Genomic DNA, 43,883 nt, shown 5'->3' on the forward strand with positions numbered 1-43,883 from the left:
AATATGATATTGTTAAAATAAAATCCATATTATTTTTAAATCTTCAAATGATTTTAATACCTGAAATTTTTAATTGGGCATTTAGTCAAAAATTAAGTAACCTTTATAATATCTCTGAGCATTTTGGAGAGAATGAAACAGATTTATTGAACTTATTGGAAATAATATACTTAGCTGAACAACTAAAATATGCTAATTGCTCAAATATTCAAGAAAAATTTGCAGATACAACAAATTTGAACAAATTATATTCTTTAAGTTCTGAACTATTCTTTGCTAACGAATTTAGAAAACTGGGATTTTCTGTCTCGTTAATTCCTGATAATACTCCTGAGTGGCCTACAAAAAGTCCAGATATGTGTGTAGTCAAAGAAGGACGGGAATTCCTGATTGAAGTTGCCAGAATTAGTGGTGATGAGACAACATCTGAGATAGCAGACTCTATTAGAAGCTTGATTAAAAAAAGTCCTTTTTGGATCGAAATTCAAATCTCACGTGAATGTTATATACCAGTTGTAAACAGTAAAGAGAGAGAAGAACAATAAGAAATAGTAGGAAAATTTATTGATGAATTTAAGAAAACAATTCTCACTATTGATGAAAAATCACTCCCGCAAAATCATAATATTTGCGGTTGTAAAGTGAACTTCAGTAAATCTATGCACGGAAAAAGTGGTTACTATGCAGGTGGTGTTACAGATGCATTTATAATTCCAGAGGAAAAGTTTGAAAATGAACTTAAGTTTAGATTGGAAGAAAAAGCAAAAAAAAGAAAACATTGGAACAAAACTCAAAAATATCAACCTTACTTAGTTGCGCTGGATATACATCAAGGTTGGATATCTCCAAGTAATTTAGTTTCTCTAGTTTTTGGTAATCAATGTTATTTTCAGTGTCCATTAAAATCAACAGATATTGAACCACTAAAAGTAAAGCACGCAAAAACTCGTGGTTGGCAAACACTTTTAGAATGAGTTGGTTTTAATGAACAAAGGTCTCGTGTCAAAGATCCTGGTATTTTTATAGAAAATTCAGATATTTGTGAAAATATATCAGGCGTTATTGCAAGAATTAGAGGAAAATTATACTGCTTACCAAATCCTTTTGCTGAAGAATCAATTAATTGCTTAGACTTGCAACAAAAAATACCTTGGCCTTTGAATTAAAATGTAAAAGTATTTTTAGGTAAGTGTTAACTTATTCTTCATTGCTAATTTGTTCTTGTTTCTTTCTTGCCGATTGAATAGTATACGCACTAACAACTCCACCCATTAATCCGGGGAGATTTAACAACATTAATAAATCAAAAAACTGTTTAGCTGCCGCACCTTTGTCTACCTCATAATATTTGTTAATCAACCACTCTTCATAATCATCTTTATTGATAAACCTTCTACCTGGTTTATATTGTTCAGGGTATTTATCGCTCAAGAATTTAATACAAAGAAGTTGACCAACTCTATACTTTTCTCTATGACAAGGCGAAACAGTAGAAGAAATACTCCAAAGTGTTAACCATGTCAATCCCCAAAGTAAAATAGGGGTAAAAGAGGAGAGCCTAATTCCTGAAAATATTGTACCAAATGGTAGATAGTTATAAATCCAATGATTTAATATTATACTTTTGGCGCGGCGTGTTGTAATTTCTTCTTTAATAGACATATTTTTACTGTGTGTAGTGAGGGATTGTACTACTTATTATACACACAGATAGTTAAAAGTAACTAATAATTCCTGAACTCGTAGCAAGTAGGTTGGGTTGACGCTTTTCATCTATAATAATGTAAAGTAATCCATAAGGAAACTTGCGAATTAACTTTTTTCTAACTTGTTCGTGAACAATTGGACAAGCAAAAGGATTACGTTGAATAGTTGAAAAACTAGCATCAACAACACGAATAAATTCAGAACCTAATCCAACAGTATGCTGTTCATACCAATTATAAGCATCCTCTAAATCAAGTTCTGCTTCTGGTGTAATGAAAATTCTGTAAGTCATATATTAACTAACGATTAAATTTTTGTTTCACTTCCTCCCAGCTAGAAACTTGATGAGGATTTTGATAATAAAGTTCTAAACGTCTCTCCAATTCCTTTTTTTGAGCATCACTAATAGTTACATTATCAGCATCTACAGTGATACTATCCCAAATATCTTGGACTAATTGGATTCTTTCCGCAATACTTAATTGTAAAATGTTTTGAGGTAGTAAGTTCTCCATAAATCTTCCCACTTGAGTAGACAATATTTTTTATTTTAACTCATCATTAGCAACTAGGTTAGGTTGAGACGCAAAACCCAACAATAAACAGCATACAGCATAATCTACCATTAATAACGCACTTATTACAACCCAAAAACCCTCTATCTATTCACATCATCTCACCCAACCATCACCAACTATCATGTAAATAAGAGAAGACAATAGAACCATGACAGATAAACCACCGAAACATTCACTTCACCTGAGAATTATCACCCGAACAAAATCAAACGCCCTATTGTGGCATAATTACCGGAATAACTTGATTTTTATTGCGCCGATAGATCAGAAAATCACTATCAAAAGTTAACAAAAAACTATCATTATAAAGTTCAGACATCCGCACCAAACAAGCATCTGCTAAAGACATCGGAACAGATTGATAAATCTTGAGAAGTTCCCCAATAATTACAGCTTCATCATCCAAATTAAAAGGTACTTTAATAACTCCATTCTTCACCAAACCTATCACAGCATCTTGACCACCATAAACATTTCGCAACAAAAAACAAGCCTCAGAAATTACAGCTTCACAAGTTAATAAAGGAGGCTCAATATTATCCCATTGTGATGTTACCCAACCATGAAACTGGTCACGACGATTAATTATAGCTACCAATGGACCCGTATCTAGTAAAACACATCTCCTCATCATCCACCGTAACCATCCATATAATCTTTATTAGTAGATAAATCATCGGCTGCTTCCACACAACCAACGTATTCTTGAGCCATAGCTAAAGCTGAAATACCTGATTTTTTGGTTTGATTAGATAACCCTTGCTTTTGCATTTTAGCTAACAAAAACTCTACAAAATCTAACGCCTCTTGTTGTTTATCAGGAGGTAATATTTTTACCTTGTCTATAATTATTTCTTCAACAGTCATTTGATTTGTCCTTGAGGATAAATTAATATTTACTGCTCTGCTTTTATATTTTAGCACATCATCCTACATATTCAAATCTCCACAAATTCTCAAGATCCAATTTATGGCAGAATTTATGATGATAGTATTGGAGAATTGATTGCTACCACTGGTCATAATGAAGGTGTTATTATTGAGATAAATGACGGAGAACTTGTTTTTGACAACATTCACCATCAAGGCATTACCCGATTAAACTGGATACAGAATCTCTATTCACCTATTTTAGATGCAGGATTAGAGTTTCAAATCACAGAAACTTACTTTTAACCTAAAAATTTAGTGAGTTAAATATGGATAATCTCTACAACTTACTGCAAAAGATCAAAAAAAGACCTGCAATGTATATAGGTAAAAATTCTATTTTTAGCCTCCAAGCCTTTTTAGATGGATACTATTTTGCCCGTCGAGAAATTGGTATTCCCTTAACAGCAGAAGAAACAGAATTTCAAACTTTTTTACAATGGATAAGACAGAAATTCAATGTAGAAACAGGTCAATTATGGTCAAGTATTCTGCTTTTCCATTCAGCCGATGAAAAAAGTGCAGTAGATAGATTTTTTACCTTGCTTGAAGAATTTTATCAACATCAAAAAAATCATGAAACAGCAAAAATTGATGAATTAGTTTCATGACCATAAAAATTACGGCGTAGGTTGGGTTGACGCGAGAAAACCCAACGATACCCATCATTAATAACGCACTTATTAAAACCCAAAAACCCTGTATCTGTTCACATCATCTCACCTAACCATCACCAACTATCATGTAAATAAGAGAAGACAATAGAACCATCACAGATACACCTGAAAACATTCACCTCACCTGAGAATTAGTCTAAGTATATTTAGCTACTAAAATTAATGGATTATAAATACTTATTTTCATTATCATGGCAGAAAATGACAAAACCTGCCATATTATAGAAAAGTAGATTTAGGAAATCACATTATGAAAAGTATGAATATTTCCTTACCTGACACCATGCGTGATTATATAGAAGAACAGGTAGCGCAAGGTGGTTACAGCAGCGTCAGTGAATATTTTCGGGAACTAGTGCGACAAGACCAAAAACAGAGAGCAAACGAACGACTACAAACCATGCTCTTAGAAGGATTAAACTCAGGAAATGCAACAGAAATGACTGCTCAAGATTGGGAAGATATTCGTCAAGCAGTTCGTGAAAAAACCAACAAACGTCAAAGTGCAATTTAGCCATGATGTTTGCAATTAAAAAAAGACCTCAAGTTATCCGCGACTTGATAGATTTAGCTACCTACATAGCAGAAGATAGTTTAGACGTTTCTGACAGCTTTTTACTAGCAGCAGAAACAACATTTAAACAATTAGCTAAAACTCCAGCTATGGGAAAACTCTGTCAATTTCCCCATCCCAACTTAGCAGATATTCGACAACAATCAATTAAAGTCCTTAAAATATTATAATTGAAAATATCTCATTTTTTATCGTATCACTGAATCAGAAGTTGATATTTTGCGAGTTATTCATGGTGCAAGAGACATTGAAACAATATTAGATGAGGATTTAGAAATATGAGTTAAGTAGGTTGGGTTGACGCAGAGAAACCCAACAATACCCACTATTAATAACACTAAATTACAATCCAAAAACCCTGTATCTGTTCACATCATCTCACCCAACCATCACCAACTATCATGTAAATAAGAGAAGACAATAGAACCATCACAGATACACCTGAAAACATTCACCTCACCTGATTTAGATCCCCGACTTCTAAGATTGATTATGGATATGATAGAAAAATCCTGAAAAGAAGTCGGGGATCTTTGACAATGAGCTATAATCAAGATTAAAGTCATAACCATAAAATTACTATGACTATCCAAACCTTAGATAAAACTACCACAATTTCCGAACAGCAATTTCTTCTACCTGGCCATTACACCTGGGAGGAATTTGAAACAATAGAAACCTTAACCGCAGACGCAGCAGGTTTGCGGATAACTTATCTTGATGGGTGCATCGAATTTATGACGCTGAGTGAACAACATGAAATGATTAAAACCATTCTTGGTTTTTTACTAGAATTATATTCCTGTGAAATAGGTATAAATCTGATTCCAGTAGGTAGTGCTACTCGTCGCGCAAAAGAAAAAAATGCTTCCTTTGAACCTGACGAATCTTATTACATCGGAGAAAAAAAAGAAAATCCAGATTTAGCAATTGAAATTAATATTACCAGTGGCAGTATTGATAAATTAGAAAAATATAAGCGGTTTAATATTACAGAAGTTTGGTTTTGGGAAAATAACCAATTGTCTCTTTATCATCTTGAAGATGATAATTATAAGCAAATTAATCAAAGTGAATTATTGCCAGATTTAAATATAGATTTATTAGCGAGTTGTGTTTTAATGCCTTCTATTATTGATGCAAGAACAGAATTTATGAAAGGTATTAAAAAGTAGTAGTTTGTAGGTTGGGTTGACACAAGGAAACCCAAAAATACCCACCATTAATAACGCACTTATTACAACCCAAAAACCCTGTATGTGTTCACATCATCTCACCCAAACATCACCAACTAAGCTGTTGTGCAGCTAGATTGTATAATAGAGAATTAGATAACTAAGCTATCGCTTCTGAATTATGCCAGCAAAAAACCATCTATCTCAAGAACAGAGAGAAAAGCTATTAAAACACTTAAAAGAGCAAGATAATCCTTATGTAAGAGAAAAAATACTAATATTACTGTTGATGAATGATGGAAAAACTTACCAGGAGATAAGTGATTTTTTAAACATAGCATATACAACAGTAGCATATTGGGCAGTGCATGGAGATGCGGATAACATAGACAGTTTTTTAGATGGAAGAAGAGAAGGGAACTTCCGTAAAGTAACAAAAGAATATGAGAACTTGTTGTTGGAAGTAATTGAGAAGAACCCTGATGAATATGGATATGAATTTGGCAGATGGACATCATCAAGACTAGCGACATACCTAGAAAAAGAGACAGGAATAAAGTTAAGTAGTTCGCAAGTAAGGAGAATTTTAGAGAGAAAAAAGTACGTTTACCTTTGGGCAAAGTACAGCCTAGAGGACAAACAAAATCCAGAGAAACGTAAGTTGTTTAAAGAGAAATTAGCCAAATATTTAGAAATAACAAAATCAAGCCCAGAGCGTTTACAGGTATGGTTTTGGGACGAGAGTGGATTTAGTTTAAGAGTGATAAGAAGAAAAACATGGAGAAAGAAAGGTAATTCCAAAAAGGTGACAGGACAAAGAAGAAGAGGAAGAGTGAATATTATGGGAGGGCTGCGTTATCATGACAAGAAAAGAATAAATTTTGTGATTAAACAAGGAAATGCAGACGTGTTTTATGAACAATTAAAATCTTTGAATCATTTTTTAAAACACGAATGGATAGAAGCTGGAAATAAGTTGGAAGACTTTAATAAGCTGTTGTGCAGCTAAACCGAATAAACAGCATTACCTTTATTTTTAACTTTGCGCTCCCATTTAATAATAAGACCGCCTTCATTTAACAATTTAGTTAATAATTCCTCTAACTGTTCTACCGATTCAAATAATCTGTGGGCTATATATTCTTTAGCTGAATGCCACACCAGTTCAATTAAATTATAATCTGGACTATAAGGTGGTAAAAATTCTAGAATAATATTTGGCATTTCTGCCTCAATACGAGCCAAAATATCTTTTTTTTTATGATAACTAGCATTATCAAGAATAATAACTATTTTAGCCGAATTATTAAGCGAAGCAGCACGTAAATTAATAGAAAATTTATTGCAAAATATTCAAATTGCCAGCCCATGAAAAAAGTGCAGTAGATAGATTTTTTACCTTGTTTGAAGAATTTTATCAAAATCAGAAAAATCACGAAACAGGAAAAATTGATGAATTAGTTTCATGACCATAAAAATTACTGCGTAGGTTGGGTTGACGCGAGAAAACCCAACAATACCCACCATTAATAACTACAACCCAAAAACCCTGTATCTGTTCACATTATCTCACCCAACCATCACCAACTATCATCTAAATAAGAGAAGACAATAGAACCATCACAGATACACCACCGAAACATTCACCTCACCTGAGAATTATCACCTGACCATGAGTTATAATTAAGGTTAAAGTCATAACCATAAAATTACTATGACTATCCAAACCTTAGACAAAACCACCGCAATTTCAGAACAGCGATTTCTTCTACCTGGTTATTACACCTGGAAGGAATTTGAAATAATAGAAACCTTAACCGCAGACGCAGGAAATTTGCGGATAACTTATCTTGATGGGTGCATCGAATTTATGACACTTGGTGAACAACACGAAAATATCAAAAAAATTATCGCTATTTTGATAGAAGCATATCTCTTTGAAAAAGGTATAAATTTCATCCCAGTAGGTAGTGCTACTCGTCGCGCAAAAGAAAAAAGTGCTTCCTTTGAACCTGATGAATCTTATTACATCGGAGAAAAAAAAGCAAATCCAGATTTAGCAATTGAAATTAATATTACCAGTGGGAGTATTGATAAACTAGAAAAATACAAAAGATTTAATATTACTGAAGTCTGGTTTTGGGAAAATAATCAATTGTCTCTATATCATCTCAAAAATGATAATTATGAGCAAATTAATCAAAGTGAATTATTGCCGGATTTAGATGTAAATTTATTGGTGAGTTGTGTTTTAATGCCTTCCATTATTGATGCGAGAACAGCATTTATTAAAGGTATTAAAAAGTAGTGGTTTGTAGGTTGGGTTGACACAAGGAAACCCAACAATACCCACCATTAATAACTACAACCCAAAAACCCTGTATCTGTTCTTGAAATTGCTGGTGTGATCGCCCCCATGACAAAAACCCACCCCCAATTACCCAACAAGCGGTAAAATTAACATCCAACCCCAAATTGCATCTATAGCCCATGTATTGCGACTACCTGGTACAAATCCTTACCGCCCGCGTTTACGATGTAGCCCAGGAAACACCACTGGAATATGCCCCCAACCTCTCCAACCGCATCAACAACAAACTGCTGCTGAAGCGGGAAGATATGCAGTCTGTCTTCTCCTTCAAACTGCGGGGCGCATATAACAAAATGGTCAACCTACCCGCAGATTTACTGAAACAAGGTGTGATTGCTGCTTCTGCGGGCAACCATGCCCAAGGTGTAGCCTTAGCCGCCCGTCGCTTGGGAACAAAAGCAATTATCGTCATGCCCGTAATTACGCCCCAGGTCAAAATAAATGCAGTCAAAGCACGGGGAGGAGAAGTTGTCCTACATGGCAATAACTATGATGATGCTTACGCCCACGCCCGTCAATTGGAAGCAGAAAAAGGGTTAACCTTTATACATCCCTTTGATGATCCTGATGTCATCGCCGGCCAGGGGACTATCGGGATGGAAATTCTGCGCCAATATCAACAACCTATCCATGCAATTTTTGTGGCTATTGGCGGTGGGGGTTTAATTTCCGGTATTGCGGCTTATGTGAAGCGGTTGCGTCCCGAAATCAAAATTATCGGTGTCGAACCTGTAGACGCTGATGCTATGTGTCAATCTCTCAAAGCCGGTCATCGGGTGCGCTTGTCCCAGGTGGGTTTGTTTGCGGATGGGGTAGCAGTGCGGGAAGTGGGGGAAGAAACCTTCCGGTTGTGTCAGCAATATGTAGATGAAATCATTTTGGTGGATACGGATGCTACTTGTGCAGCAATAAAAGATGTGTTTGAGGATACCCGTTCTATTTTAGAACCTGCGGGGGCATTGGCTGTTGCAGCTGCTAAAGCCTACGCAGAACGAGAACAAATTCAAGGAGAAACCCTTGTTGCTGTGGCTTGCGGTGCTAACATGAACTTTGACCGCTTGCGTTTCGTAGCAGAAAGGGCAGAATTTGGAGAACGTCGAGAAGCTATTTTTGCGGTGAATATTCCCGAAAAACCAGGAAGTCTGCGTCAGTTTTGTGAATGTATTGATAACAGGAATTTGACAGAATTTAATTATCGCATTGCAGATAATAAAGAAGCCCATATATTTGTCGGTGTGCAAATTGAAAATCGCGCCGATGCAGCCAAAATAGTTGCCAAATTTGAAGCTAATGGGTTAAAAACAATTGATTTAACCGATGATGAATTAACAAAATTACATTTACGGCACATGGTAGGCGGACATTCTCACCTTGCTGACAATGAATTATTATATCGGTTTGAATTTCCTGAACGTCCTGGTGCATTAATGAAATTTGTTGGTTCTATGTCTCCTGACTGGAATATTAGTTTATTTCATTATCGCAACAACGGCGCAGATTATGGGCGAATTGTCGTCGGAATGCAAGTACCACCCCATGAAATGGCACAATGGCAAGAATTTCTTGATTCCTTGGGTTATCGCTATTGGGATGAAAGCCAAAATCCTGCCTATAAGTTGTTTTTAGGTTAATTATTCAGCAATATCTCAAAATTAAACTCAACCTTCAGTGAGAGAGTTGAGTTAATATTATTTTGTCTATAGATAGAGGTAAAAATATGGCTGATTTTCTAGAATTATAGGATTCTTCCAAGTCCTGCGAATTACTGATCATAAACATGAAAATACCTCCAGAAATCACTTATCGCAATCTAGAAAAATCCGAAGCAATTGATACTTTAATTCATGAAAAAATAGCCAAGTTAGAGCATATTTGTAATTACATCAATAGCTGCCATATTGCCATTGAAAAAATACATGACCGACCCCGGAGTGGTTCTCCTTATCGAGTCAGAATTGATCTGACTGTTCCCCCTGGTCATGAACTAGCAGCAGAAAAAAATCCCGGTGAGGGTATCCAATATCAACCGCTAGATGCAGTGATTCGAGAAACTTTTGATGCCATGCGTCAGCAGTTAACTAAAATTACTCAACGGCAACGTGCCAGTGAGCAAGCTAACAGATATCCAGAAGCACAAGAAACTACAGGTTTTGTGACTAAATTATTTCGAGAAAATGGCTATGGTTTCCTGAAAACTTTAGATGGCAGGGAAATATACTTCCATCACAATAGCGTTTTACATAATGACTTTGACCGTTTAGAAATAGGTACTGGTGTGAATTTTTCTCTAGAACAAGGTGATGAAGGACCCCAAGCCAGCACTGTAAAAATAGTTGATAAACCTGGTGTGCGTGCTGGTAAATCTTCAGAAACTTTGATTGAACCGCCCTTAGATTGGCAGGGATAGGTGCATGAATATACAAACTGATGAATTGAAAAAAACAGCGTCGCAATTGCTGGCAGCTATGCTATCTAACCCTCACATTTACCCCCAAATTAGTGATGCTGGAGGCCATGGAAATATGGAACAGAAATTAATAATCATTGCGGTAGAAATGGCAGAAAGCTTAATTCAGCATATCGAACAAACTCATGCCCAAAATGAACGGTAATTAATGCCAAACCAAAAATAATAAACTAATAAAAGTTTGTAGTCAATGCCTTCATGCTAACTACAAACTATAAAATTATTCCTTCTGCCTGCCTCATTTTCTACCGCGTCCTGTGAGGCTATCTTGAATAGAACGAGCTTGTGTTAAATGATCTTGCAAAAGTGGCAAATTTTTTGTTGCCCAATTTTTCAAATCTTGATCATCACCTTGTTGAGATTGACGACGATATAGAGAAATGTCCTTATTATGGTCTGCTACCATCTGCTGGATATATGCTTGATCAAACTCAGCACCAGGCAACTTTTCTAAATTGGATTTTATTTGTTTATTTTCTTTACCAATATCTGAAGGTAAAGTAACACCTTTTTGATTAGCCCAGTCTTGGAGTTCTTGATTTAATTGTGTATGATCTTTCACCATACGTTGTGCAAATGTTTTTACTTCATTACTATCAGCCTTTTGTTCTGCTAACTGTCCTAATTCAATTTCAGCTAAGTTGCCCTGATTAGCTTTAGTTACAAACTGCTGGTCACGTTGACTCACATTATTTTGAGTTAATTTAATGGGAGGTAAATTTGACTGAGATAAAGCAATATTTTGTCCCGATGTAACTGTAAATACACTTGCTGTTAACAGAACAGCCATGACTATTTGCTGTTTTTTCATGACTCAATTTCCCTTATCTGACAATTCGGTAATTTTTTTATAAAGGATAAATTTCCAAGAATTGCTTTAACGGTGTACAAGTTCTAACAAATTAATTGTTTGTGATCTAGAACAAGATGGATTATCCCAATAGTCTGCTTTATTGATATTCACCTTCAGCAAAGCCAGATTCGGTTCATCTAATCCTTGAGGAAACCAAGTGTGTAATTTTGGTTGCCATTTTTCTTGTAATTTATTTCTGTCTCTTACCAGTTCCGCTGTACCTACAATAGAAACATATCGCTCTTTATCAGGTGAAGACAAGCTGACATTCACCTGTTGCCGATGTTCAATTTCCAATACTTTATGAGAATCAGCAGAGGTAAAAAACCAAAGTATAGCATCAGCATCAATTTCACTGAAGATAGACATGGGGCGACTATGCAAACTACCATCATCATCGACTGTGGTTAACATTGCATAATCAATATCTTTAATCAGTGTACGTAACTGCTCAATTTGTTGATTACGGCCTTTTGGATTTGTCATTGATCTATTTTTAGTAAGTAAATTTGAAGAGCTTTTTTAGTATTAATATTTTTAGATTAATGTTGCATGAATCTAAAGGTATAATTCCTCAATAAATAAACTGAAGGGGATATAACCAAAGAAATAATTTTATAAACAAAATATTTATTTTGGTTATGGGTAACTCAATAACTCTGTAACTTAAGGCTGAGGGAAAGAAGGTCTTTTAAAATTACACTGGTATATGGTTTACATCTTGTGGTAATGATGGAGATTAAAAATGGCATCTACATTAGACACAATTTTTGAAGGTTTGACAGCAATAATTTTTTCACCATTAATTCTACCTATTGCCTCAGCGGTGAAACAACCTGTGGTTCAAAATAGTATTAAAGAAAGTATAATTTTGTCTGAAAGGTTGAAGGATTCAGTCGCAGAAATAGGACAAGCTTTTGAAAAAGCAAGAGCAGATGCTAAAAGAGAAACAGGAGATAGTTTTAGTTCAAGAACTTACCCAGATCATTTAACAAATGGAAATGGTAAGTCAGAAGTAGCGCAAGATTTCATCAATATAATATCTGATATCAATGCTGATGTGGGAAGAATGACAGGAGGTGCTGCTGATTTACGGGTTATATTGCCTCTAGGAATTGCTTTAATTTCTGTTAGGCAATTGTTCAGAAAAGGACTAGAACTAGATGAAATGCCTTGGTATGTATTAGCCTGGTATGCTTTCGATATTTTTACACGACTGAATTATGAGGATGAAGAACAATTAACAAGTTTATCAATTAATAGTGTTTCAATGGAATTTCAGGAGCAACGGAGTAGTGATTCAACCAATACACACGAGTATCAAAGGGAGAACTAGATTTAAAATCAATGAACTTTATCGTTCACAGTCTCTAAAAATTTATTTGGAGCGGTCGCTTGTCAATTTTCCAGAAATCAAAAATGTTTCTGCTAATATATTAACTGGCAATATTTTGGTTATTTTTAATCAGGATATTAGCTATAGAGAAATAGGCTTTTTAATTCAGAAGGTCTTATTTGATTATCAAAATAAGTCCGGTTTTACTGATGGCAATAAATTGGTAGAAACTACAAAATATCAAACAAAATATCAACAAAATAAACAACTTGTTGCCCAGCACGAGCAAAAAAGCCAAAACTGGCATTTGATGCCCGTAGAAAAAATTTTAAAATTATTCAATACTTCAAATACTGATGGATTATCCAGTGAAACTGCTACTAAGCACCTCAATAAATATGGCAAGAATCTGTTATCAACAACAGTGAAACGTTCTGAATTGGCTATGTTGCTTGAGCAGTTTAAATCCTTACCAGTTGCTTTATTAGTTATCGCCTCTGGTATTTCTATTGCTACTGGGGGAATGATTGATGCTGTAGTAATTTTGGGTGTGGTGGGATTAAATGCTGCTATTGGTTATACTACAGAAAGTCAGTCAGAACGGATTATTAATTCCCTGAAAAATCGGGCTGAAACATCAACCTTAGTAATTAGAGATAATCATCAAACAGAAATACCCACGGAAAATGTAGTTTTAGGAGATATTTTAGTTCTTAAACCTGGTAGTTATATTGCCGCAGATGCCCGTATCATTGCAGCAGATAATTTAAATGTTGATGAGTCTGCTTTAACTGGAGAAAGTTTGCCCATAACTAAAATTACTACATCTTTAAATGGTGAAGATGTGCCTTTAGCAGATCGTTTAAATATGATTTATAAAGGCACATTAGTGATTAATGGACAGGGTTTAGCGGTGGTAGTTGCTACAGGTAACTTTACCGAAATGGGCAAAATTCAGCAACTAGTTGGTGAAGCAACAACAACCCAAACTCCCCTTGCTAAACAATTAGATCAAGTAGGTAGTCAAATTGTTTTTATTGGCATGGGATTATGTGGTTTAGTCTTTGGTATGGGACTCTTCCGAGGATATGGTTTATTGCCAATGTTGCAATCTTCTATATCTTTAGCAGTCGCAGCAGTTCCCGAAGGTTTACCAACTATTGCTACAACTACCCTAGCTTTAGGCATTCGTGATATGCGAGAAAATCACGTTCTTGTCCGCAGTTTAAATGCAGTAGAAGCGTTAGGTTCGGTGCAGACAATTTGTTTAGATAAAACCGGGACACTCACAGAAAATAAAATGTCGGTAGTGGAAATTGTCACCGACAGTAAACATATTCAAGTAACTAATGGAGATTTTATTGCTGGGGAAGAAACTATTGATCCCTATACCAACAATGAATTATTAAAATTAATTCATATTTCGGTTCTTTGTAATGAGAGTGAAGTTAATCAAAAAAATGATGGTGAATATGTAGTTACTGGTTCAGCAACAGAAAATGCTTTAATTTACACCGCCATTAGTGCAGGAGTAAATATCATAGCGTTGAGAGAAAAATATCCCTTATTGCAAACTAATTTGCGTTCAGAAAAACGTAACTTGATGAGTACAATTCACGTTACACATAATCATAATCAAATGGTAGCTGTTAAAGGGAATCCTGCCGAAGTTTTACAACTCTGCCACAGATGGATGAAAAGCGGGCAAATAGTAACTTTAACAGCAGAAGATCGGCAGAAAATGGAGATGGAAAATGATCGTATGGCAGGAAAAGCTTTGCGAGTTTTAGCAATAGCTTATGGTTATATTGAGGAAGGTGACAACAGCAATAATCATGAATCAGATTTAATTTGGTTGGGTTTGGTAGGGATGGCAGATCCTCTAAGAACAGGGACAAAAAAATTAATTGCAGACTTCCATCAAGCAGGAATAGATACGGTGATGATTACCGGAGATCAAAGTCCTACAGCTTATGCGATCGCCAAAGAATTAGAATTAAATCGACATCCCCAATTAGAAATTCTCGACTCCAACAACCTCAATAATCTCACCCCTGAAGCATTAGCAGCACTCAGCGACAAAGTAGACGTTTTTGCCCGTATTAGTCCCAGTAATAAATTACAAATAGTTCAAGCATTGCAGACATCTGGTAAAGTCGTCTCTATGACTGGTGATGGTATTAACGACGCACCTGCATTAAAAGCTGCCCAAGTCGGTGTGGCAATGGGTAAAGAAGGAACAGATGTTGCCCGTGAAGTTGCGGATATTGTCTTAGAAGATGACAGATTAGAAACAATGATGATTGCTGTCAGTCGTGGCAGAACAATTTACAACAATATCAGAAAATCTGTGCATTTTCTCTTAGCAACAAATCTCAGCGAAATCATGGTGATGACCACCGCTACCGCAGTCGGTATTGGTGAACCTTTAAATGCAATTCAACTTCTCTGGTTGAACTTAGTAACTGACATCTTCCCTGGACTTTCTTTAGCTATGGAAGCACCAGAACCAGACGTATTAAATCAACCACCTCGTAATCCTCATGAACCAATTATTAAAAATACCGACTTTGGCAGAATTGTGTTTGAGTCTGCTGCTATATCAATTAGTACCTTAGCTGCTTATGGTTACGGTATTTTTAAATATGGGATTAGTCCTAAAGCCAGCACCTTAGCTTTTATGACTTTAACATCAGGACAACTATTACATACTATTAGTAGTCGTTCTGAAAAACACAGTATTTTTAGTAAAGAAAAATTACCACCGAATCCTTATTTAAAAACAGCTATTTTGGGTTCTTTTGGGATTCAATTGTTAGCTTTAACTGTGCCGCAGTTACGGAGTTTGTTGAAAATTGCCCCATTGAATATTGTAGATGCTGCTGTAATTACTGGTGGTGCAGTTTTGCCGTTATTGGTGAATGAAGAAACTAAAAAAATAAATTAAATAATGATAGTAACGAACCGCAGAGGAAATAGAAGGATTTTTTTATGAAAGAAGATTTTATGTTTACATCGGAATCTGTGACGGAAGGACATCCTGATAAACTGTGTGATCAGATTAGTGATGCCATTATAGACCGATTTTTACAACAAGATCCTTATGGTAGAATCATTACCGAATGTGCAGTTTCTACAGGTATTGTTTTTATTGCTGCCAGATTTGAACCCAATGCTAATGTTGATTTTACTAACATAGCTAGGCAGGTAATTGAACAAGTCGGTTATCAACAAACGGAATTTAATGGTAAAAATTGTAGTATTTTAACTAGTTTGACAGAATTACCTCCAGAAGACCATCATTTATTTGATGAAAAGATTTTATCTGATGCGGAAATAGAGAAAATTACTGTTACTAATCAGGCTACGGTTTTTGGTTTTGCTTGTAATCAAACTTATACTTTTATGCCTTTACCGATTTGGTTGGCACATAAATTAGCTAGACAAATTAGTGAAGTGAGAAAGCAGAAAATCCTCCCATATCTGACTCCAGACGGTAAAACTCAAGTGGGTGTGGAATATAAAAATCGTCAACCTTATAGAATTCACAGTATTGCAGTTATCGCTAGTCAAAATCAACGTACAGAACCTGATTTACAGCAATTACAAAATGATATTCGAGAAACTGTCATTCATCCTGTATTTGCAAATGAGAAAATTAAACCTGATGCCAAAACTAGAATATTTATCAATCCTGATGGACAATTTATTACTGGTGGACCGACTACCCATGCAGGTTTAACAGGTAGAAAAAACGCTATTGATACCTATGGTGAATATTCTAAACATAGCGGTTCAGCTTTAAGTGGCAAAGACCCCATTAGAATAGATAGAATTGGTGCTTATGCTGCCAGATATGCAGCTAAAAATGTTGTTGCTGCTAAATTAGCTGATGAGTGTGAAGTGCAATTAAGTTATTCTATTGGGCTTTCTCGACCTGTGAGTGTGCAGGTAGAAACTTTTGGAACTGGGAAGATTTCTGATGAGGAAATTACAGCAATTTTAGAGAAACATTTTGATTTTCGGTTAGCAGGAATTATTAAAAAATTTGATTTAAGGTTTTTACCTTCATTAACTAAAGGTGGTTTTTATCGTAAGCTTGCTGCTTATGGTCATGTGGGCAGGAGTGATATAGAATTGCCTTGGGAAAAGGTGGATAAGGTAGGGGTATTTTGAATTAGGTTTTAATAATTCTTTCAACAAAAAAATTAATAAACTAGATACCCAAATCATCAAAGAAATTGGTTATCAATTCCCTGTTCATTAAATAATATTAAGTAATTGAAATAATTTATTAGCATAAATGCTATGTTTTTTGTATAAAATTTACCCAAATCATATAACTCAATTAGCATTTACGCAATGGATGAACAGGAGGGTATTAAACTCACACCTGGTGGAATGAAGAAACTTGGCAATCTTGTTAATATTAAAGATGACATCATTGCTGATGCTATTCGTGAACGTGGTGGAGGACAAGGACAGGTTAATCAGTTACGCAGCGATTATCAAAATACCAGGGTGGGAGAGTTGGCTAATTTAGCTGCTACGGGAGATCCAGACGCGGAAACTGCTATCAAAATTCTCAAGCAAGCAAGGAAAAAGCATGATAAATATGGCAATCAATGAATTTCCTATTGGACAAACGTTACTAGGGGTATCAACCATTGAAGATCAAGAATTTGGTGGTGATGAACTTTGTCTTGATGAAGTAAAACTTTATTTTGAAGATCCAGAACATAAAATTACACTAGTAACTCTATCACCTATTGTTGATACCGATGAAATTGAAGTCACAATAGAACATACTACCCATCTTCATGCTGCTGATAGTGTTGGTAATAATCAATTCTCATATTCACTTCCTCTAGGTACAAAATTGATGAATGTCTGGGTATGCGAGAATCAACAAGGTTATCAAGATCAGGTGATTTTGGCTTTTGCATCTCTACATCCTAACATTGCTTTTTTAGCAGAAGGGTCAGTGATTAAAGTATTTTTGAATGAGCAAATATTAAAGGATAAAAGACTAAATGAACAAGCAAGAAAAGAAAGAGAAGAACCATTAAGATCATACGCTGAAATATTACTGGACATGATTAAGCAGAATCCTGAATTAATTTATCAGATCAAAGAATTAGAAGATATGGTTTTGGGTCAAGCTGCTGAGGTTGCACTTACTCAGTCTAAAATGGTTAATACAGAAGCTTTTACATCTGCACTGGAGGGTTTAGCTCATGGTAAAATGTGATGTAGAAAAAATAGAACTACAACTCGACCAAAAAACCCTTGAAAAAGCCCTTACTTTGGCAAAATCCCATAATTTAGACTTGTCACAGTTGATTGCTTACGCAATTGATAAACTAGCAGCAACAGAACCAGCAAAAGACCGTTTACTGGGATTATTCGCTGATGATCCTGAATCAGTAGATGCGATGCTAGAAGAAGTTATGAAAGATCGAGCAGCACACCCACTAAATCAACATTTTGGATAGCAAATCTAAACCAGATATTAGTTTTTCACCTAATTATCATAAAGTTTCAACCAAGGTATCCCTCGTTTAGAAACGCTGCTTAAAAAACGATGTCTTAAATCATCTAATAAATAAAATGCCAAGCAACTAACAACAGCAATAATAGTTGATATTACTGCCAATTGTACAGGCACATTTATTAAAATTAACAGCAATGCCAAAACGGCAAACACTCCGATACTGGTGGTACAAATTCCTTGGGCTTTTTCTATGAACAGTAAAGAATTTCGACAACTAGGACAATGCTTTGTATGTCTGTTCCATCTATCGAATAATTGCTGATCATCTAGTTCTTGAAAACTGGTTTTTATATCTCCTTCCCAAGCCGGACTCCCTCCAGCAAATTCATCTAACCATTTCCTAAAAGTGACGATACCTACATCTGATTTAGCTGGCATAAAATAAGCTTTCTGCCAAGGTTTTTGTAATGATGATTCAATGGTTTCTTGAGAGTGCATCATCGCTAAATCTTGATCACCAAGCTTGTAACCAGATATATGTTTTAATCCTGTTTGTAAATATTGGGGAAGTAGATTGAAAAACCAATTTTTAGAACCAGAATTCATTCCCGTTAAAAACTTGACTATGTACCGACAATAACCTGGTTTGGTTGGTACAAAGTATAATTGAAATAAGTTACTTTTGCCGTTGGCATATTTATATATAGTCGTATTTGCAGAAGGTGGCGTAAACTTCCGTATAGCTTCCATATCTTTATTTAACACATTATATCCGCTATGTTTGAGAGTAAAACCACCTTGACTTGTGATTTCTCCTACATTTTCAAACTGCTGGATAGGTACGGTTTTTTCTGGTGAAAAAGATCCAATTCCTTCATGTAAAAATTGAGCATGGGAAGGATCTAAGCTACTTTCAACTGATACGGTATAACCCACAGGTGCTTCAAACATATACCAGTCTATGGCATCAATATCAAGTTCTGTTTCTGGTGTGGTGGCTGGTTTTTTAGCTGTACAGTCTGTAAATGCTGTTACACTATGATCAGGCCATACCCAGAGTAAATTTTGTGCTACTTTTGTCGGATAGGTTGTAACTTGCGAGCGATCACTTTTACAAGCAGTCACTTCCGCTTCACTCCCTGCTAACATGGGAATTTTTGTACATTTCCCTTCGCTGTTAAAACACCAACCATGATGTCTACACATCAGTGTTCCATCTTCCTTGATTTTTCCCAGAGATAGCCGCGCTAATTTATGAGGACAAGCATCATCCATCACCACCCAGTTTTGATGGTTATCTCTCCAAATTACTAACTTTTTACCCAGCAGGTTGACAGAAGTCGGTTGCTGTGAATCTAAATAACTGATAGGAATAAGAGGATACCATTGCTGAGTCCAAGAAAATTGACTTTCCATAATCCTTAAAATTTAACTTGTTAATAATCTTCTGTTAAATTATAACTGGCTTCAAAAATCTTAACAATTACACTATCTAACAACTTTTATGTCTTTAACCGAAGAGATTCTTTCCCAACTTCCAGGCGATGTTTTAGGCGGTTTACGTCGCACAGATAGCATTTTAACATCTCTGCGAACCGATAACCCAATCATCCCCAATGTGGTGACAGAAAACCCTGAACCTTTAGACGCTGTGGACTGGGATGTAATTATCTGTGGTGGAACATTGGGAATTTTGATCGGTTGTGCTTTAGCTGTGCGGGGTGTGCGTGTAGCGTTGCTGGAAAGGGGAATTTTGCGCGGAAGAGAACAGGAATGGAATATTTCTCGTCAAGAATTAGCAGTATTTAGAGAATTAGATTTGTTGACAGAAACAGAATTAGCCAGAACTATAGTTACTGAATATAATCCCGCACGAGTTAGCTTTCAAGGTGGTACAGAAGTTTGGGTAGAGAATGTTCTCAACATCGGTGTAGATCCTATTTATCTATTAGAAACCCTCAAAACTCGTTTTCTTGCTGCTGGAGGCCAGTTATTTGAAAACACGCCTTTTAGTAATGTAGTGGTTCATTGTAATGGAGTCAAAGTCAATAATCAATTTACAGGTAAATTGTTACTGGATGCAATGGGAAATCTTTCTCCCATCAGTCAACAAGCACGTCAAGGAAAAAAACCAGATGCACTTTGTTTAGTTGTGGGAAGTTGTGCTGAAGGTTTTCCGGAAAATAACTCAGGGGATTTGTTGTTATCTTTCACGGCTTTGCAAAATCAATGTCAATACTTTTGGGAAGCTTTTCCAGCTAAGGATGGGAGAACAACTTATTTATTTACCTATATGGATGCACATCCACAACGTTTGAGTTTAGAAAATTTATTTGAGGAATATTTACGCCTTTTACCACAATATCAAGGCGTAGAAATTAATCAACTTAACTTTAAACGGGCGTTGTTTGGTTTCTTTCCCAGTTATCGCCAAAGTCCTCTCCAAACTCCTTGGAATCGGATTTTACCAGTGGGAGATAGTAGCGGTAATCAATCACCTTTAAGTTTTGGTGGTTTTGGGGCTATGGTTCGTCATTTACAAAGGTTAACTTTTGGCATTGAAGAAGCATTGATAACTGAACAATTATCTGATCAATCTTTATCAATGCTGCAACCTTATCAACCGAGTTTGAGTGTGACTTGGTTATTTCAAAAGGCAATGAGTGTGGGTGTAAATCAACAAATTCCACCTGCACAAATTAACCAACTCCTCTCTGCTGTATTTGAAGAAATGCAGAAGTTAGGAACACCTGTTTTAAAACCCTTTTTACAAGATGTTGTTCAGTTTGGGGCGTTAACAAAAACTTTGTTAAAAACTGGTTTATCCCATCCCCTATTAGTTGCTAAAATTATCCCCCAAGTCGGTTTAATCAGTTTACTAGATTGGATGTTACATTACGTTAATTTAGGTGTATATACTAGCTTGTTTTCTCTCCATCCCATGTTAGAAATAGTAGTTAAAAATTTACCAATTCAACAACAATATTATTGGCATCGTTGGGTTGATAGTTGGAAGTTTGGTTCTGGTGGTGATTACTCTGAATAATATCTGAGGATAAAATGATTGAGCGCAAATCCGGTGGTGTAAAATACTTTGCAGTGCTAATTGAATTACTGCGAGAACGTCAAGTTTTCCTAGAAGAAATTCGCCAAGGTGTGAGATTACAAAGTAAAATAATTTCTCTTCTAGTTTGTAGTTCTCTATTTATTGCTATGTATGGCGGAATTATAGGCGCATATCATAGCTGGATGCAAGCTTTATCTTCTGCTGTTAAATTACCAGCACTCTATTTAATTACTCTGTTAATTTGTCTACCGACTTTGTTCTTTGCTAATATTATTTTTGGTTCAAAGCGCACTTTTGGTCAGTATTTTGCTTTGGTGCTGACAGCGGTTTCAGTTACTAGCGTGCTTTTATTTAGCTTTGCACCAATTACTTTGTTTTTTTTGATGACAACCAATAATTACCAATTTTTAATTTTACTCAATGTTATTATTTTTGCATTGACTGGATTTATTGGTATTTCTTCTTTATATAATGCGACTTATATCGTTTTAGAACAGGAAGATGACGGTAGTAAAACTCGCAAAAAAATTATCCAAGCTTGGTTATTTCTTTATGCTTTTGTGGGTAGTCAGTTAGGATGGACTCTTAGACCTTTTTTCGGTGCGCCAGATTCGGTTTTTCAACTGTTCCGAGAAAGAGAAGGTAATTTTTATTTAAGTTTATTACAATCTCTCGGTTATTTATTAGGAATTCGTTAATTACTCAGGGGAAATTAAAATGCTAGAACAAGAAGCTTATGTGAAAAAACACTTTGGTGTTTTACTTAGTTTACTACGCGATCGCCAGGGTTTTTTAGAAGAAATTAGTCAAGAGGTAAGATTACAAAGTAAAATCAGTTCTCTGTTTGTTACAAGTTCCATATTCTTTGCAATTTATGGCGTAATTATTGGCGCTTCTAATAGTTTTGGACAATCATTATCTAGCGCCATTAAATTACCAGCTTTTTATTTATTAACCTTGATTATCTGCTTTCCTACCTTATTCTTTTTTAACGTCTTATTTGGTTCACGTAGTACCTTTCAGCAACATTTCGCTGTTTTAATGACAGCAGTATCGGTAATTAGTGTTTTGTTATTTAGTTTAGCACCAGTAACGCTGTTTTTCATGATTACAGCCCCTGATTCATACCAATTTTTTAAACTTTTGAATGTGTTAATATTTGGCATTACAGGTATTTTTGGTGTGAAGTTTCTTTATGAAGGAATGCAGTTACTGTCTAAACAAGATGAAGTGGGAAAAAAAACCAGGACTACAATTTTAAAATCCTGGTTATTTCTTTACGCTTTTGTGGGTATGCAGTTAGGATGGTTTCTCCGTCCCTTTTTTGGTGCGCCCGGTTATAAATTTGAGTTATTTCGAGCAGTAAAAGGTAATTTTTATTTGGATATTGTTCAAGCGATATCAGAAATATTGGGTATGAGATAAGGGAGCATCCCAAATGTGTAAGTTTATTTTTTGCTTGAGGTCAAGACTTGAAATAAACGAACCACGAAGGTACGAAGGACACGAAGGAAAGAGAGTTTTAGAGAGATTTTGCAGTGGCTAAGTTTATTTTTTCAAAATTGGGATGCTCCCTGAGATAATTGGTAATGGGTACTGGGTAATTGGTAATAGCTAAAAACTTTTTTACTGTCACCTGTCACCTGTCACCTGTCACCTTCCTATCCAAAAATTTCAACTGTTGATATAAACAACGAATTTGAGGTAAATTTACACTTGCTGCTTCTGCTTTTCTTAAGGAGTTACCAAAAATTGCTTCTACTTCCAAAGGACGACCTTCATCAAAGTCAATTTTCATGCTAGTCCGATAAGGTTTCATTTTCACTGTATAGTCCAGCATGGTTTGAATGAAGCTTTCAGGAATTAAACGCCCTGTACTTTTTGCCCCTAATGCTACTTCAAACATCAATTGTTCAACTAACTGACGGGTGTGGATATCTGCCATTAATTCATCTGTTCTCGCATTGAGAATAACAGACAGTCCATTGTAGGGAATATTCCAAACTAGCTTTTTCCAACGTCCGAATAATAAATCTTCTACCAGTTCTATGGAAATACCAGCATTTTCAAAATCTGTGGCTATTTCTCGCATTTTGTCTGTAATTCCAGTGGGATGATAGTTAGAGGCATATTCACCCAAGGTAATTTGTCCATAGTCTAAATGGCGGATATGTCCTGGCCCGACTTTGTTGGAACACAGAAAACATAACCCCCCTATTACCTTGACATTACCGACAATTTCCGCCACTTCTGCTTCTATCCCTAACCCATTTTGTAATACCAACACTACACCGTCATCTTTAACGACTGCTGGTAACATCTGCTTTAGTAAGTGGTTTTGAGTTGTTTTGAGTGCTATTACTACCACGTCACAACGGGGCATTTTTTCTACATCATTGTATACCTGGACATGGGGGAGAATAAAATCACCATCTTTAGATTCAATGATTAAACCATTTTGCAGGACATCTAGGTAATCACTTTTAAGTAAAAAGTGGACGTTATGACCAGCTTTTTGCAGTTTTGCGCCATAAAAACCGCCTAATGCACCAGTCCCTAGAATTCCGTAAGTGCGATCGCCCATTTCATCTATAACTTAATCTTAGAAAAATCATAAAGGGATATTGTACCAAGTTTTTAATTTATAAAACTTAAACATGATTTACTATTCTTTATGACCAATGACTAAGGTGAGGTAACATCAATGGCTGATATAGTTGATATTGCGGTTAGTAATGATGCGTTTAAAACTTTGGTGGCTGCTGTCCAAGCTGCTGGTTTAGTAGAAACCTTAAAAAGTCCTGGGCCATTCACTGTCTTTGCACCAACCGATGATGCTTTTGCCAAATTACCACCAGGAACTATCACCACTCTATTACAAAATATTCCCCAGTTATCACGCATTTTAACTTATCATGTTGTGCCAGGAAAACTTACCAAAGCTGATTTAGCAAAACTAGGAACAGTGACTTCTGTGGAAGGTTCACCCATTAAAATTGATTGTGAAGATGGTTTTGAAGTCAAAAATGCCACGGTTTTAGCCGCAGATATTGATGCTGATAATGGCATAATTCACGTTATTGATACCGTGATTTTAATGGGATAATTTAGGTAAGAAGGGTGTGGGGTGTTATTAATTTTGGATTTTGGATTTTGGATTTTGGATTGTTCTGAGCAACTTCAATCTAAAATCTAAAATTTTCTTCACTGTTCCCTGTTATATCTTAATTCTTTAAATTATGTAAAATATTTAATGTGATTACTCACTTTCATGCTAAGATTGTCTTAACTAAATAAATGTTAACTTTATATTAATAAGCTAATCTTATTATCCTAAATTAATGATTGATTTCAACACTTTAGCTGAATTTTCCCGTGCCAACTGTACAGGTATTTGTGCTTTTCTTGTACCAGCAAACATTTTAGCCACATTGTTAACAATTATTCTGGCAGCATTCAACCGTCCTACTATTCAAATATGGCAAGCGGCTGGATTTGCTAGTATCTTTGCTTTGGTGATGGTGCTGCACGTTTATACTTGGTTCATGATTGGTGTAGTGATGCTACCAACGTTTATTTTATTGGGTTTAGCAATAACTTGTTTGTTAACTAATTTAGCTGCTATTATCTGGCGGATTAACTACAGCAGTTATCAGCAGTCAGCAATTAGTAATCAGCAATAAAATTCCTTTGCTATCTCAATTTGTGAGTGCAATCATAACCGAGATTTTGCTAAAATTGCACCTTATTTGCGACCAAAATGTACAATTCAATAACTGATTACTGATAGCTGAATGCTGACGACCCTATTCAGTTTTGATCCGCTTTTCGGCAAAAATAGCTTGTACATAAAAAATTAACATTGGTAACAATGTTTTTGTTATTTTTGGAACTCATTTAGCGAATGCAGTAGTCATTGGTGATAATTTCAATCTTTTGTCTTGGGTTACTCCCCGACAATGATTATGCTATCACGTTCAAAGACTATCGAATTCGACAATTTATGATGTCTCTTAAATCACAACCAAATCTACTACGCGATCGCACAAAGCGCACTGGCCACACAAAAAAACCCTTGTTATCCATACTTCTGGGACTGACCTTACCAACAGTTATACTATCTACACCAGCCAATGCGAATCAAATAGATCAGATTGTTGAGTTTGATCCAGTGGAAGCTAAAACTATGCTAGAACCTGGAAAATCAACCCTCAAGGGACGTACATTTGTTACTCATAACTCACGAGACCGGGGTAAAGAGCGAATTTATGGCAATCAACAAGTTGTTTATCTGTTCCCAATGACAACTTTTGCTCGTGATGTGTTAGCCAAAGCGGGTAACAGAACCTTGGTGATTATGATGTTATCTAAAGCTCAGGAACATACCGCCCGTGTTATTACCGACAAGTCAGGTAATTTTATCTTCCGGGGTCTTAAAAGTGGTCAATACCTACTCCTAACATCAATTCCTTACGAAGCAGATGTGAAAGTCAGAGAAAACACCGGACGTACACGCACCAGGACTCAATACAATACAGATTGGTTTGGTAATGTTATATCCTCTACAGGCGTTACAGAACCTATTTACAAATACAGAGAAGAGACCTCTAACCTAGAGCATCGTATTTTTAAGCTAGTTGAAGTTAAAGATAGTAATGTCGTCACTGATCTGGGTGAAATTCAATGAAGAAAAGGTCTATTTTGCAGAATGCTTTGGCTATGCTAGTGACTGCTAGTTGTAGCGTGGGGGTTGTATTACCTGCGATCGCCCAACCATCAGGAGAACCGTTTTTTGGCGATCGCTTTCAGGATTGCAAATCTTCTATGGCAAGGTGTTGGTTCATGGTTTTCGGTACAGGTGAAGCATCTAACCGCAAACTCTACCTAGCAGATTTCCGAGTCCGTCCCACCAAAAATGACACAGTAGAAATTGATGCTGTAGAAGTCCATGAAACCCACCCCAAACAATTAGATCACCTAGTTTGGACATTGGAATTTCGCTGTAAATCCAATGAATTTCGTGCAGTAAAAGGTTACGCCTTTCTCCGTGACGGTAAAGTAGAGTCCGCAGAAAGTTCCAAATGGATGCAAATCCCCCCTAACTGGTTATCTCACGCAGGTAAGGCGGCCTGTAGCGAAGAAGTTCGTAGATCCCCTGGTGCAAATTTGATGGGGTTTTTAGGCAATATGTATCGTCCAGTTGATGCTGCGGACTTGATCCGGCAGTATCTATGGACTGAAGATACTGTCCAGCGTTAACTTCTGAAATCAAAATTACAAGGTGCGTTACATCTTTTTAACGCACCCTGCAAGGTTGCGGAATAATCATTGATTTCTGGTCTTCATTCATGGGGAAGCAGAGGAAGCAGGGGGAGAGAAAAAAGCTGATCTCAACTGTATTAGGCTATATTCCAATACTACTTGGTTTATTGATCCCCCTAACTCCCCTGGAAAAGCTGATATTTACTGTCAATATCAACAATTAATTGTCATCTACAGCATACTGAATCAACTGGGACAGTCGCTGGCGTAAGGTTTCTAAACCTAAACGCTGACTAGCAGAGATAAATACTGCCAGAGGAAATTCTTCTCGCGCTACAGCCAAAGTTTCACTATCAACTTGATCGATTTTGTTAAACACAACCAAGGCTGGCCCCGGAGTTATAGGCATTTGGGCGAGAATATCCCGAACTGAACGAATGTGACTCAACCAGGCCGGATGGGATAAATCCACTAGATGTATTAGAGCATCCGCTTCTGTTACTTCCTCCAAAGTGGCGCGGAAGGCATCCATTAAGGAGTTCGGCAACTCGTGAATAAACCCTACAGTATCTGTAATCAGAGTTTCCAAGGGTTCATTTGTATCTGCATGAGGAATAATCAGTCGCCTTGTGGTGGGATCAAGGGTGGCAAAAAGCTGGTCGGCTGTATATACTTCAGCGTTAGTGAGGGTGTTAAGCAAGGTAGACTTGCCAGCGTTCGTATAACCCACTAAAGCAATTGAAGGAACTTCCCGATGTTGTCGTCGCTGACGTAACCGACAACGATGTGCCTGTAACTGGTTAACCTCTTGTTGCAGTCGGGAAATTCGCCGTTGAATAGCCCGCCGTTCTGTTTCCAATTTAGTTTCACCAGGGCCACGAGTCCCTATACCACCCCCTAGTCGGGACATGGCACGACCTCTACCTGTGAGTCGTGGTAGCATATATTCTAACTGCGCCAGTTCCACTTGTAATTTCCCTGCACCAGATTGGGCGCGTTGGGCAAAGATATCTAATATGACTTCTGTACGATCAACAACTCTCACACCTATTTGCGCTTCTAGGTTGCGGACTTGAGACGGTGACAGGTCACGGTCAAAAACTACAAGATTTGCTCCCAAGGTTTGGGCGGTGAGGGCAACTTCTTGGACTTTACCTTCACCGATGACCGTTTGGGGATGAATGCGCGATCGCTTTTGTTGTAAGGTCTGCAATACATCCCCGCCAGCCGTATCTACTAACCTAGCTAATTCCGCGATGGTGTCTTGGAATTGTTGAGCAGTCAGATCATCGGTTTGCACTCCGACAATGACCACGCGGTCATGGTCAGCATCTACTTCTTGAGCGATATATTCCCGCTGGAATTCTTCTTCTAGACTTTCTACCAAGTCCAGAAAATCCTGTTCGGCGATCGCATCTAAACTTAGCGGTGGCGATACGCTGGAATATAAGGCTGAGTCTGGGGTACTTATTCCTGATGACTGAGTTAAAACTAACTGTTTGCTATTGGCTACCAGATGAGCTAAATAAGCCTCTTTGACATACCCAGTTGCACCACCCCCCCGACGGGTAAATCCCGTACCAGTAATATTCAGAACTACCAGAGCATCTAAGCGTTGTAGCGCCATTGCTGTGAGTGCAGCTTCATTTGGTGGTTCTGATTTGAGATGGGTAGATATACAACGAATCCCACTCAGTCGTTCTGCACCGTAACGAGGCAGTTCTAGAGGTGGGATTTGGGTTTGACGCGGAGTGCCTACCCCCACCCGGATCACTTGTCCGCGACGGTTCAGGTAGGCACATACAGGCTGATTTAATTCTGTGCTAATGGCAGCCAGTCGTTGGGCGAACTCTGGAGTTGTAATGCGATCTCCTGATATACGCTGGTGGTACAGCCGCTGTAGTTGCTTCAGATGGCTGGACTTTAAACCTTGGAGATTTCCGAAGATAGTCTCTATAGGCGCTTCTGACCAGTAAACTGGCCCCCCCCGAATCTTTGTTATATGTCTATTTTACAACAAGCTTTGGGTTGGATGCTCTAACTTTTGGGAGATGATGAAGGCAGGAGTTCAGGAGTATGGCTTACGCCACGCTTCGCACTTCAGGAGTATGGCTTGCGCCACGCTTCGCACTTCAGGAGTTCAGGAGGAAGAATTAATTTTTCTTCCCCTGCCTCCCCCACACCCCACACCCCACACCCTACACCCTACAGGTTGCTGATATCTTCAATAAAGTAGAACGCCAGTCTGAAAAATCAGGAGCGCGACGGATAAAATAGTCAATTGAAAATTGATTCATCAGAAAAACAATGCTAATGGGAATATTATCCCTAAACCTCTCCCTTTGCTGGTTTAAATGATTTAGAATGGGCGGAACTTTGGTTAAATCTGTAAATTTATCTTTTGTGATTTTGCCAAAATTTATCATTTCATATTGGTGAAATGAATGTTCTAACCCTTTAATCAATAAAATATCCACTTGCTGACTGATATAAAGGTTTAATGCCTGATCATATAAACCTTGAATTGGCTCATTCAAACGCAGAGTTTCAATTTTTTTATCTGGTAAATCTTGAATAATTGCAGAAATTATTTTTTCCTCTTCTAGAGGTTTACACTGCACAAAATACAGACCAAAACCCTGGTTGCGTTGTAGATGCTTAATTAAATCATCATATTCTTCTCTACCATCTGGGGGTAGGTCTTCATCCCAGTCACTATGCTTTAAATTCATGGGAGTTTTTCTATAGCTTCTTTAAATTCCTGAATACCCTGAATGAGTGGATGAATATCATACCAACGCTGCATCTCCCCTTCTTCATCTAAATAGCGATATTCCAATAGACAACGATTAAACATCAAACTACGATACTGATCATCGTTGATGATCCGCTTAGAACGGGAAACTTCTGCTAACAAAATCCACTGATGGTTTTCCACAGCGCGGCGATAGGTATCTCTAGCTTGAGTAATGGCGCGTCGAACCGCTCTTTCAGAAATTGGTAAATCTTGAGTACGTCCAATCGCATCCTGCGTTAACAATAGCAAATTTCTGACGTGACCTCCACTCATTAAACAAAGTCGTTCTAGGGTCTCTGGGCTGTCAAATATTGCCGTTTCTAGGGGTTTATCTGGCGCAAACTGCCTGATTCTCCGAGAAATAACCTCTTTAACTTTATTGATTCCGGGGTGATAAATTTCATTGCTGGGAGTACGTACCATCACCATTGGTAAAATTTGGGGATCTCCATATATATCACGCAAGTCGGTAGCCCTAGTAGAATATACCATTGCAATGGGTACGGTATAAATTAAATGGCAATCTAAAGCTTTGAGTTGTTCACACCGATCTAAAAAAACTTCTTCATAATTGGTGTGATCACCATCTTTAACTAAAACCATCCTGTCTAAATTATCAACAATTACCGCTAGTTGATTACATCCAGGAGGTAGGCGCTTTTTAACATCAGCGAGAAACTCATTTAAGACCTTAATTAATGTCACAGTATGAGGGTTAACTTTATCCCGAATTTCTTGTCGTAATTCGGGAACAGCCCTTAAATTTCCTGTCAATTTTGCAAACTGACAAATTTGCATTTCTACGTTCATGTTTTCGATTTGAATCTCAGTTAGAGCCAAATCTTTCAAATCTTGCCATCGTTCTTTCAACCAATTTAGCACTGGTTGAGGATTACCCATAGTTTGCAAATCTTGCAGTAACCGCCGAGTACAAGCCAGCAGAATATCTGTATATTGAGCATCTTCTGAATCAATATCCTCTTCATCAGCAGCAAAATAAACTACATAACATCGTCTGGCTTCTAAATATTGTTTTAGTCTCAATAATTCTGTAGATTTACCCGCGCCTCTATGACCAGAATATAATTGGCAAGTATTTTGATTTGCTAACTGAATGCGATTTCCTAATTCTTCTAGAATATCTGCATCTCCGCGCACATCTTGACAGTCTACATAGTTAGGATCACCTGCGGGTAAAGGCTGAAATGGGTTAAAGGCATTGTAGAGGTTTTTGAGTAATTCAGAATTATTGGTCATAGGTAAACAACTGAGGTTCTTGAGTACTAATCAGGCTAAAACAATAGTAAATATAGCCCACGTTAAACAGTCAATTCAATTTTAATCTAAGAAGTTGGCAATGTCATATCATATCAAGTATGGGTTATTAATTAGGAGCAAATTTATGAATATAAATTAAGGGGAAATTTCTAATTGCATTAAAGCTTGAAATCTTATATCTTCTCGAATAAAATCAAAATCAGTATCTGTTTTTGCCCTTTGCAAAACCTCTGCCGGTTGAAGTTTAATAGCTTGTTGTAAATTTTTTAATGACTCCTCAATATTACCCTGAATAGCATAACAGCAAGCTTTATTGTACCAACCGAAGTTATCATCAGGTTTTAATTTAAGAGCCTGATCGTAGGAGAAAAGTGCTTCCTCAGTACGTCCTAAATCATCAAGAGCATTGCCCCGGTTGTTCCAAGCATAGTAGTCATCAGGATTAAATTTCAGGGCTTGGTCATAAGAAAAAATAGCTTCTTCGTTACGTCCTAAACTTCTGAGTGCGATGCCCCGATTATACCAAGCATAGTGGTCATCAGGTTGAATTTTGAGAGCTTCGTCATAAGATAAAACTGCTGCTTCATTTTGTCTTAAACTCCGCAATGCGATACCTCGGTTATTCCAAGCATAGTGGTCATTAGGTTGAATTTTGATAGCTTCATCATAAGATAAAACAGCTTCTTCATTTCGTCCTAAATTCCGCAGTGCATTACCTAGTTCATACCAAGAATAGTAGTCATTAGGATTATATTCTATCGCTTTATTGTAGGATAAAACGGCTTCTTCATTTCGTCCTAAGTTCCGCAGCGCGTTGCCTTTATTTTTCCAAGCATAGGGGTCATGAGGTTTGATTTCTATTGCTTGATTATAAGATAAAATTGCTTTTTCATTATCTCCTAAATTCACTAGTGCATTGCCACGGTTGTACCAAGCATAATGATCATCAGGCTTGAATTTTAGTTCTTGTTCGTAGAATGTAATTGCGGTTTCGTACTCATTGGCAGAATAAAGTAGATTTCCCAATTCAAATAGTAAACTCGCTCTATTATCATCTGTTTGATGTTTTTCTGTCAGCAGTTCTTGAATTTCTAGGACTTTTTCAATTTTTTCTTCAGGAGTTAATTGCAAATATTTTTCATAGTCTCCTTCTAAAAGTAGACGATGTGATTCTTGTTGTACTAATTCTGGTGTAGTTGGCAATTCATATACACCAGAGCGCCAATCATAAAAATCAGGAGCGCGGTGAATTAAATAATTAAGTGAAAATGAGCGCAGCAAAAAAACAAAACAAAAAGAGAAATCATCTCTAAATCTTTCTCGTTGTTGATTAAAGTGATTTAAAATAGGTGGAACTTTAGTTAAATTGATAAACTGACCTTCAGTTATTTCACCAAAGTTCCTTTTTTCATATTTATATAAGGAATATTCTAAACCTTTAATTAATAAAATATCAATTTTTTGATCTTGAATACAATCAACCACCTGCTGATATAATTTATCAACTGGTTCAAACAATCGTAATACAGCTATTTTTTTCTGCGGTAGATCATGGGGTATTTTAGCAATAAAACCATCTGATTCTACAGGATTACATTTCACAAAATATAAACCAAATCCTGTTTTCCATTGGAGTACGCGAAGTAAATCTTGATATACTTCTTCCGGATCTGGCGGTAAATCATTATCCCAGTCACTGTAGTTTGCATTCATGTAAATTTCATCATGGATACTTTAGTAAAAAAATTGCTTTTCTTGTTATCTTGCTAATAAGTATAACTGTTCCAATACTAACTCGTCTAGGGGCGAATTAGCACTATTTGTGTCTGTGTTCATACTTAAGAATCATTTGATTGGCTATGTATTAGTACTTAATCACCTCAATGAGATTTTAGATGAGAAATCACTTTCTGCATTTAGGCTTTGTACATCTATTTGAGATATATACAAATATAGGATGTGCTAATTTTTCAGAAATATTTAAATAAGCAATATTTGAATATATAGGAATCACTCATTAGGGGTGGGAATAGGGAACTCTTAACAGACTTGAAAGTTTCTTGGTATATGGCTTTGTTTTGAGAGTTTGCACGTAAGTATTCAGATATCAGTAATCAGCTATTATCTGGAATGTATCAATTGATAATGGACAATTGTTTCATTCCAGGTTTCAAACCTCCCCTTTCCAAGGGGAAAAAAGAGAAAAATTCCGATTTCTCAATCCTTCTGCTTTTAGGCAACGGTAATTGTCAATTGTCCATTGTACATTATCCATTTTTAACGAGGAATGAGGCATTGATTTTGGTATCAGTCTCCCTTAAAAATCCTTTAAACTTAACCTGAGAACCAGTTTTAGCTGACTCTTTTCCCAGAAATTTTTGTTGATGTTACATCTGAGATGTTAAACCTACTCATATCTTCATAATAGTTTCTTATTCAATCAGATATGAGTAGATTGAGATAAATATTTTGATTGAGTTACTAGCCACTGGATTTATCTGTAGGGTCAATCCCAAATCCTTGCATCTAAAATCGGATGGCTTTTTTATTTGGAAGTCTGTGGTACAAGTTCCGCAAGGACAATAATTTTTCATCCCTGACGTAAACCTATGCTCATTCTTCCATATCCTCCGTCATCCCAGGGTTGATTAAAGTGATATCATACTCACTAGCATCTGTTTGTCCTGAACGCTGACTATTTTTGAGCAGATAATAAATTGCTCGCACTTGGGGTCCAAAAACAATTTCGTCTTCGTTTTTTAGATCATGGGCTGGTATTTTGCGGCCATTAATCATTAAACCATTAGAACTAGGTTTGCCTTTGGAATCACCATCAACAATGCGGTAATAATAGCTACGACTATTATTTTTGTGTGGTAATCTAACTAATGTAGCATGGTGACGGGAAACAAACTGTGATATCAAACGAATATTACAATTTCGGTCTCTACCGATAGAATAGACGGGATTTTCAAGGGGAAATTCTTTGCGTCCTTGATCGTCTTCTATAATCAGTAGGTGGTTTTCATTAGGTTCTGCTGCCATTGACAGATGGTTACTAAAATTTGTTGAACTCTGATACGCAAGAAGATGCTGTGTATCTTTTTCCCGCATTTTTCCAGACAATTTATTTAATATGAAATCTAATAAGATTTGAGTTACATATCATCTGAGTAAACAAGAGTATATTTTGTAATCTGGTAAATATATTCTCTGTGGGAGAAGTGAAGACAAGCTTTGCGGAAAGTCTAAATCGCTAATTAAAGTAGTTTAACAGTTATCAGTTACCAGTTTTATTGCCCCCGGTTAATTTCCCCATGAATATGGTGGAATAAATTGTCAGCGGGTTGAAATTCCTGACTTTCAGCTTGATCACCGTTCACTAGGTTTTAGATAATTAGCCAATCTATGAAAGCGTCTTGAAGATACTACCTCCCAGTAATAAGTTTACAGTTAATGAGCAAATCGTCTCAATAAAATTGAGTTAGTGACAACACTAACTGAACTAAAAGCCATGAGTGCAGCTGCGCTGGCTGGACTAAGAACAAAACCCAAGCTGGGTAGGAAAATACCTGCTGCTAATGGTATACCAATCGTATTATAAGCAAAAGCCCAGAATAAATTTTGACGTATTTTGTTGAAAGTGGCACGACTGAGTAAGATTGATTGTACAACATCGCTCAGACAGTCACGCATGAGTATGATATCGGCTGTTTCCATAGCCACATCTGTGGCAGAATGTAAAGCAATGCCAACATCTGCTTGAGATAAAGCGGGAGCATCGTTGATTCCATCTCCCACCATTGCGATCATGGATTTGGAATGTGGTTTTGTGGAGTTGTCTCCAGTCTGAAGAGTTTGTATTGCTTCTGCTTTTTTCGCTGGTGGAATACCTGCCATAATATTGGTACTCTCTATTCCCAGTTGCCCCGCGATCGCACTGGCGGCTTCTAATCTATCACCACTAAGGAGCATGACTCGTAAACCCATTTGACGCAACTTGTCTACTGTGGCTTTTGCGTCTGGTCTGAGGGAATCACTAACAGCTATTAATCCGACTAATGTACTATCAACGGCAACGCTAATTACTGTTTTACCTTGGGTTGACCATTCTTGAGCTTGTTGTTGAGCAGTTTCACTGATAGTAATTCCGTGCCAGTTTAACCAATTCCAGTTACCTAATAATACAGTTTTGTCTTCTACCACAGCAGAAACACCCATTCCTGGCTCGGTATGAAAGTCTACAGCATGAGGAATGGATAAATTTTGCCGTTGTGCTTCTTGGTGAACAGCTGTGGCTAGGGGGTGATAAGTCCCGCTTTCTACTGCTGCTGCGAGTTGAATAAGACTTTGCTCAGTTTCTAATTCCGTGAATACTAAACAATCTGTCACTATGGGCTTACCTGTAGTCAGAGTTCCTGTTTTATCAAAAATAACTGTATCTAGCTGGTGAACTTGTTCTAAAACGTCACCACCTTTGATTAATAAACCCCGTTCTGCACCCATACCAGTACCGACGAGAATGGCTGTAGGGGTGGCTAGTCCTAAAGCACAGGGACAGGCGACTACCATGACGGCGATCGCTAATTTTAAACTAATTAATAGTGAAGAGTAATGTGTACTGGGGATTGGGTGATGTGCCGAGTGACTCATCATGGTCATACCACTGGACATGGTAACATCTGGCCAAATATGAGTACCAAAAAAGTACCAAAAGAGAAATGTGAATAAAGCAGCAGTTAAAACCCCGTAGGTAAAGTAACCAGAAACCGTATCTGCTAATTTTTGGACAGGTGCTTTGCGAGTTTGGGCAGCTTCTACCAAAGCCACGATTTGCGCCAAAGTAGTATCATTACCTGTACGAGTGGCTTGAATAGCGATCGCACCGGACTGGTTAATAGTTCCCGCAGACACCAGATCACCTAATTGCTTCATAACTGGTACAACTTCCCCAGTTAACATCGACTCATCCACCGTCGTTTGTCCAAAGCGTACCTCACCATCCACAGGGATTTTATCTCCTGGTAGCACCTGCAACCATTCACCTACCCGTACCTGTTCAGCAGGTATTTCAACGATATTCGCTCCTGATATTAATTTTTCTGACTCTGGGTTAGCTATCAATCTCGCTATTTGGGGTTGGAGTGCGAGTAACTGTCTAAATGCCGATGCTGCACGCCCTCTAGCTTGTTTTTCCAAACTTCTTCCTAGCAGGATAAAGCCTAGCATCATCACTGGTTCATCAAAAAAGCATTCCCAACCCATTTGGGGGAATAATAAAGCTATTAAACTGGCTGTATAAGCGGTCAGCGTTCCCAAACTCACCAAAGTATTCATATTTGGCGCACCCCGTCGCCAACCTAACCACCCATCTATTAAAATTGGGCGACCAGGAATTAGTAGCGCCACTGTTGCTAGTCCACAGTGAAACCAGATGTTATTTAATATCGGGATGATATTGTTAGTAAAATGTCCAATTCCTGAAAATACCAATAACGCACCAGCAATCACTAGTTGTCTGATTACTGCTTGCATTTCCTGGTGTTGTCTTCTATTTGATGCTTCTAAAGCCGATTTTTGCCCTGCTAGTGTAGTGTTAGCCTTGCGGGTTTGGGTAGGAAATCCCGTTGCTGTTAATGCCTTTGCCAGCGCCTCTGCATCTACTGTCCCAACTTCCGCTTCTATAACTGCTACTTCTGTAGCCAGGTTAACGCAGACGTTTTTTACTTCTGGATGTTGGGTTAGCTGTTTTTCTACCGCTGTCACACACCCAGCGCACTTCATACCGCCAACATCTAAAATAATCTTTTCTGTCACTGGGGTAGATTCTGGGGTAAGTTGAGTTTCTTTGAGAAGTTGCATGGCCAGTTTTGAGATTTGCTACGAAAATTCAACGTCTGACAAAAGGCTTGTCTATTTCGAGCGTATGCTAAATCTGGAACTATGGACAACTGTCGTAATATTAAGTTTATTAAGTTATCGGCGACTCAAATTCATATAAATCACGTACATCAGAGCTAAACCCTGAAGTGGCATCAAGGCAATCATGCTTTTCAAAATATAATGCATTTCTAAATTAGACATCACACTGAAATACCCAAAACCCATCAACAGGAAGATGCTCCAGGTAAGTTGTTTACGTTTAATAGTTAACATGGCAGTATAAATTATCGTTTTTCATTGTCAGAGACAATAAGCACTTGCAACTTTGACTGATTTCGACAAAAAAGTTACGGGAATTATTAAGCAGTTTTTTTATAACAACAGAAAACAATCTTGGAAAAAGACATAGATCAGAATTGTCATTGTACAAATATTTTAGGTGTTTCAGGATTTATTTATTCTTATGTATCATTTTGGACTGCTATAAAAAATTCAAAATACTTGACTCAAAGAGAGAATTCTAAAACCAGCCCTGCTTTTTAACAAAGTAAGTATTAACAAAGTCTTCATGATTTTTATTTAGGTAAATCATGCCTTCAATTAAACCCACAAGCTGCATAATCAGCAATGTAAATCCGTAGGTGAGAGAACCACCAACCACGGAAATTACTAACATAATAAAACCTTCTGGTGCGTAACCAAGTATAAACTTATGTATGCCCAATCCACCGAGAATAATGCCACAGTAACCAGCTAAAAGTTGTTTAGTTGCATGAGATTGGTTGAGATTAGCCATATTCACTTCATCTCCTTTGTTTTCCGATTTTTTATTTCTGTGCAGAGGTATTAAATATCTTCGGGTTGATAGTGATTATGTCAGGATTTTTTTTGAGTTTTTTGTGATCATAACAATAAACTGTTTTTTCATTATTGTCAGTTGATATGCACAAAAAATCCTCAAAATATATAACCCCGACTGCTTGAAGACATCGAGGTTATTGGTGCAACTAGATCTGATTTTGGGAATTTTTAATTTTGATGGGAATTTGTATTAATTATTGCCACTACCTAAAAGAAACAAACTCAATAATGTGCCACTATTCCAAAGACTATGCAGCAGCATAGGGGCAAGAAGATTGCGCGATCGCGTGTAAACTACTCCTAATACCATTCCTAATGCTGTCAGGGGCATAATTTCTGACAAACTCAGGTGAGCAGCAGCAAATAATAGGCTACTCACCACAATTGCGCCCCACACTGGAATGTAACGAGTCAAGGAAGGTAACAAAAAGCCGCGAAATAAAAATTCTTCAAAAAATGGTGCAGCCATAGCCGCAGTGAAGAAAAATATCCCCAATGCTATGTTATCTCTGCTTTCTAAGGCCAGTTGCAACAGTGGATTACTACCACCTTGTCCTCGCCATAGTTGTTGATTAATCAACGATACTATCACCACAATCGGTAAAGCTGTGCAGTAGCCACCCAGTCCCCAGAAAAACCAATTACTTTGCCACCGGAAGCGAAACCAACCTTGTGGTAAGGGAAAATAAGGTTTGATAGAGTAATACAGCACTGATAACGCACCCAAGGCAACCAGCACGTAACTAACTAAAACTGAGAAAGCTTGAACCCGCACATTACTAGAAGCACGGGAAATAGGGAGGAAGCCTAATAAAACGGGGATAAATAATTGTCCCATCAGGAAAAATCCCAGGACAAAAACCTGTAAAACTATCTCCCCATTCCAAGGTGTTGACCAAGGGTGATCAGCATTTGTAGCTAATATAGATTCTTTTCCCTTGAGTAAAAGCTGAATAATTAAACCCACCAGCAGGATGACACCGATAAAGGCTGTTAAGCTGGGAATAGTGGCAATTATCGCTAATTTCCATATAGCATCACTAGCAGCTGCTTGTTGTCCGGCTTGAACATCGGCTAATATGTCTTCACGTTGTTGGAGTTGATATAATTGCATCAAAGCTGTGGAGCGAAACCAACCTTCTAAGTTTTTTTGAATCATTTGTTGAGCATTGGGCAGCAAAAGAGGAGGATTGCTCCATAGCCCAGTTAATACTTGAGCAGTTTGCTCAAATTCAGGATTAATTGTTGAGTTTTGCTGTACTTGACTCCAAGTTTTTAGGGCGCTATCTGTTTCACCTTGCTTTACTTGTAAAATCCCTAAACGTAAGTCTAACTCATCCCGGAATTTTCGCAGTTGGTTAACGGACTTCTGTAATTGGTTTTGTTGTTCTTGAGTCCGGTCTTCTAGTAAAGTTGAAGGAGGTGTGTCTTGGCTAAGTTGTGCTAGTTGAGTTGCCGTTTTGTCCAAATTAGTTTGGACAGATTCCCGCGCTTGTTGATATTGCTTGGTAGCACTTTCTAAGGGTTGCTCACCGAGTATGGCTTCCCGAATAGCCAGAAAATTCTCTTCGTTGCTGTCTTCTGGTTGCCATGCTTGGGCTTGCAGGACAATATTGCTTTGGTAGAGTTCCAAACGACTTTGGAATTGAGGTTTTTGCCAACTACTAAATAAAGACAGTCCTGATGTTATGATTGCTAACAGCGTTAGCACAATTAACAGCAACCGTTTGAATGTCATCCATCCCCCTTTAATTTAATAACTTAATTTAGAATCAGGAAATTTTGTGATTCCCTGTATTTATTTAACCTATCATCGAGAAGACTTATATTCCTGGAATTATAGAACTTCGCGGTATGCGTAAAACTCAGTGGCTTTAGGCAGGGGAGTGTCAATAAAAATAATTCTGATAGACACAAGATGGTTTAACTGGTTCACAAATTTTCCCAGACTCCAGAATAAGGATATTGTCAATCATGGTTCTGATTAGTCTCATTGCCGCCATTTCCGAAAATCGGATTTTAGCTGACTCAAAAAAGGAACATATTCGTTTAGGTATTCCTTGGCATATTCCCAGTGATTTACGTCATTTTCAGGAAATTACCCGGCGACATCCTGTGATTATGGGTCGTAAAACCTATTCTACGTTTAATCAACCTTTGCCAAATCGTACAAATATAATTGTTACTAGAAATCCTGATTATCAAGCTCCTGGTTGTCTTGTTTTTCATTCACTCTCAGAGGCGATTGCATGGACAAAAATGAGTGAAACTGAAGAAATATTTATTGCTGGTGGCGGACAAATTTATACGGAAGCGATCCAATTTGCCAATAAGCTGTATTTAACAATCGTAGAAGGTAATTTTGAGGGAGATATATATTTTCCTGAGTTTGCTAATTTTGGTAAAGTAACGAAAGAAGAGCCTTGGGAGGAAAATGGCTTTCGGTTTAAGTTTGTGGAGATGGAAAGGTGACAGGTGACAGGTGACAGGTGACAGGTGACAGGTGACAGGATTGGTGTAGGTGTGCTACCACCGCATATATAAGAAACAGCCGCACGCAGCCAAGCATACAGCGAAACATTGCAACAAGCTGAAGCCGCAGTAGTTTTGAGTAATGTTGAGCAGTTAAATCCAGCCAAGGTGGAAGAATTATTGCTATTTTGCTATGGATGAGAATATTTAGAAACAGCGATCACTTCAACTTTTGCAAGAAGTATCATGTGCTGTATGGTCGCTTTGTAGTATAGCAGCATACAGAAGGTTAAAACATTACTGTTATTTACATTTATCGTTTCACAATGTCTTAATCTATACTGCTATCACCATATCTCAACATCTAGTTACTATGACAGTCAATCGTGAACTTACTCCGATAGAGGAGGGTTTTGAAATCATCAATCAGACTGGTGGGACATTAAATGTAGTCACAATTAGTCGGATTATTGGGCTTCTGGATGAGGTAATCCTCAGACAAGCTCTCGATATTGTACAGTGTCGTCATCCCCTGCTTAACTGTCGGATTATTAAATCGTTCAACAGTCTCCGCTTTGAAACAGCAGCGATCAAGATTCCCTTGCGTAGCTTTAATCACCTCGATTACCAAAATTGGACAGAGGTTGTTGTCGCCGAAATGAACCAAAAGATGGAGAGCCACAAAGGTTTAGCACGATGTGTACTAGTCAAATCGCAGAATGAAAACAATGTAGTTTATTTAATTACAACCTTGCACCACGCCATCTCAGATGGTTTATCAACTGTCCAACTGCATTCAGAGATATTAACTTATTGCCAAAAAATTGCGGCTGGTGAAATAATTAATCAAGTTGATAGCTTGCATGTCTTACCACCTATTCAGGAATTGCTACCAGACTCGGCGCGGGGATGGGGTAGTGATCTCCAAAACATTTTCTTTCTATTAAAACTGACATTTCAGTATTTATGGTATAATCCAAAATCTTTGGATTTTCAGGAGTATGTACCGATAAAATCACGTCGTAGCGGTATGGTTCACAAGCAGCTAGATCAGGAGCTAACTGTAAAACTAGTGAATTTTTGCAGAAAAAAAAATACAACAGTGCAAGGTGCTTTATGTGCAGCGTTGATGTTTGCAGTCGCTCAGGAAATCTCTGGTAACGAAAGGAAAGATATTTCTTTAAGTTGTACTTCCTATATTAGCTTGCGTAAACACCTGCGATCGCTGGTCAGTGAAAACAATCTGGGTGTGCTGGCTTCAGCTATTACTTCGTTTCATACTCTTAGAGTCAACACACACTTCTGGAATCTGGCACGGGAGGTCAGAGAAAATTTAGCAGCAGAGTTAAAATCTGATGATATCTTTAGCATCACCATGATGTACAAGAACATGATCGAGTTTCTTCTGGCTAACCCCAACCTAGCACTTACAAGTGTAGCTGTGACTAATATTGGTCAAGTAAAAATTCCGAAATTTTATGGCCCATTTGAATTAACTGAAATTAGCTTTGTGCCAGCACAGGCAATATTTGGGGGTGTTTTGAGTGCTGCGGTGACAACCTTTGATAACCGGATGATATTGAATTTTATGTTTTCTCTGCCCTCAAATAGTCAAAATTTGATGGAAGAATTGGCAGACAATGTAATTGCCTGCCTGAAGAATGCTTGTGAGTATTAAGCTTCTTGAGTTACTGAAGTTTCAGAAACTTATCTAAAGCAACTACCAAACTAGGAGGCCAACGGCGGATATTTTTTACCCAATCCATATCTTTATAGCGGGTATCCAGTCCATAAGCTGCTACCCAGTTGCTTTCCGCTTCTCCTTTATTTCCCCCAACCCAATAAGCAGCTGTTAAAGCAGCACGCACATCAGCAAATTTGGGATATTTACGGACTATATTTCGCATTTCGCGGATAGCCGGATCTATTTGCCCACTTTCATAAAGTGCTAGGGCATAATTAGCACGAGCAAAGGCAAAATTAGGGGCAATTTCTGTAGCTTTTTGGTAATCAGCGATCGCGTCTTCCCATTTTCCCAAACCTGCTTTAGCATTACCCCGATTGTTATACGCCATTGCATCATTCGGATCTAATTCTAGAACATGATTATAATCGGCGATCGCATCTTCCCATCTACCTAAACCTTCTAAGGCTGTCCCCCGATTTAAATAAGGGTCTGTAACATTAGGTGCTAACTCAATGGCTTTGTTATAATCTGTCAGTGCGGCTTGCAACTTATTCTGACTGACGCGAGAATTACCGCGATTACTCCAAGCACCTGCATTAGTAGGAAATTTTTCAATAATCTCAGTCCAATAGCGTTCTGCTGTAACAAAATCACCCTGATTGGTGGCTGCAAATGCCTTATTTGCCAACTCATCTCCTAGTTGTAACTCTTCGGTAGTGACAGTTTGGGTTTGTGCCATCACTGGTGTACCAAAGCCAAACATCAGTAATATACTCAAGAAAATACAGATTAATTTAATCATTTAACTCTCTGTTATATGCAACAGAATTAATGATATAGCAGATAACAGCTAACAGGGAAGATTTTCCGTAAGTATTCAGCCGTCAGCCGTCAGCTATTAGTTTTGAATGCTGAAATACAAAGAATGAGAACAAATGAGAAGCGTTTTATAAGTTAAAAGTCATGCATTTAAAATTCATTTGACTTGTGAATGTCCAACCATAGAAGTCTTGATCATACAAATAAAATTTATCCATCAGCCGATTATTTAATTTACAGTAGGAGTCAGGAGTCAGAATAATTTTAGATTTTAGATTTTAGATTGGAGATGACAAAAACAATCCAAAATCCAAAATCCAAAATCCAAAATTGTGCCTCCTGCTATAACAATGATAACTGCTCATTAGGTGGCTTAAAACCCATGTGTTGATATGCGGCTTTTGTTGCGACTCTACCGCGAGGGGTTCGGCTTAAATAACCAATTTGCATTAAATACGGTTCATACACTTCTTCAATGGTTTGGGTGTCTTCCCCAGTCGCTGCGGCTAAAGTTTCTAACCCCACTGGCCCACCATTAAAGTTTTCAATGATTACACTTAGCATTTTTCTATCTGTCCAATCTAATCCACAGGGATCTACTTGAAACAGTTGTAATGCTTCTGCTGCAATAGGCTGGTCAATTTTGGTAAAAGATTTAACTTCCGCATAATCACGCACTCGCTTTAGTAATCTATTAGCAATCCGTGGCGTTCCCCGTGAACGTTTAGCAATTTCCACAGCACCATCTTGATTCACAGGTGTATTTAATAATTCCGCACTGCGAAGGACAATTTGACTAAGTTCGTCCACTTCGTAAAATCGCAGTTTTTGGACTAAGCCAAAGCGATCGCGCAATGGAGAAGTTAAAGCCCCAACACGGGTTGTAGCTCCCACCAAGGTAAATTTAGACAAAGGTATACTTCTGATCTTGGCAGTAGAACCTTTACCCACGGTAATATCTAGGCGATAATCTTCCATTGCTGGATAAAGAATTTCTTCAGTCATCCGCGAAAGTCGATGAATTTCATCGACAAACAGTACATCACCTGGCTTGAGGCCAACCAATAACCCCACTATATCCCGTGGTCGTTCCAAGGCAGGGGCGCTGGTAATTTTGTAATTTACCCCCATTTCTGAAGCTAAAATCATGGCCATTGTGGTTTTTCCTAACCCTGGCGGTCCGTATAGGAGTAGATGATCCATGACTTCACCCCTGGACTTGGCTGCTTTAATGGCAATATCCAACACATCCTTTAAATCTTTCTGTCCAATGTAATCAGCAAATCGCTGAGGCCGAATACTCTCTTCTTGCTTACCTTCTTCATCAATAGCCGCTTCCGGTTGCAGTATAGTTTCTTGGGGAACTGCTTTTTGGGAATTTCCTTTAGCCGCCCCCCGCTGCTGCTTTGGTTGTCCGTTTGGTTCTGGAGGCTGTTTTTTCGAGGAGATTATCGCCATAATGTTTAGGAGTTCAGAAGTTCAGGAGTTCAGTAGTTCAGTAGTTCAGTAGTTCAGGAGTTCATGAGTTTAGGAGTTTAGGAGTTCAGTAGTTCAGTAGGAAGAATTAATTTTTCTTCCCCCACACCCCACACCCC

46 protein-coding genes and 3 pseudogenes are annotated in these 43,883 nt (G+C 37.5%); 29 read left to right on the forward strand and 20 right to left on the reverse strand.

Annotated elements, in window-relative coordinates; genetic code table 11:
- Both A0J48_RS14215 and A0J48_RS14220 read left to right on the forward strand, forming a co-directional pair.
- Positions 1-545: hypothetical protein (locus A0J48_RS14215; RefSeq protein WP_234300923.1), on the forward strand; the 545-nt coding region annotated here is incomplete at its 5' end.
- A gap of 114 nt (positions 546-659) precedes the next feature.
- Positions 660-974, forward strand: coding sequence for a hypothetical protein (locus A0J48_RS14220; protein WP_200324046.1), 315 nt, complete (start codon positions 660-662; stop codon positions 972-974).
- Between the two features lie 223 nt (positions 975-1,197).
- On the opposite strand, the gene A0J48_RS14225 is transcribed toward A0J48_RS14220, so the two are convergent.
- From A0J48_RS14225 to A0J48_RS14245, 5 genes are all read right to left on the reverse strand, one after another.
- Entirely contained in the window at positions 1,198-1,662 is a 465-nt protein-coding gene (locus tag A0J48_RS14225) for a hypothetical protein (RefSeq protein WP_200324047.1), read from the reverse strand.
- Positions 1,663-1,714: 52 nt separating this feature from the next.
- Positions 1,715-1,999, reverse strand: coding sequence for a type II toxin-antitoxin system RelE/ParE family toxin (locus tag A0J48_RS14230; protein ID WP_200324048.1), 285 nt, complete (start codon positions 1,997-1,999; stop codon positions 1,715-1,717).
- Between the two features lie 7 nt (positions 2,000-2,006).
- Positions 2,007-2,222, reverse strand: coding sequence for an addiction module protein (locus A0J48_RS14235; RefSeq protein WP_200324049.1), 216 nt, complete (start codon positions 2,220-2,222; stop codon positions 2,007-2,009).
- 277 nt (positions 2,223-2,499) lie between these two features.
- Entirely contained in the window at positions 2,500-2,919 is a 420-nt protein-coding gene (locus A0J48_RS14240) for a type II toxin-antitoxin system VapC family toxin (RefSeq protein ID WP_234300924.1), read from the reverse strand.
- Positions 2,916-3,152 (reverse strand): DUF2281 domain-containing protein, encoded by a 237-nt coding sequence (locus tag A0J48_RS14245; protein WP_200324050.1) that lies wholly within the window; start codon positions 3,150-3,152, stop codon positions 2,916-2,918. The genes A0J48_RS14240 and A0J48_RS14245 overlap by 4 nt, the downstream gene beginning before the upstream one ends.
- 75 nt (positions 3,153-3,227) lie before the next feature.
- On the opposite strand from A0J48_RS14245, the gene A0J48_RS14250 reads away from it, so the two are divergent.
- The 7 genes and pseudogenes from A0J48_RS14250 to A0J48_RS14275 all read left to right on the forward strand — a co-directional run.
- Positions 3,228-3,461: a papain fold toxin domain-containing protein gene (locus A0J48_RS14250; RefSeq protein WP_325078832.1), complete on the forward strand. Its 234-nt coding sequence runs from the start codon at positions 3,228-3,230 to the stop codon at positions 3,459-3,461.
- Positions 3,462-3,484: 23 nt separating this feature from the next.
- A complete protein-coding gene (locus tag A0J48_RS14255) occupies positions 3,485-3,826 on the forward strand; it encodes a hypothetical protein (protein ID WP_200324051.1) in 342 nt (113 codons plus the stop codon).
- A 316-nt stretch (positions 3,827-4,142) separates the two neighbouring features.
- Complete coding sequence (locus tag A0J48_RS14260; protein WP_027401152.1) at positions 4,143-4,406, forward strand: type II toxin-antitoxin system ParD family antitoxin; 264 nt, start codon at positions 4,143-4,145, stop codon at positions 4,404-4,406.
- A gap of 2 nt (positions 4,407-4,408) precedes the next feature.
- The gene (locus A0J48_RS14265; protein WP_234300925.1) at positions 4,409-4,636 is read left to right on the forward strand and encodes a type II toxin-antitoxin system RelE/ParE family toxin; all 228 of its coding nucleotides are present in this window, start codon (positions 4,409-4,411) and stop codon (positions 4,634-4,636) included.
- A gap of 25 nt (positions 4,637-4,661) precedes the next feature.
- The gene (locus A0J48_RS27610) at positions 4,662-4,748 is read left to right on the forward strand and encodes a hypothetical protein (RefSeq protein WP_325078833.1); all 87 of its coding nucleotides are present in this window, start codon (positions 4,662-4,664) and stop codon (positions 4,746-4,748) included.
- Between the two features lie 299 nt (positions 4,749-5,047).
- Positions 5,048-5,641 (forward strand): Uma2 family endonuclease, encoded by a 594-nt coding sequence (locus A0J48_RS14270; protein WP_200324052.1) that lies wholly within the window; start codon positions 5,048-5,050, stop codon positions 5,639-5,641.
- A 181-nt stretch (positions 5,642-5,822) separates the two neighbouring features.
- Positions 5,823-6,635: pseudogene (locus A0J48_RS14275) on the forward strand (IS630 family transposase); the annotation flags it as partial.
- An 11-nt stretch (positions 6,636-6,646) separates the two neighbouring features.
- Here A0J48_RS14275 and A0J48_RS14280 read toward each other — a convergent pair.
- Positions 6,647-6,937: pseudogene (locus tag A0J48_RS14280) on the reverse strand (transposase); the annotation flags it as partial.
- A 418-nt stretch (positions 6,938-7,355) separates the two neighbouring features.
- On the opposite strand from A0J48_RS14280, the gene A0J48_RS14285 reads away from it, so the two are divergent.
- From A0J48_RS14285 to A0J48_RS14300, 4 genes are all read left to right on the forward strand, one after another.
- Complete coding sequence (locus tag A0J48_RS14285) at positions 7,356-7,949, forward strand: Uma2 family endonuclease (protein WP_200324053.1); 594 nt, start codon at positions 7,356-7,358, stop codon at positions 7,947-7,949.
- 182 nt (positions 7,950-8,131) lie between these two features.
- Positions 8,132-9,643 carry a threonine ammonia-lyase, biosynthetic gene (gene ilvA, locus A0J48_RS14290; RefSeq protein ID WP_200324054.1) on the forward strand — a complete coding sequence of 504 codons (1,512 nt, stop codon included), beginning with the start codon at positions 8,132-8,134 and terminating at the stop codon, positions 9,641-9,643.
- A gap of 146 nt (positions 9,644-9,789) precedes the next feature.
- A complete protein-coding gene (locus A0J48_RS14295; protein WP_200324055.1) occupies positions 9,790-10,419 on the forward strand; it encodes an HPF/RaiA family ribosome-associated protein in 630 nt (209 codons plus the stop codon).
- Between the two features lie 4 nt (positions 10,420-10,423).
- Positions 10,424-10,624: a hypothetical protein gene (locus tag A0J48_RS14300; protein ID WP_200324056.1), complete on the forward strand. Its 201-nt coding sequence runs from the start codon at positions 10,424-10,426 to the stop codon at positions 10,622-10,624.
- Positions 10,625-10,717: 93 nt separating this feature from the next.
- Here the strand turns inward: A0J48_RS14300 and A0J48_RS14305 are convergent, their stop codons facing one another.
- Both A0J48_RS14305 and A0J48_RS14310 read right to left on the reverse strand, forming a co-directional pair.
- Positions 10,718-11,290 carry a DUF4142 domain-containing protein gene (locus tag A0J48_RS14305; RefSeq protein WP_200324057.1) on the reverse strand — a complete coding sequence of 191 codons (573 nt, stop codon included), beginning with the start codon at positions 11,288-11,290 and terminating at the stop codon, positions 10,718-10,720.
- Positions 11,291-11,356: 66 nt separating this feature from the next.
- The gene (locus A0J48_RS14310; RefSeq protein ID WP_200324058.1) at positions 11,357-11,818 is read right to left on the reverse strand and encodes a pyridoxamine 5'-phosphate oxidase family protein; all 462 of its coding nucleotides are present in this window, start codon (positions 11,816-11,818) and stop codon (positions 11,357-11,359) included.
- Positions 11,819-12,077: 259 nt separating this feature from the next.
- On the opposite strand from A0J48_RS14310, the gene A0J48_RS14315 reads away from it, so the two are divergent.
- The 6 genes from A0J48_RS14315 to A0J48_RS14340 all read left to right on the forward strand — a co-directional run bounded on the left by A0J48_RS14315 (position 12,078) and on the right by A0J48_RS14340 (position 18,163).
- Positions 12,078-12,668 (forward strand): DUF5132 domain-containing protein, encoded by a 591-nt coding sequence (locus A0J48_RS14315; RefSeq protein WP_200324059.1) that lies wholly within the window; start codon positions 12,078-12,080, stop codon positions 12,666-12,668.
- Positions 12,628-15,615, forward strand: a complete 2,988-nt coding sequence (locus A0J48_RS14320) for a cation-translocating P-type ATPase (RefSeq protein WP_200324061.1) — start codon at positions 12,628-12,630, stop codon at positions 15,613-15,615. Before A0J48_RS14315 ends, A0J48_RS14320 begins: the two co-directional genes overlap by 41 nt.
- A gap of 44 nt (positions 15,616-15,659) precedes the next feature.
- Positions 15,660-16,844, forward strand: a complete 1,185-nt coding sequence (metK, locus tag A0J48_RS14325) for a methionine adenosyltransferase (protein ID WP_200324063.1) — start codon at positions 15,660-15,662, stop codon at positions 16,842-16,844.
- A gap of 186 nt (positions 16,845-17,030) precedes the next feature.
- Entirely contained in the window at positions 17,031-17,297 is a 267-nt protein-coding gene (locus tag A0J48_RS14330; RefSeq protein WP_200324065.1) for a hypothetical protein, read from the forward strand.
- Complete coding sequence (locus A0J48_RS14335; protein WP_200324067.1) at positions 17,284-17,919, forward strand: DUF6334 family protein; 636 nt, start codon at positions 17,284-17,286, stop codon at positions 17,917-17,919. Before A0J48_RS14330 ends, A0J48_RS14335 begins: the two co-directional genes overlap by 14 nt.
- Positions 17,906-18,163 carry a hypothetical protein gene (locus A0J48_RS14340; RefSeq protein ID WP_200324069.1) on the forward strand — a complete coding sequence of 86 codons (258 nt, stop codon included), beginning with the start codon at positions 17,906-17,908 and terminating at the stop codon, positions 18,161-18,163. Before A0J48_RS14335 ends, A0J48_RS14340 begins: the two co-directional genes overlap by 14 nt.
- A gap of 29 nt (positions 18,164-18,192) precedes the next feature.
- Here A0J48_RS14340 and A0J48_RS14345 read toward each other — a convergent pair whose 3' ends face one another.
- Positions 18,193-19,578 carry an aromatic ring-hydroxylating dioxygenase subunit alpha gene (locus A0J48_RS14345; protein WP_200324071.1) on the reverse strand — a complete coding sequence of 462 codons (1,386 nt, stop codon included), beginning with the start codon at positions 19,576-19,578 and terminating at the stop codon, positions 18,193-18,195.
- 88 nt (positions 19,579-19,666) lie between these two features.
- Between A0J48_RS14345 and A0J48_RS14350 the strand changes: the two genes are divergently transcribed.
- Genes A0J48_RS14350 through A0J48_RS14360 form a run of 3 tightly spaced genes read left to right on the forward strand, consistent with a single transcriptional unit; the run spans position 19,667 to position 22,654 of the window.
- Positions 19,667-21,208, forward strand: coding sequence for an FAD-dependent monooxygenase family protein (locus tag A0J48_RS14350; protein WP_200324073.1), 1,542 nt, complete (start codon positions 19,667-19,669; stop codon positions 21,206-21,208).
- A 14-nt stretch (positions 21,209-21,222) separates the two neighbouring features.
- Entirely contained in the window at positions 21,223-21,927 is a 705-nt protein-coding gene (locus A0J48_RS14355) for an actin-binding WH2 domain-containing protein (protein WP_200324075.1), read from the forward strand.
- Between the two features lie 19 nt (positions 21,928-21,946).
- Positions 21,947-22,654, forward strand: coding sequence for an actin-binding WH2 domain-containing protein (locus A0J48_RS14360; RefSeq protein ID WP_200324077.1), 708 nt, complete (start codon positions 21,947-21,949; stop codon positions 22,652-22,654).
- 214 nt (positions 22,655-22,868) lie between these two features.
- Here A0J48_RS14360 and A0J48_RS14365 read toward each other — a convergent pair whose 3' ends face one another.
- Positions 22,869-23,813, reverse strand: coding sequence for a putative 2-dehydropantoate 2-reductase (locus A0J48_RS14365; RefSeq protein WP_200324079.1), 945 nt, complete (start codon positions 23,811-23,813; stop codon positions 22,869-22,871).
- A gap of 120 nt (positions 23,814-23,933) precedes the next feature.
- Between A0J48_RS14365 and A0J48_RS14370 the strand changes: the two genes are divergently transcribed.
- The 4 genes from A0J48_RS14370 (at position 23,934) to A0J48_RS14385 (ending at position 26,488) form a co-directional block, all read left to right on the forward strand.
- Positions 23,934-24,335: a fasciclin domain-containing protein gene (locus A0J48_RS14370; protein WP_200324081.1), complete on the forward strand. Its 402-nt coding sequence runs from the start codon at positions 23,934-23,936 to the stop codon at positions 24,333-24,335.
- A gap of 235 nt (positions 24,336-24,570) precedes the next feature.
- Positions 24,571-24,912 carry a hypothetical protein gene (locus tag A0J48_RS14375; RefSeq protein WP_200324083.1) on the forward strand — a complete coding sequence of 114 codons (342 nt, stop codon included), beginning with the start codon at positions 24,571-24,573 and terminating at the stop codon, positions 24,910-24,912.
- A gap of 320 nt (positions 24,913-25,232) precedes the next feature.
- Positions 25,233-25,916 carry a hypothetical protein gene (locus A0J48_RS14380; protein WP_200324085.1) on the forward strand — a complete coding sequence of 228 codons (684 nt, stop codon included), beginning with the start codon at positions 25,233-25,235 and terminating at the stop codon, positions 25,914-25,916.
- Positions 25,913-26,488 carry a hypothetical protein gene (locus tag A0J48_RS14385; protein ID WP_200324087.1) on the forward strand — a complete coding sequence of 192 codons (576 nt, stop codon included), beginning with the start codon at positions 25,913-25,915 and terminating at the stop codon, positions 26,486-26,488. Before A0J48_RS14380 ends, A0J48_RS14385 begins: the two co-directional genes overlap by 4 nt.
- Before the next feature lie 223 nt (positions 26,489-26,711).
- Here the strand turns inward: A0J48_RS14385 and hflX are convergent, their stop codons facing one another.
- From hflX to A0J48_RS14425, 8 genes are all read right to left on the reverse strand, one after another.
- A complete protein-coding gene (hflX, locus tag A0J48_RS14390) occupies positions 26,712-28,448 on the reverse strand; it encodes a GTPase HflX (protein ID WP_200324114.1) in 1,737 nt (578 codons plus the stop codon).
- Between the two features lie 241 nt (positions 28,449-28,689).
- Positions 28,690-29,223 carry a hypothetical protein gene (locus A0J48_RS14395; protein ID WP_200324089.1) on the reverse strand — a complete coding sequence of 178 codons (534 nt, stop codon included), beginning with the start codon at positions 29,221-29,223 and terminating at the stop codon, positions 28,690-28,692.
- A complete protein-coding gene (locus tag A0J48_RS14400; RefSeq protein ID WP_200324091.1) occupies positions 29,220-30,545 on the reverse strand; it encodes a P-loop NTPase family protein in 1,326 nt (441 codons plus the stop codon). The genes A0J48_RS14395 and A0J48_RS14400 overlap by 4 nt, the downstream gene beginning before the upstream one ends.
- Positions 30,546-30,701: 156 nt before the next feature.
- Positions 30,702-32,279 (reverse strand): tetratricopeptide repeat protein, encoded by a 1,578-nt coding sequence (locus A0J48_RS14405; protein ID WP_200324093.1) that lies wholly within the window; start codon positions 32,277-32,279, stop codon positions 30,702-30,704.
- Between the two features lie 900 nt (positions 32,280-33,179).
- Positions 33,180-33,680 (reverse strand): FHA domain-containing protein, encoded by a 501-nt coding sequence (locus A0J48_RS14410; RefSeq protein ID WP_200324095.1) that lies wholly within the window; start codon positions 33,678-33,680, stop codon positions 33,180-33,182.
- A gap of 339 nt (positions 33,681-34,019) precedes the next feature.
- Entirely contained in the window at positions 34,020-36,428 is a 2,409-nt protein-coding gene (locus A0J48_RS14415) for a heavy metal translocating P-type ATPase (protein WP_200324097.1), read from the reverse strand.
- Between the two features lie 541 nt (positions 36,429-36,969).
- Positions 36,970-37,245, reverse strand: coding sequence for a TM2 domain-containing protein (locus A0J48_RS14420; RefSeq protein ID WP_200324099.1), 276 nt, complete (start codon positions 37,243-37,245; stop codon positions 36,970-36,972).
- Between the two features lie 255 nt (positions 37,246-37,500).
- A complete protein-coding gene (locus A0J48_RS14425) occupies positions 37,501-39,048 on the reverse strand; it encodes a CPBP family glutamic-type intramembrane protease (protein WP_200324101.1) in 1,548 nt (515 codons plus the stop codon).
- A 236-nt stretch (positions 39,049-39,284) separates the two neighbouring features.
- Between A0J48_RS14425 and A0J48_RS14430 the strand changes: the two genes are divergently transcribed.
- The 3 genes and pseudogenes from A0J48_RS14430 to A0J48_RS14440 all read left to right on the forward strand — a co-directional run bounded on the left by A0J48_RS14430 (position 39,285) and on the right by A0J48_RS14440 (position 41,460).
- Positions 39,285-39,782: a dihydrofolate reductase gene (locus tag A0J48_RS14430; protein WP_200324102.1), complete on the forward strand. Its 498-nt coding sequence runs from the start codon at positions 39,285-39,287 to the stop codon at positions 39,780-39,782.
- A 39-nt stretch (positions 39,783-39,821) separates the two neighbouring features.
- Positions 39,822-39,983 (forward strand): annotated as a pseudogene (locus tag A0J48_RS14435) (TIGR01548 family HAD-type hydrolase); the annotation flags it as partial.
- A gap of 172 nt (positions 39,984-40,155) precedes the next feature.
- Entirely contained in the window at positions 40,156-41,460 is a 1,305-nt protein-coding gene (locus A0J48_RS14440) for a phthiocerol/phthiodiolone dimycocerosyl transferase family protein (protein WP_200324104.1), read from the forward strand.
- Between the two features lie 10 nt (positions 41,461-41,470).
- On the opposite strand, the gene A0J48_RS14445 is transcribed toward A0J48_RS14440, so the two are convergent.
- Both A0J48_RS14445 and ruvB read right to left on the reverse strand, forming a co-directional pair.
- On the reverse strand, positions 41,471-42,271 hold the full coding sequence (locus tag A0J48_RS14445; protein ID WP_200324106.1) for a tetratricopeptide repeat protein: 801 nt from the start codon (positions 42,269-42,271) through the stop codon (positions 41,471-41,473).
- A gap of 359 nt (positions 42,272-42,630) precedes the next feature.
- Positions 42,631-43,746 carry a Holliday junction branch migration DNA helicase RuvB gene (gene ruvB / locus A0J48_RS14450; protein WP_200324108.1) on the reverse strand — a complete coding sequence of 372 codons (1,116 nt, stop codon included), beginning with the start codon at positions 43,744-43,746 and terminating at the stop codon, positions 42,631-42,633.
- Between the last annotated feature and the right edge of the window lie 137 nt (positions 43,747-43,883).

This window comes from Sphaerospermopsis aphanizomenoides BCCUSP55, assembly GCF_001586785.1.
Taxonomy (GTDB): domain Bacteria; phylum Cyanobacteriota; class Cyanobacteriia; order Cyanobacteriales; family Nostocaceae; genus Sphaerospermopsis_A; species Sphaerospermopsis_A aphanizomenoides_A.

What these genes read in the sequence shown, in the direction of transcription:
- A0J48_RS14220 (WP_200324046.1), top strand. Translation starts at nt 660, where the DNA reads ATGCACGGAAAAAGTGGTTACTATGCAGGTGGTGTTACAGATGCATTT.
- A0J48_RS14225 (WP_200324047.1), bottom strand. Translation starts at nt 1,662, where the DNA reads ATGTCTATTAAAGAAGAAATTACAACACGCCGCGCCAAAAGTATAATA.
- A0J48_RS14230 (WP_200324048.1), bottom strand. Translation starts at nt 1,999, where the DNA reads ATGACTTACAGAATTTTCATTACACCAGAAGCAGAACTTGATTTAGAG.
- A0J48_RS14235 (WP_200324049.1), bottom strand. Translation starts at nt 2,222, where the DNA reads ATGGAGAACTTACTACCTCAAAACATTTTACAATTAAGTATTGCGGAA.
- A0J48_RS14240 (WP_234300924.1), bottom strand. Translation starts at nt 2,919, where the DNA reads ATGATGAGGAGATGTGTTTTACTAGATACGGGTCCATTGGTAGCTATA.
- A0J48_RS14245 (WP_200324050.1), bottom strand. Translation starts at nt 3,152, where the DNA reads ATGACTGTTGAAGAAATAATTATAGACAAGGTAAAAATATTACCTCCT.
- A0J48_RS14255 (WP_200324051.1), top strand. Translation starts at nt 3,485, where the DNA reads ATGGATAATCTCTACAACTTACTGCAAAAGATCAAAAAAAGACCTGCA.
- A0J48_RS14260 (WP_027401152.1), top strand. Translation starts at nt 4,143, where the DNA reads ATGAAAAGTATGAATATTTCCTTACCTGACACCATGCGTGATTATATA.
- A0J48_RS14265 (WP_234300925.1), top strand. Translation starts at nt 4,409, where the DNA reads ATGATGTTTGCAATTAAAAAAAGACCTCAAGTTATCCGCGACTTGATA.
- A0J48_RS14270 (WP_200324052.1), top strand. Translation starts at nt 5,048, where the DNA reads ATGACTATCCAAACCTTAGATAAAACTACCACAATTTCCGAACAGCAA.
- A0J48_RS14285 (WP_200324053.1), top strand. Translation starts at nt 7,356, where the DNA reads ATGACTATCCAAACCTTAGACAAAACCACCGCAATTTCAGAACAGCGA.
- ilvA (WP_200324054.1), top strand. Translation starts at nt 8,132, where the DNA reads ATGTATTGCGACTACCTGGTACAAATCCTTACCGCCCGCGTTTACGAT.
- A0J48_RS14295 (WP_200324055.1), top strand. Translation starts at nt 9,790, where the DNA reads ATGAAAATACCTCCAGAAATCACTTATCGCAATCTAGAAAAATCCGAA.
- A0J48_RS14300 (WP_200324056.1), top strand. Translation starts at nt 10,424, where the DNA reads ATGAATATACAAACTGATGAATTGAAAAAAACAGCGTCGCAATTGCTG.
- A0J48_RS14305 (WP_200324057.1), bottom strand. Translation starts at nt 11,290, where the DNA reads ATGAAAAAACAGCAAATAGTCATGGCTGTTCTGTTAACAGCAAGTGTA.
- A0J48_RS14310 (WP_200324058.1), bottom strand. Translation starts at nt 11,818, where the DNA reads ATGACAAATCCAAAAGGCCGTAATCAACAAATTGAGCAGTTACGTACA.
- A0J48_RS14315 (WP_200324059.1), top strand. Translation starts at nt 12,078, where the DNA reads ATGGCATCTACATTAGACACAATTTTTGAAGGTTTGACAGCAATAATT.
- metK (WP_200324063.1), top strand. Translation starts at nt 15,660, where the DNA reads ATGAAAGAAGATTTTATGTTTACATCGGAATCTGTGACGGAAGGACAT.
- A0J48_RS14330 (WP_200324065.1), top strand. Translation starts at nt 17,031, where the DNA reads ATGGATGAACAGGAGGGTATTAAACTCACACCTGGTGGAATGAAGAAA.
- A0J48_RS14335 (WP_200324067.1), top strand. Translation starts at nt 17,284, where the DNA reads ATGGCAATCAATGAATTTCCTATTGGACAAACGTTACTAGGGGTATCA.
- A0J48_RS14340 (WP_200324069.1), top strand. Translation starts at nt 17,906, where the DNA reads ATGGTAAAATGTGATGTAGAAAAAATAGAACTACAACTCGACCAAAAA.
- A0J48_RS14345 (WP_200324071.1), bottom strand. Translation starts at nt 19,578, where the DNA reads ATGGAAAGTCAATTTTCTTGGACTCAGCAATGGTATCCTCTTATTCCT.
- A0J48_RS14350 (WP_200324073.1), top strand. Translation starts at nt 19,667, where the DNA reads ATGTCTTTAACCGAAGAGATTCTTTCCCAACTTCCAGGCGATGTTTTA.
- A0J48_RS14355 (WP_200324075.1), top strand. Translation starts at nt 21,223, where the DNA reads ATGATTGAGCGCAAATCCGGTGGTGTAAAATACTTTGCAGTGCTAATT.
- A0J48_RS14360 (WP_200324077.1), top strand. Translation starts at nt 21,947, where the DNA reads ATGCTAGAACAAGAAGCTTATGTGAAAAAACACTTTGGTGTTTTACTT.
- A0J48_RS14365 (WP_200324079.1), bottom strand. Translation starts at nt 23,813, where the DNA reads ATGGGCGATCGCACTTACGGAATTCTAGGGACTGGTGCATTAGGCGGT.
- A0J48_RS14370 (WP_200324081.1), top strand. Translation starts at nt 23,934, where the DNA reads ATGGCTGATATAGTTGATATTGCGGTTAGTAATGATGCGTTTAAAACT.
- A0J48_RS14375 (WP_200324083.1), top strand. Translation starts at nt 24,571, where the DNA reads ATGATTGATTTCAACACTTTAGCTGAATTTTCCCGTGCCAACTGTACA.
- A0J48_RS14380 (WP_200324085.1), top strand. Translation starts at nt 25,233, where the DNA reads ATGATGTCTCTTAAATCACAACCAAATCTACTACGCGATCGCACAAAG.
- A0J48_RS14385 (WP_200324087.1), top strand. Translation starts at nt 25,913, where the DNA reads ATGAAGAAAAGGTCTATTTTGCAGAATGCTTTGGCTATGCTAGTGACT.
- A0J48_RS14395 (WP_200324089.1), bottom strand. Translation starts at nt 29,223, where the DNA reads ATGAATTTAAAGCATAGTGACTGGGATGAAGACCTACCCCCAGATGGT.
- A0J48_RS14400 (WP_200324091.1), bottom strand. Translation starts at nt 30,545, where the DNA reads ATGACCAATAATTCTGAATTACTCAAAAACCTCTACAATGCCTTTAAC.
- A0J48_RS14405 (WP_200324093.1), bottom strand. Translation starts at nt 32,279, where the DNA reads ATGAATGCAAACTACAGTGACTGGGATAATGATTTACCGCCAGATCCG.
- A0J48_RS14410 (WP_200324095.1), bottom strand. Translation starts at nt 33,680, where the DNA reads ATGCGGGAAAAAGATACACAGCATCTTCTTGCGTATCAGAGTTCAACA.
- A0J48_RS14415 (WP_200324097.1), bottom strand. Translation starts at nt 36,428, where the DNA reads ATGCAACTTCTCAAAGAAACTCAACTTACCCCAGAATCTACCCCAGTG.
- A0J48_RS14420 (WP_200324099.1), bottom strand. Translation starts at nt 37,245, where the DNA reads ATGGCTAATCTCAACCAATCTCATGCAACTAAACAACTTTTAGCTGGT.
- A0J48_RS14425 (WP_200324101.1), bottom strand. Translation starts at nt 39,048, where the DNA reads ATGACATTCAAACGGTTGCTGTTAATTGTGCTAACGCTGTTAGCAATC.
- A0J48_RS14430 (WP_200324102.1), top strand. Translation starts at nt 39,285, where the DNA reads ATGGTTCTGATTAGTCTCATTGCCGCCATTTCCGAAAATCGGATTTTA.
- A0J48_RS14440 (WP_200324104.1), top strand. Translation starts at nt 40,156, where the DNA reads ATGACAGTCAATCGTGAACTTACTCCGATAGAGGAGGGTTTTGAAATC.
- A0J48_RS14445 (WP_200324106.1), bottom strand. Translation starts at nt 42,271, where the DNA reads ATGATTAAATTAATCTGTATTTTCTTGAGTATATTACTGATGTTTGGC.
- ruvB (WP_200324108.1), bottom strand. Translation starts at nt 43,746, where the DNA reads ATGGCGATAATCTCCTCGAAAAAACAGCCTCCAGAACCAAACGGACAA.